Consider the following 57,671-nt stretch of genomic DNA (forward strand, 5'->3'; position numbering starts at 1 on the left):
GGACTTCAGCCAGCCGAAGAAGGCCGCTTCCTCTTCAGCGAGGATTTTACGCGCCTGCTCGGCTTCCTGCTGACGATGTTCCACATTGCCCTGTACGACCTGCTGCAGGTCATCGATGTCATAAAGGTAGACGCCATCGATCTCGGCGATGCGCGGATCAATATCGCGCGGTACGGCAATATCAACCAGGAACATCGGACGGTTGCGGCGCTTTTTCATGGCGCTGCCGACAATATCCGGCAGCAGTACAAATGTGGTGGCACCGGTGCTCGATAGTACGATGTCGGCGGCATCAAGGTATTCAGGCAGCTGCTCCATGGTCAGGGCATGGCCGTTGAATTCCACGGCAAGCTTCTCTGCTCTGGCCAGGGTGCGGTTGGCCACCAGAATATCCGAGCATCCGTTGGCGCGCAGATGGCGGGCGGCAAGCTCTGCCATTTCACCGGCGCCGATCAACAGTACGGTTTTGCCGCCAAGGTCGCCGAAGATGTGGCGGGCAAGCTCGACTGCACAGGAGGAGATATTCACTGCCTGTTTGCCGATTTCCGTTTCGCTGCGGGCGCGTTTTGCGGCAGCAAAGGTGGACTGATACAGGCGGTGCAGTACATGACCTGCTGTACCGGCGGCGAGTGCGTGTTCGTAAGAGGTTTTAACCTGACCGAGAATCTGTGGCTCGCCCAGTACCAGTGAATCGAGGCCGGATGCCACTGCAAACAGATGGCGGACAGCAGCTTCGGCTGTATGGGAGTAGAGGTGCTCGCTGACCAGAGTCATATCCATGCCGGCCTTGTGTGCGAACCACTCATGCACCGTGGCAATGGCGGCATCAGGGTCATGAGTAACCACGGTCATTTCAACCCGGTTGCAGGTAGAGAGCAGGGATGCCTCACGGATTGCCGGTTCCTCTACGCATTGCTGAAGGATGTCAGCAATTTCGCTTTCAGGTACAGCCAGACGTTCCCGCAGTTCAACGGGGGCTGTTTTATGGTTTAATCCGATGTGGCAAATGCGCATGCGCGGTAGCTTAGCGCGTCATGACAGCAGGGTACAGAGGGCCATCCTCGATCATGTCAAGGTTGATGCGCCGGTGATGATCGCTGCCGGCATAAAGGTGCGCATCGATGCGGCCCTTATGATCATCATCCAATATCAGCAGCAGTGCCGGTTCCTCTGCAAATGCTGAACGGTACAACGCTTTCAATGCTTCGATCGGGGCGCGATCCGCTTTCTGATGGTGGTATATTCCCATCGGCCTCACGCCTTTCATGTCCAGTTGGCGGTTCATGTCAGACGTGAATGAGTGTGTGGAAGGCGCGCTGTGACTCAGGTTTTTCGTGACATCAATAGTTGTATCCATGATATTGTCGCTGCCTGCAAGTACTCCCAGGCAGTCCGATGGTTCGCCGCAGATGGCCGAACGAAGTAGTGACTGCATGCAGTGGCGGCGAATGGAGACGCCGTTGGTTTGATCGGAATGGATTGGCATGGTGCAAGGCTAGGGGCCTGAATCAGTCCGTCAATCGGGCAGGTGTTTGATATGTGATATCCGCCACTGACGGTGCCTATCAAGCTTTGTAAGCGTGCCGATCAAGCCGGTGTGGAGGTGGAGATATTGAACGTGAGTAAGCAGATGATGGTGTCCGCATCCACATCCGGTCGTTTGATCGCGTTTGTGGTTGGACGCAGTGTGGTAACCGGTTTTGTGGTGGCTTTGTCCGTACTGGCCGGTTTCGGTATTTGGGGTGCCTATGGCACCTGGCAGAGTGCGCAGCTGGCTCTGGAGCTGGAAAAGCGCAGTAACCTGATGAGTGCCGAGCGTGCTCAGCAGGAGCTGGATGTTGCTTCACTCAGGGCGCAGCTGAAGGCTGAGCAGGAAAAATCGATGGTGTATGCCCGCACGCTGGGACAGCTGCAGGCAAGAATGACCCGTCTTGATGCACTGGGCTCCCGTCTGGTTGATGTGGCCGCTCTCGACAAGTCCGAATTTGATTTTGGCTTTGAGCCTGCAGTTGGCGGCCTCCGGGATGTGAAGCCGGGTATGCCGGTGGATGATGCCATTGCCCAGCAGGGTATGGCCCAGGTGGATGATCACCTGCATCAGGTGGATGTGCAGCTGACGGCACTGGACTATATGCTGGAGAGCAAGCGCAGCCAGCTGCATGCCCGCCCGCATGCGTGGCCTACAACCGGCGGCTGGATCAGCTCCCGTTTCGGTCCTCGTATCGATCCGTTTACCGGTGCTCAGGCGATGCATTATGGTGTTGATATTGCCAACCGCCCCGGAGCTCCGGTGCTGGCCAGCAGTCGTGGTGTGGTCAGCTTTGCCGGTAAAATGGAAGATTTCGGATATGTGGTCGATCTTGAGCATGGCTATGGTTACAAGACCCGTTATGCCCACATGAGCAGTGTCAGTGTTAAAATTGGCGATGTGGTGGAAGAGAAGCAGAAGCTGGGACTGGTGGGTTCAACCGGCCACTCCACAGGTCCGCATATTCATTATGAGGTGCGCCGTGACGGCAAACTGGTTGATCCCCGCACCTTCCTGCGCAGGGGATAATCAGCCGATCTGCTGAGCTTGCCTCGTACAACAATCTGATTTGCAGGCTATGTAATAGATCTTTTGCGGACTGATGTTTGCCATGCGCGGCAATCAATCAGTATCTCATGTTTTATTCCGATATTGAATGAGCTGCGCGTTTGTCGGCAGCTGTGGGCCTTGTTTGCTCACGGCGACGCATGTTGCTGAGCCGGCATTTGATATGCGAATCCTGATGTGTTTTGTGGCGAGGGGAGTATGGCGGCCAGAGGCGTAAAGCCTTCCGGCCGCCATCGCTCTGTTTATTTGTCGGCGGCTCTTGCTGCAGCAATGGCTGCCATATTGACGATGTCATCCACGCTTGCCCCGGTCTGCAGCACATGGGCCTGCTGAGGCAGTCCGAGCAGAATCGGTCCGATAGCCGTGCCGCCCCCCAGTTCACGCAGCAGTTTGTAAGCGATGTTGCCTGCCTGCATGGTCGGGAAAACGAGTACGTTGGCCGGTTCTTTCAGTTTGCTGAACGGGTATTGTTTCAGAATCACATCATTGACGGCGGTATCTGCCTGCATTTCACCATCGACAACCAGATCCGGGCGGCGCTCGTGCAGCAGGCGGGTTGCCTCGGCAACCTTGCGGGTTTCCGGGTGATCGACGCTGCCGAAGTTGGAGAAAGAGAGCATGCCAACGCGGGCCGGACAGCCCAGTGAGGTGGCGGTGTCAGCGGCCAGTTCCGCCAGCTGCGCCAGTTGCCCTGCATTCATTTCCACATTTACCGTGCAGTCAGTGAGGAAGTAGACGCCCTTCTCCATGACCATGATATACATGCCGAAGACCTGGTGATGGCGACCGGTGTTGTCGTGGCCGAGCACTTTCAGCAGCGGACGCAGTACATTCGGGTAGTGCGCAGTGCGGCCGGAAAGCATGGTGTCGGCAAAACCCTGTCTGACCAGCATGGCGCCCAGCAGATTCATGTCATTGCGCAGGGTTGTGGCGGCATCACTGCGCAGAACGCCATGGCGCTTACGGTCAAAATAGTAGGCGTCGGAGAGGCTGGCAAAGCGGGAGTTGTCGACCGTCGGATCGACAATTTCAATATTACCTGTTTCCAGCTTGCCATGTTCGCAGATCTGCTCGATCACGCTCTTGCGACCGATCAGCATCGGCTCGGCAATGCCGGCTTCCTTCATTTCAATCGCGGCACGGATGATGGTCTCGTCTTCGCCTTCGGGCAGCACGAGACGGGTTGGACGACTTTTCGCCTTGTCAGAGATGATGCGCATGAACAGGCGGGAGCTGTCAATGCGGCCGACCAGTTCCTGGGCATAGGCTTTTGCATCTATCAGTGGCTTGCGGGCGACACCTGTTTCCGTTGCTGCTTTGGCAACAGCCAGTGGCACTACCTCGATCAGGCGCGGGTCGAACGGCTTTGGCAGGATGTAGGTCGGGCCGAAACGCAGCTCGGTTGCGCCGTAGGCCTTCAATACCGACTGAGGCACATCCTCGCGGGCCAGTCTGGCGAGGGCATGAACAGCCGCAACCTTCATCTCTTCATTGAACGAGGTGGCCCGTACATCGAGTGCACCACGGAACAGGAAGGGGAAGCCCAGTACATTGTTGACCTGGTTCGGGTGATCAGAACGTCCTGTTGCCATGATCAGATCATTGCGGGTGGACATGGCAAGATCGTAGCCGATTTCGGGGGTCGGGTTGGCCATGGCAAACACGATCGGACGAGGGGCCATCGACTTGAGCATCTCTGCGGTGACGCAATTGCCTTCTGAAAGGCCGACAAATACGTCCGCTCCTTTCATCGCCTCTGCCAGTGTGCGCTCAGGCCTTGATGTGGCGAAATAGGCCTTGTGCGGAGGCATCTCCTCATCGCGGTCCTTGCTGATCACGCCCTTGCGGTCGAGGAAAAGGATGTTGTCATGTTTGACGCCCAGCTGCTCGATCAGCTTCATGCAGGCAAAACCGGCGGCGCCGGCGCCGAGGCAGACAATGGTGACATCCTCAATCTGTTTTTTCTGCAGGATCAGGGCATTAAGGAACGCTGCGGCCATAATGACGGCGGTGCCATGCTGATCATCATGCAGCACGGGGATGTTCATGCGCTTCTTCAGCTCTTCCTCGATGACAAAGCACTCCGGGGCCTTGATGTCTTCAAGGTTGATGCCACCGAATGTCGGCTCCATGCGGGCGACGGTGTCGACAAATGCCATCGGATCATTTTCGTTCAGTTCGATATCAAATACATCGATATCGGCAAAGCGCTTGAACAGTACGCCCTTGCCCTCCATCACCGGCTTGCCGGCCAGGGCACCGATATTGCCGAGGCCGAGTACGGCCGTGCCATTGGTGATCACACCAACGAGGTTGGCGCGAGAGGTGAATTCATCAGCCAGGTCGGGATTTTCGGCAATTGCCAGACATGGCTCGGCAACGCCGGGGGTGTAGGCCAGCGCCAGGTCGCGCTGGGTCAGGCATGGTTTACTGGGGTGGACGGATATTTTCCCCGGTTTTGGTGAGCGATGGTATTCGAACGCATCTCTGCGTAGATCCTCTTTTGACATTGTGCACCCCGTTGAGTTTGATTCATGATCAGCAACAGCCGAAACTGGCGGCAAATCATAGCGTCTGACGTGCGTGCGGTCATGGGGGGGATGAAATGAAAATGGGCTTTGCCGGTGCAGGTGCGGTTGGTTGCCACTATGGCAGCAAGCTGGCGCAGGCGGGAGCGAGTGTGGTGCTGCTGGCCAGAGGCGCGCACTTGCTGGCTATGCAGCGTGACGGACTGCTGCATGAGTCGGAGGGGCACACGCTGCGTGTGCAAATGTGTGCGAGTGATGATGTCGACGTGCTGGCCGCTTGCGATGTGGTGTTTTTTACCTGCAAGATGACAGGGCTGCCGTCGCTGATCGAGCAACTGCGTGGCCGGCTTGCAGCCGGGACGCTGCTGGTGACACTGCAAAACGGAGTGCAGGCGCCGGCGATGCTTGCGGATGCTTTTTACGGGTATCCGGTGGTCGCAGGAACGGCCTTTATCGGTGCCCGGCTGGAGGCGCCGGGGCATGTGATTCATTCGGCTGCCGGCGGCGTGCGACTGGGAGCATGGTCAGCAGAGGTTGATGCGGGCCGCTTGCAGCAGCTGGTGGCGACATTACAGCAGGCGGGGATACCCGCCCGGATAGAGGAAGATCCTGTTGTGATGCTGTGGCGAAAGCTGTTGTGGAACTGCGGTTTCAATGCCATGACGGCCATCACCCGTCGCTATGCCGGTGAGATCGTGGCGGATCCGGCGCTGCGGGAAATGGCCGAGCTGGCGATGCAGGAGACTGTTGCGGTGGCTTGTGCCAGCGGGGTGGCTCTGACAGAGACGGATATTGCCGGGCATGTTGCCATCACTGCTGCGATGGGGCCGGTGAAAACCAGTATGTGGCAGGATATCGAGGCGGGCCGTCCGGTGGAGGTTGATTATATCAACGGATATGTGGCCGGGGAGGCCGAGCGCCTCGGGCTGGCGGCACCGGTGAATCGTCTGCTTGCGGTACTGGTAAGGGCCATGGCTGAGCGGGGATACTAATGCAGGCCGGGTGGCTTTGCCCTGTCGGGCGGGCGGCTTGTTTGCAGGTATGCTCACGTCGCTGTCCGGATGATCATCGGTGCAGCCTTTCCGGATCAGGCGGAGCTGTTTGCGGTGGTTTACTGCTTCAGCGGTGACAGCCGGGCGGTGATCCATTGGCCGATGTGCCGGATCTCCTCCATGCACACCGAGTGCTCCATCGGGTAGCTGTGCCAGTCCAGCCGGTAGCCGGCAGCGCGGATCTTTCTTGCCGTTGTATCGCCAAGTGCGAACGGGACGACCGGATCATCCACGCCATGGCCGATGAACAGCGGGGTGGTGCGGGACTCTGCGGTGAACTGATGACTCTTTTCAGGTAGCAGCAGATAGCCGGAAAGGGCGATGATGCCGGCCAGTGGTGCTGTCTGACGCAATCCTGCATGCAGTGCCATGGCTGCGCCCTGCGAAAAGCCGGCGAGTATGATGCGCGAGTTTGGGATGCCACGCATATTCTCCTGTTCGATCAGCATGGCGATGCTGTCGGCGGAGGCCGTGATGCCGGCTTCGTCATGGGCGATGCCCAGGTCGTTTTTCCGGATATCATACCAGGCAGGCATGATGTAACCGCCATTGATCGAGACCGGCATGGCGGGGGCGTGAGGAAAAATGAAGCGTATGGCTGTTGTCTGCGGGAGTCCCAGCTGCGGGACAATCGGCTCAAAATCATGGCCGTCGGCACCAAGGCCGTGCAGCCATATCACGGTTGCCGTCGGAGATGGGGCTGTTTCAATGCAGATGTGGGGCAATACTTTGCGGCTCATGGCCGTATCATGCATAGCTGCTGTCGATTCGACAATCGGACGGTGTGGCGTGCGCATTGGGGGAGCTGGCGGCGCGCAGCTCTGCGGCCACCGGTTTTGATTTCTGCAGTGACTCTGCTATTTTGTGTCAGGGCTATCCTGTCCATTGCTGATAAAGGCGTTATGATGGCGGGCCTGCTGAACGCCGGGGTTTTCAGTGGCCCCTTAATCCCGGGGATTCCGGTTGGGCGCGTCCGGACGGGATGTTCAGGTGAATATTTATGGGTATGAATCCCGGAGTGGTTATGAACAGGAAGCTGCATATTCTCGGTGTTTGCGGTACGGCCATGGCCGCCATTGCGACGCTGGCCCGTGAAAAGGGGTGGGTGGTTTCCGGTGCTGATGAGGGGGTGTACCCGCCCATGTCCGACTATCTGGCCGCCCAGGGGGTTGCGATTGCTCCGTTTGATGCTGCGAATCTGCAGCCGGCCCCGGACCTCGTTGTGGTCGGCAACGCGCTGTCGCGCGGCAATGTCGAGGTCGAGAAGCTGCTGGATGAAGGGCTGGATTACACATCCGGTGCCCAGTTTGTCGGTGATCATATTCTGCCGGGTCGTCATGCCGTGGTGGTTGCCGGTACACATGGCAAGACCACGACCTCCAGTCTGCTGGCATGGGTGCTGGACCGCGCCGGCCTTGCTCCCGGCTTTATGATTGGCGGTATGCCGGAGGATTTTGGCAGTGGTGCCCGGCTGGGCAGCGGCAGTCATTTTATTCTTGAGGGCGATGAGTATGACACCGCCTTTTTTGACAAGCGCAGCAAGTTTCTCCATTACCATGCCCGTACGCTGATTCTGAATAACCTCGAATATGATCATGCCGATATTTTTCCCGACCTGGCCGCAATCAAGACCCAGTTTCACCATCTGGTTCGTACGGTGCCGGCCTCCGGTTGTATCATGGTCAATGGCGATGATGACAACCTTGCGCAGGTGCTGGAAAGAGGCTGCTGGAGTCATGTCGAGCGTTTTGCCCGATATGGAGGCGGGCGCGATGCTGCCTGGCAGTGGCAGCCGTTGAGTGACGATGGCTCTGCCTTCCGCCTCTATCATCTGGGTGAGGTCGTCATGGAGGTGTCGTGGCGGATGATCGGTGTGCACCAGATCGCCAATGCCTGTGCCGTTGCTGCTGTAGCCAGTCGTTTCGGAGTGCCGGTGGATCAGATTGCCGGGGCCTTTGCCTCCTTTGGTGGCATTCGCCGGCGCATGTCACTGGTGGGGGAGGCGCGGGGTATTCGGGTTTTTGATGATTTTGCCCATCACCCGACGGCCATACGCGGGATTGTCGCGGCAGCGCATGCAGCAATGAAAAGTGGCGGGCGCTTATGGGTCGTGGTTGAGCCGCGCTCCAATACCATGCGCACCCGTATTCACCAGCAAACCCTCTCCTCCTGCTTTGCGGCAGCAGACAGGGTGCTGTTTGTGCCGGCCTCGGCCCGTAACCTCAGGCCTGAAGAGGTGCTGGATGCAGGCCTGGTATGCCGGGAGATTGGGGAGCATGCAGCACTCCTGCCGGATGCGGCCGCCATCATTGCCTGTGTGCAAGAGCAGGCCCGCAGTGGCGATGATGTGTTGATTCTTTCCAATGGCGGCTTTGACGGTATTCACCGGCGCTTGCTGGCGGCTCTGGCCGACTGACCCTCATCACTATGATGGTGGTGTGTGATCAGGGTCATCACGTTGCCGTGGTGGATGCTGTGCCGTGGCGCAATAGGGACAATAGCTGAATTCCTGGGCGATCATGCGGGCGCATGCGGGGCAGCTGCGCTGATAGGCGAGTGAATGGCTGATTTTGACGGAGATGACGCCGGTCAGCATGGCAAAGGTTGAAATGCCGATCATGATCAGGACCGAGGCCAGGATCCGGCCTGCAGCACTGTGCGGTACGATATCGCCGTAGCCGACGGTGGTCATGGTCACCAGCGACCACCAGCAACCTTCAAATGCATTGGTGATATTCTCGGGCTCGAGCAGGTAAATCAGGTTGCCGGCGACCAGAACAATGATTGAGATTGCTGATATGACGACGGCCATGATTTCAAATACATCCCTGAGTGAAGCGATGAACAGCTGCAGGGCACGCAGGTAGCGTATCAGCTTGAGCAGGCGGAATACCCTGAGCAGGCGGATGGCGGTATTGGCATCGCCCAGTATCAGCAGCGGTAGCAGGGTGGCGAGGTCCACCAGCCCGTAAAAGCTCAGCGCATATGCCAGTGGTCGCCGGGCGGTCAGCAGCCGGGCGATGTATTCGATGATAAACAGTGTGATGATGCCGATTTCGACCGTGTAGAACAGGGCTTTCCAGCGTGCTTCAAGGTGGCCGACTGTGGCGAACATGCCGATGATGACGCTGGCAATAATGATGATCATCAGGGTGGCATTGGTGCGCCGCCCTGCCTTTGATGAGAGATCGAACAGCCAGCGATTGAGTCTGGCTCGCAGCGGGTTGGCGATGGGTGTGTGTTTCCAGTGTCGGGCATGACGGGACATGACGCAGCTCCTTCCTGTTGCAGATGATAGGGGCGAAGCACGTCGTCATCCAGCCGGGGTTTTGTATTTGGCTGCTTTATTGTTAGCATCAGCCGGCTTTTGATTTTATCCGCACGCGGATTCAGGGAGAGGGATATGCCAACTACATTGAACAGCATCGCCAAACAGGGAGCAAATGGCGTTGCCATGATGCCGATTATCCAGGGTGTGGGGCGTGCGGCGATTGAAATCGCAGCCGTACTGCGCGGGGCTGTATTCCGCGGTGTGCTTGGCGGTGCGGGCAGTGAGAATGTGCAGGGTGAGCAGCAGCAGAAGCTGGACGTGCTCTCCGATGAGATTTTTCTGGAAGAGATGCGTTCAACCGGTTTTGTTTGCGCGGTCGGTTCCGAGGAGCAGGAAGAGCTGCTGGTGATTGATGAGTATGCTCATGCCGATTATGTAGTGCTGGTGGATCCGCTGGATGGTTCTTCCAATCTGGATGTGGATGGCCCTGTCGGTACCATCTTCTCCGTTGTCAGGCGCAAGACCGCCAACAGCGACTATCCGCATGTTTCCGATACGCTGCAGTCCGGCCGCAACGTGATTGCTGCAGGTTATGTGCTTTACGGTCCGGCTACGATGCTGGTTTGCTCTGTCGGTGATGGTGTGCACGGTTATACATTCAACCCGTCGGCTGCCCGTTTCGAGCTCAGCCACGCCAATATTCGCATTCCGGCCAAGGGTGGTTACTACTCGGTCAATGAGGCGAACAAGAGCAGCTGGCTTGATGGCATGGGCGACAACCTCGATCGCATGAAGGACGAGACCGGTCTCGGCATGCGTTACGTTGGCGCTATGGTTGCCGATATGCACCGTACGTTGCTCAAGGGTGGCGTATTCCTTTATCCTGCTGATAACAAAAACACCACCGGTAAGCTTCGCCTGTTGTATGAGGCGATTCCGATGGGCTTTGTGATGGAGCAGGCTGGTGGCAAGTCGATGAGCAATGGCATCCATGTGCTTGATATCGAGCCGGAAGCGCTGCATCAGCGTGTACCGGTTTATCTGGGTGCTGCGGCCAACGTCGATTCACTGCTCGGTTGAGCATTGCCTGACCACAAGCTGTTTGTTGAAACATATTTGAGGGAAATCGGCGTGCAAACGCCGGTTTCCCTTCTTTCTTTTACACCCTCATTGATACCGGAGCCCGGCAAAGCTGTCTCAGCTCAGCCAGCTCTGCCTTCACCTTCCCCCCGTTCCGAAGTCGTGGCATCACGCCCCTCTGTAGCCGCGCCCGTATGCGCTGCCTCCCCGCCATCGGTCAGCGGCGGTGTTGCCGAGGCCGTCGCCCCCGTCGTCTTCAAGACACTCGATGAAATCGCTGTTTCTGCATCCGGCTGTCGCCTTTGTGCGCTGGCTGAAACGCGGACGCAGGTTGTGTTCGGCGTGGGTAATCCGGCGGCCGATATCCTGTTTATCGGTGAAGCGCCGGGGCGTGATGAGGATTTGCAGGGCGAGCCGTTTGTCGGGCGGGCCGGCCAGTTGCTTGATCGTATGCTGGTGTCGATGGGGCTGGATCGTGATGCGGTCTATATCATGAATGTGGTCAAATGCAGGCCCCCGAATAACCGGGATCCGAGGCCGGATGAGGTGCAGGCCTGTCAGCTCTGGTTTGAACAGCAGCTGGATGCTCTGCAGCCGAAGCTGATTTGCCTGCTCGGGCGGGTGGCCGCACAAACCGTATTGCAGACCGATGCGCCGCTGGGATCACTGCGTGGTCGCTGGCATGCTTTTCAGGGCATACCGACGCTGGTGACCTATCATCCTGCCTACCTTTTGCGTTCACCTCAGCAGAAGCAGAAGAGCTGGAGCGATCTTTGTGTGCTGAGTCATCGCTACAGCGAGCTGGTGCAACGCTGACCAAAAGCGCTGCCATTTTTTATGACAGCTTGTGCATGGAGGGATGTTTCAGCTGAGGATCAGGCCGGCAATGGTGCCGGTCAGACAGGTGGCCAGAGTGCCTGCCACGATCGACTTCATGCCCAGCTCAACAATTTCACCGCGCCGCTCGGGAACCATGGCCGCCATGCCACCGAGCATGATGCCGAGGCTGCCCAGATTGGCAAAGCCGCACATGGCATAGGTCATGATCAGTTTCGAGTGCTGACTCAGGGTGCCCTCAGGCAGAGCCGCCATTTGCAGGTAGGCGATAAACTCATTCAATACTGTTTTGGTGCCCATCAGGGCGCCGGCGGTGCTGGCTTCGCTCCATGGAATGCCCATCAGCCATACCATGGGGGCCATCAGCCAGCCAAGCATGCGCTCAAGGCTCAGCGGCGCGCTGTTAAACGAGGGTAGCAGTGCCAGGATCTGGTTGACCAGATTGACCAGTGCAACCAGGACCACCAGCATGACAATAATATTGGCCAGAAGTTTCAGGCCATCGGTGGCGCCGCGGGTGACAGCGTCCATGCTGCTGGTCGCCGGGTTGGGGTTATGCAGGCTGGCCGGGGCTGTGTGTGTGCTGCCTGGAATCATGATCAGTGCAATCATCAGGGCTGCCGGTGCTGAAATCAGCGAGGCGGTGAAAATATGACCCATCGCATCAGGGATTGTATGGCCGAGAATGGCGGCATAGAGCGCCATCATGGTGCCGGCGATCGTAGCCATGCCCGAGGTCATCAGAGCGAACAGTTCGCTGCGACTCATCTCTTTAAGATAGGGGCGCACCAGCAGAGGTGCCTCGATCATGCCGACAAAAATATTGGCCGTGGCACTCAGGCCGAGCGCACCGCCAATGCCCATGGTCCGGCTGAGCAACCATGCAAATGCTTTGACCAGTAAAGGCAGAATGCGCCAGTAAAAGAGTAGCGCCGAGAGCGCGCTCATCACCAGAATCAGTGGCAGGGCACGAAAGGCCAGAATAAAGCTGTTGCCATTGTTGCTGTCGGTAAATGGTGTGGCTCCGCCGCCGAGATAACCGAAAACAAAGGCTGTGCCTGCCTGGGTGGCATTTTGCAGGGCCATGATGATGCCGTTAAGGCTTAAAAAGAGCTGTTGAAACAAAGGCAGTTTCAGCAATAGCAGGGCCAGAAACAGTTGCAGGCCAAGTCCTGCGACAGCGATGCGCCAGTTGACGGCTCTCCTGTTTTCACTGAGTTGCCAGGCTAGTGCTGTGATAAGGATCAGTCCCAGCAGCCCCTGCGCGGTCGATTCCATGGCGATCTCCTTCACTGCCGGGCATGGCGCTCATCGAATGACGAAAAGCATGCGTTGCACAGGTTTCGATAGCCTGCTTCTGAGGGTCCGTGCGTGCAGAAGCAGCAGCTACAGGCGCCATGTTAGGGGGATGCTGATTTATTGCCATCCCGGTAAAGAGGGTATCTCCCGGGTGACTTCAGCCGGATTTTTCTATCGGCATATCAGTGCGCGGGCCTGGTAAAAGGCCGCGAGCGCGATGACGATAAAGATCATATTGTATTCCATGGTTGCTTCCTCCCGATCACAGGAGCCATGCTGGTCGTCAACGGGGCTGTTGAATGTATGCTGTATCACAGGTTTGGCCTTCGTTTGTACATCAGCCATTCACATGCTCGATATGGCGGAGCCTCCCTGTACCGTATGCAGTTGTCTGAATCACTACCGGGAGGTGGTGATGCAGATGATCACCGGCAGCGCCTGCTCAGGATTTGCCCGGGCGATGGCTGCTCTGGCCGATAAACTGGCCGGGGCGCTGACGGGTGACGACCTTGCAGTCGACCTGATGGTCGCGGAGCCGGTCATGTTTGATGTTTTCATGGCTGTCGTTTTTGTAATAAAAGCAGCGTTCGAAGCCATGGTTGTCATAGAGCATTTTCCAGAATGCCTCGGGGTAGGCGATGCCTGATTTTTTCAGGCGTTTGGGACTGTCGCTGTAGATGACGCCATTGACAACGGTGACATGGCCGAGCTTGCGGGCGACCTGGCGTTCATATGTCTCTGCCTTGACCCATGTTTTCCGGTTAATGGCTGAGTATTGCGGGATAATATTGGCCATCGAGTAGACCGAGTGCAGTGCCTGCGGGGAGTAGTCGAAGGAGGCGTCCGGTGCCAGGTGGCCCCGATCGGCATGAAATTCATTTTTGGTGTAATCCGAAGATGTGGTGCGGTAACGGTCGGGGATGGATGTGTCAGGGTAGAATCGAGGTCTTTTTTTGATGTCACCCTTATCGACCTTGTTGCCATCCAGTGTGTAGCCGACATAGCGGGCGCCTTTGGCATGGTAATCATAGCAGATCTGGTAAAACTTTTTGTCGAGCACCTGATCACAATTCTGCCTGTTGATAAAGTCACTGATTTCGGTTGCTGTGGCTGTCGTGCTGAGAGTCAGGAGCATGAGGGTTGCTGTGATCCAGTGGCTGACAGTGGTGGTGCGGAAAAATGAGTGGCTGTTTTTACGGAGCATGATGAACACCTCTTTTTGACGGGGCATGAGCGGGGATTGTGGCGACCTGGCATCAGATGACTTATCGCACCGGATGGTGCTGGCATAAGCTTGTCGTGAAAAAAGCGTGTCTGTGTGGAGCCGATGTCCGGAATCGAACCGGAGACCTTCTCATTACGAGTGAGATGCTCTACCAACTGAGCTACATCGGCCTCTGCTTCAACAGAAGGCCCGCATCTTAGCAATAAATCGTCTGATGGGAACTGCTAAGTTTTCCGGTTGCCGGGATGGTTGGCGATGGCGCTGATTTTGCTTGGCAGCTCAGGCAGCGGCATAAATCCGCGATAGACAGGGTGAGACGGGCGAGGTGGTGTGTGAGTACATTTGATATCAATTTGCATGAGCTGGTTTACTCGTTATCCGATGCCCTCGATCTTGTCGGTGTTGTGCAGGTGCATCATGGCAAACGGGTTGCCTTTATGGCGGCAGAGTGTGGCAAACAGCTCGGGTTTTCTGCCGATGAGCTGGATGGTCTGTTTCAGGCGGCAATTTTGCATGATTGCGGTGTATCCAATACGGCGGTGCATGCGCGTCTGGCTCAATTTGAATGGGAGCAGTCACAGGGGCACTGTGATATCGGAGCCGCCCTGTTGCGACAGACGCCGCCACTCGCTCATCTTGCCGATGTGATTCAGTATCATCACACGCACTGGCATCAGTTGCGTGAGATTGAACTTCCGGCGCAAACCAGGCGGATGGCCAACCTTATCTTTCTGGTCGATCGGGTGGATGTGTTATCGCTGAAGGCTCAGGTCAATGATGCCAATATCCTGCTTGGTGTGGATGCGATTCTGGAGAAAATCATCAGCAAGCGGGGTGACTGGTTTGATCCCGAACTGGTTGATGCATTGATCTATATTGCTGACTCCGAGGCCTTCTGGCTCTCTCTGGAACGCGAGCATGTGGATGGCTATGTGTCTGAATGGATGCAGCATGAGGTGGCGCGCCCGATCAGTTTCGAGCATGTGAAAAGTCTGGTGAGAATTTTCTCTCATATTGTCGATGCCAAGAGTCCTTTTACCCGTGATCACTCCGAAGGTGTGGCGAGACTGGCCCGGTATCTGGGGGGGAAGCTGGGGCTGCCCGAACACTCCTGCGATATGCTGGAGCTGGCCGGTCTGCTGCATGATATCGGCAAGTTACGGGTGCCTGATGAGATTCTGGAAAAGCCCGGCCGATTGAATACGGTGGAGTTCAAGACGATTCAGCGCCACAGCTTTGATACGTTCAGTATTCTGAAGAAGGTCAAGGGCTTTGATGCCATTGCCCGGTGGGCCGGGCAGCATCATGAGCGGGTGGATGGCGGCGGCTACCCCTATCATACCAAAAAGAGTCTGTTGTCACTGGAGGCGCGCATCATAGCTGTGGCCGATGTGTTTCAGGCGCTGGCCCAGAATCGCCCCTACAGGCAGGCCCTGAGTGCAGCACAGGTGCTGGCTCTTCTGCAGGAGAATGTGGATGCGGGCAAGCTCGACCGGCATGTGGTGGAGCTGGTCGAGGCGGAGCTGGATACATGTTGGCGGGAAGCCACCTGTATGGAGCGCGCGCTGTAGCAGCGGGATGGCCGTTACTGCGCGATGGCTATTCCGGGCGAATGGCCTGAATGGCTGCCAGTAGTGCCGGTGCGGCAGTTTCCGTGCGCAGAATGCGGGGGCCAAAGGCAATGCAGGCAAATCCCAGCTGTTCCAGCGTTGCGATATCCTGATCGCTCCAGCCACCCTCCGGGCCGATCGCCAGGGTGATGTCGGTGGCTGCCTGCAGGATGTCGCGTGTTTGTGGCCAGGTTTGATCTGTGTGGGGATGGAGGGTGAGTCCGCTGCCATGGCAGGGCACATCGGCAAGGTGATGGTGCCAGCTGACTGACGGCACGATCGTGCGTCCGCTTTGCTCTGAAGCTTCGGTGATGATTTTCTGCCAGCGATCGAGACGGGCATCCAGTCTGGAGCCTTCAAGTTTCAGTGAGGAGCGCTCGGAGCGTGTGATGTGGAAGCTGGCTGCGCCAAGTTCAGTGGCCTTTTGCAGTACGGTTTCAATCTTCTCGCTGCGGCAGGCTGACTGGACGATATGGACCCTGCATGCCATCTCCCGGCTGACATCGTGGTGGGCTGATACCAGACATGATGCATGCTGTTTGGAGAGGTTCTCAATGGTGGCATCAAACTCTCCGCCCTGACCGTTGAACAGCGTCAGCGGGTCGCCTGCATTGTGGCGCATGACGTGTCGAAGGTAGTGGGCCTGATCGGCAGGCAGCTCGACAGAGGTACCGATTTTCAGTGGCTGATTGATAAAAACGCGGCATGACATGGTGGCGGATTTGGCCTGATTGGATGCAAGTATGCAAGGCCTTGACCGTGGCAGCTGTTAGATCATGATGCGCGCATGTTTTTTGGCGCTATAGAGTTGCAACCCTGGCAGTCGGTCCGTACATGGAATCCGGCGGCTGCCGGCTTGAGTCGCGATATCGCGGCGGTATTGACGACCTCCGATTCTCTGACCCGCTTTCTTGAGCGTCACTTCGCCATTCGTCTTGATGTGCAGCTGCACGATCAGTTTGTCGATCTGGCCTCGGCTGAGGAGGCCAGGCTTCTGGTTTGCAAGCCGGGGGCATCCGTATTGCGGCGCCAGGTGTCGTTGTTGCACCGTGGCTCGGTGATGTTTGATGCTGAATCGGTGTTGCCACTGGAGAGTCTGCCGGCTGATCTGATGCGTGAGCTGCAGGAGGGCGTGCGTCCTTTGGGTAATCTGTTGCTTGATCGCGGTTTGTCGCTGGCGCGCTCGGATCTCGGCGTTGTGCAGCTGGATATGGAGGGGATTTATCGGGGGCGCTGGGCCAGACGTTCTGTGCTGCGCTCTCCATCCGGAACGCGTGCGCTGGTGGTTGAGGTGTTTCATCCGGTGATCTGGCAGCGTGTTGAGGGTGCCTCCCGCCGTTACCCGCAGTGAAGTTTACTCCGGCAGGAGGGGCGGCTGACTGGTACAGGCTTCTTCGTATTGACCGCCCGGTGGGCTACTGGCTGTTGCTGTGGCCGACCCTGTGGGGATTGCTGGCCGCGTCCGGCGGGCATCCGTCACTGAAAAATACCATCATCTTTGTTGCCGGTGTGCTGTTGATGCGTTCTGCCGGCTGTGTGATCAACGATTTTGCCGACCGGGATCTTGATCCGCATGTGGAGCGGACAAAGTTGCGCCCGATTGCAGCCGGGGCCATTGCTCCGGGGGCTGCACTGAGCGGTTTTGTGGTGATGATGTTGCTGGCATTGTTGCTGGTGGCCCAGACCTCCCTGTTTGTGATGGGACTTGCCGTGATCGGTGCTGTGCTGGCCTCCTGTTACCCGTTTCTCAAGCGCTATACGCACTTTCCGCAGGCCTGGCTGGGGATGGCCTTCGGCTGGGGGGTGGTGATGGCGTGGGCGGCGGAAACCGGCTCTGTGCTGGATTCACCTGTGCCATGGTTGTTGTTCGCGGCCAATATTTTCTGGTCGCTTTCATATGATACGGCCTATGCACTGGGCGATCGCAGTGATGATCTGAAGGTGGGGGTGAAGTCCACCGCGATCTGGTTTGGTGATCGTGCGGTGGCTGCCATCGTTGTGCTTGCGCTGCTTATGGTGGGCTTGCTTGGTGTGGCGACCTTTATGCTGGGTGGTTTCTGGGTCGGGCTTGGCTGGTGGCTGGCACTGATGCTGCAGCTGTTATTGTGCGGGCGATTGCTGCGTTGTGGCGAGCGCTGGGGATTTACCTTTTTTCTGCAGTCTCATTATGTCGGTGTGCTGTTTGTTGCGGGGTTGCTGCTGCAGGGCTTGCTGTCACCACAGTAAGGTATAGCATTCGATCTTTCACGGGGGCGACTTGGTTTCGACGGAGATGCTGAACCCTGTGGGGCATGTCGGGATGGTACTCTCGTTAAAAAGACCATTTGCAATAATTGCAAACGACGACGTAGAACTAGCTTACGCTGCGTAAGTTACCCCGTTCCTGAGGTGTCCATCCATTGGGAGTACGGGGCCATTTAGATGGAATCGCCACTCGGGGCTGGAGACTCGTGGTCCCCTGGGTTAAAAGTTACGAATCGACCTTGTGGGCACTTTGTCCGTTTGGTTTTCACAGGGTGCTATTCGAACGGACTAAACATGTAGAACCATAGGCTGATGGTTTTCGGACGCGGGTTCGAATCCCGCCGCCTCCACCAAATAAAAAAAGGCCGCCCGCCCTAGGTGGCCTTTTTTTATGCTTCATCGCGCATGAGCGGGAAATATGGCTGGTGTAAGTGTTTGATTTGTAAGCAAAGACACAATGACTCGGGCATCATGCCCTCGCCCTGCGGGCGGTCGTTGGCCGTCCAGTTGGCTTTCTGCCTCTTTGTCGCAGTTTGTCTTTGCGAACTGATTGTTGCCAGGGCGGCAATCAATCAGCATCTCCGTAGTGAATCACTCTGTTCGGCAAATCCATAAGGGGGGGGGGCAAGCGGCATCAACCCATCTTTATCGGCACTGGTTGCCGGGCTTCCGCGATGCGCCTTTTTAATTTGTGCGTGCGTTTTTCTGTTGTGGTGCTGATGCTTTCCGGTCTTGTTTTGTGCTGTTTTGATCGATGGGGGCAGAGGGGGTGGAGGCTGACAATCAGCATGATGAAAAAAGCTTTTTCCGCAGTAATTAAAGGGTTAATTGTGCGGGTAATCTTGACCAGATTGTGCGCCGGTGGTAGCAAGCACACTCAGTTTTCAGAGGGCTGTCTCGAGGGACCGGTAGATTCAGGAGGGGGGTTGCAATGGGCGCGGAATATCTCGCCAATGAATATGCACCAATTTTCATCTTTATAATTATTGCTTTTGTAATGGGCGTAGCCCCGCTTGCACTGACCTATATTATCGCTGAGCAGAAGCCTGATTCGGAAAAGCGGTCTGCCTACGAATGTGGTTTTGAGGCCTTCGAAGATGCACGTATGCAGTTCGACGTGCGCTTTTACCTCGTGGCGATTCTGTTTGTTGTATTCGATCTTGAAAGTGCGTTTTTGTTTCCGTGGGCAGTGGTGCTGGATAAAATAGGTCTGTTCGGCTTTGTCGAAATGATGCTGTTTCTGGTGATTCTGCTGGTTGGTTATATCTACGCGTGGAAGAAGGGAGCCTTGCAATGGGAATAGAAGGCATTCTTGAAAAAGGTTTTATTACCACAACTGCTGACAAGTTGATTAACGGCGCGCGCGCCGGTTCTCTCTGGCCGATGACCTTCGGTCTGGCCTGCTGTGCGGTTGAAATGATGCATGCGGGTGCGTCCCGCTATGATCTCGATCGCTTCGGTATCGTGTTTCGTCCGAGTCCGCGTCAGTCCGATGTGATGGTGGTTGCAGGTACGCTGTGTAACAAGATGGCACCGGCACTGCGCAAGGTGTATGACCAGATGTCCGAACCACGCTGGGTGATCTCGATGGGCAGCTGTGCCAATGGTGGCGGCTACTATCACTACTCTTATTCGGTGACGCGCGGCTGTGATCGCATCGTTCCTGTTGATATTTATGTGCCTGGATGTCCTCCGACTGCAGAAGCATTGCTTTACGGATTTATCCAGCTGCAGGAAAAGATCAAGCGCACCAATACGATTGCCCGGTAGGCACAGAGCATGACGAAGAAGAACAGTATGGAAGAAAAGTTACAGGACGATATCGGTGCGGATGCGCCGTATGATCCGGCGCCGGAAGTGGCCGGGCTGCGCAAGCGTTTTGGCGCACAGGTATTGTCGGTTGAGGCCGGTATCGATTGCCAGAGTGTGACGCTGGCGCGTGAGTGCATTGTCGAGGCATGTCACTATCTGAAGTCCGAGCATGGTTTTGAGCAGCTGATGGATCTCTGCGGTGTCGATCGCAGTACCTACCCGGGCTGGCCTGCCGGCGCGCCCCGCTTTCAGGTGGTTTATCACCTGCTTTCCCTTTCCCGCAATCACAGGATCCGGTTGAAGGTGGGGCTGAATGAGCGTGAGCTTGTTGATTCGGTGACCGAGGTGTGGCCGACTGCCAACTGGTTTGAGCGCGAGGCGTTCGATCTTTTCGGTATTATCTTCAATCATCATCCGGACCTGCGCCGTCTGCTGACCGACTACGGTTTTGAGGGACACCCGCTGCGCAAGGACTTCCCTGTGACCGGTCGTGTGGAGATGTTCTTTGATGAGTCACAGTGGCGCTGCGTCTATCGTCCGAATGAGGTCAAGCTCAGGCAGTTGATCCAGAAATCATGGCCGGGGGTTGATCGTGGCTGAGATCAAGAATTACACCCTTAACTTTGGTCCGCAGCATCCGGCAGCGCATGGTGTGCTGCGTCTGGTGCTTGAGCTGGATGGTGAGGTGGTGGAACGCGCCGATCCGCATATCGGCCTGCTGCATCGTGGAACCGAAAAGCTGTTCGAAGAAAAGACCTATCTGCAGAACCTTCCCTATTTTGACCGTTTTGATTACGTCTCCATGATGGCCAATGAGCATGCCTATGCTCTGGCTGTGGAGAAGCTGCTCGGTATTGAGGCGCCTGAGCGTGCCCAGTATATCCGCGTGATGTATGCCGAGCTGACCCGTATCCTCAATCACTGCATGTGGCTGGGAGCGGTGGCGCTGGATATTGGCGCCATGACCGTATTCCTGTTCTGCTTCCGTGAACGTGAGGATATTTTCGACTATTACGAGGCGGTTTCCGGTGCGCGTATGCATGCATCGTATTTCCGTCCGGGTGGTGTGGCCAAGGATCTTCCTGAGGGCCTGCTTGAGCGTATCAAGGGCTTTACCGAGCGTTTTCCCGGCTATGTGGATGAGTATGAAACACTGCTGACGGAAAATCGTATCTGGAAACAGCGTAACGTCGATATTGCCATTGTGGATCAGGAAGCTGCGCTGGCGTGGGGCTTTACCGGTCCGATGATTCGAGGCTCCGGCATCGCCTGGGATCTGCGCAAGACCCAGCCGTATGATGTTTATGACAAGATGGACTTTGATATTCCGGTCGGTGTGACCGGTGACTGCTATGACCGCTACCTGGTGCGTGTTGAGGAGATGCGTCAGTCCAACCGCATTATTGAGCAGTGTGTGGACTGGCTGAGCAAAAATCCGGGGCCGGTCAAGGTGGATGACTACAAGCTGACAAGCCCTCCCCGTGCCGAGATGAAGGCCGATATGGAAGCACTGATCCATCACTTCAAATACTTCTCCGAGGGTTACCATGTACCTGAGGGTGAGGTTTATGCGGCAGTTGAACATCCGAAGGGTGAATTCGGCGTTTATCTGATTGCTGATGGCTCCAACAAGCCATACCGCATGAAGGTGAGAGCGGCCGGCTTTGCTCATATTGAAGCCCTTGATTACATGTGTCGCGGTCACATGATCGCTGACGTGGTGGCGATTCTTGGAACCCAGGATATTGTGTTCGGTGAGGTTGATCGATGAGTGCACAGTTGAATGCGACTCCCCATCGTTTCAGTGAGGCTCGTCTGGCGGAAATCGCCGAGCTGGTGAAACGCTATCCCAGTGCCCAGTCGGCATTGATGCCGGTGCTCTATATGGCACAGGAAGATTTCGGTTATCTCTCCATGGATGTGCAGCAGCATGTTGCCGATGTGCTGAACCTGCGTTTGATGCAGGTGCGTGAAGTGGTGACGTTTTACACCATGTTCCGCGAACAGCCGTGTGGCAGCTATCTGCTTGAGGTATGCACCAGCTCCGGTTGCATGCTCAATGGTGCCTATGAGCTGGTGACGCACATGGCCGATACCCTTGGTATCAAAATTGGTGAAACCACACCCGATGGTCTGTTTACGCTGACCGAGGTGGAGTGTGCCGGTGCCTGTGGCGGTGCGCCTGTTGTGCAGGTGAATAACGTATATCACGAAAAAGCTACACCTGAATCAATGGATGCGCTGATCACGCAGGTGCGGGCAAGCGGGGGTGGCAAGTGATTCCTTCTGATCCCAAACAGGTGAAGCAGATATGCTTTGACCGGATCAATATTCCGGATGTGCACACCCTGGCGGTGGCACGCAAGCATGGCGCCTATGAGTTCCTGCCGACTGTACTGGCTGAATTTACGGCGGCGAAGATTATTGATGAGGTTAAAGTCTCCGGCCTGCGCGGTCGTGGCGGTGCAGGCTTCCCGACCGGTCTGAAGTGGTCTTTTGTGCCGCGCAATACCGGTAAGCCGACCTATCTTCTCTGCAATGCGGACGAGGGTGAGCCGGGTACATTCAAGGATCGCGATATTATGCGCTTTGATCCGCATCTGCTCATTGAAGGCATGATCATGGCCGGCTTTGCGCTTGGTGTGCGTGACGCCTACATCTATATCCGCGGTGAGTTTGTGCATGAAGCCAATGTGCTGAATGCGGCCATTAAAGAGGCTTATGCAGCCAATCTGCTGGGTGAGAATATTCTCGGCAGCGGCTATAGCATGGAGCTGACCGTACATCGTGGTGCCGGTGCCTATGTCTGTGGTGAGGAGACGGCGCTGATCGAGTCTCTGGAAGGCAAGCCGGGGCGCCCGCGTTTCAAGCCGCCATTCCCTGCCGTTGAAGGTTTTTACCGTTGCCCGACCGTGGTCAATAACGTTGAAACGCTGGCCACCGTACCTGCTATTCTCAAGCACGGTGGTGCATGGCATGCGGCGATCGGTGTGCCGAATAATACCGGTTGCAAAATCTTTTCGGTTTCCGGCCATGTGAACAAGCCCGGAAACTATGAGGTGCCGATGGGTACCTCGCTGAAGACCCTGATTGAGGATTATTGTGGCGGCCTGCAGCACGGTAGCGTGCCCAAGGTGGTGATCCCGGGTGGTTCTTCCACACCGTGGCTGACAGCCGAGCACTACAATACCCCGTTGACCTATGACGGTATGATCAAGGCCGGTTCGATGCTGGGCTCCGGTGCTGTCATTGTGCTGGATGAGACGGCTGATGTGGTCTCCTTTACCCGTCGCCTGGCTCACTTTTATGCCCATGAGTCATGCGGTCAGTGCACGCCGTGCCGTGAGGGAACCGGCTGGCTTGAGCGTATCATGGACCGTATTGAAGCAGGGCAGGGCTGTGAAGGTGACTTGCGTGTATTGAAAGATGCCTCGACCCATATGGCAGGCCGGACGATTTGCGCGCTGGCAGATGGTGCAGCGGCTCCGATCCTGTCCATGCTCAAGCACTTTCCCGAGGAAGTTCGAGCCTATCTGGCGGAGAATGCAGCATGAGCGCATCTATATTCCGTAAGATGATCTGCGTAGTGGCAGGGCAGCAGTGTGATACCGATGGGGGTGTGGCGTGACCAGTTTGTTAATCAATGATCAGGAAGTTGAGGTCACGCCTGGCACCAGTATTCTGGAGGCCTGTCGCCAGCATGGTGTCGATGTACCATATTTCTGTTATCACCCGGAATTGTCTGTAGCGGCCAACTGCCGTATGTGTCTGGTTGAAGTTGAGGGCTGGGGTAAACCGGCGGCCTCATGTTGTACGCCTGTCTCCGAAGGGATGAAGGTGAAAACCCAGACCGAATCACTGAAAAAAGATCGTAAGATGGTGATGGAATATCTGCTTATTCACCATCCGCTGGATTGCCCGGTTTGTGATCAGGGTGGTGGCTGCAAGCTGCAGGATTATGCCCTGACCCACGGCGCCTCCAAAGGCCGCTATGCCGAGCACAAGCGTGCTGTGGTGAACTATGAGCTGGGCCCGTTTGTGAATACCTGCATGACCCGTTGCATCCACTGCACCCGCTGCGTGCGTTTTGCCGATGAGGTGGCCGGTACCGGTGATATCGGTGTGCTCAATCGTTCCGATCATATGACCATTGCCGGAATTGTGGAGGAGGCTCTGGAGTCGGAGCTCTCCGGTAATCTGCCGGATATCTGCCCGGTAGGGGCATTGCTCGACAAGCCATCTCTGGATGTTTCCCGTCCATGGGAGATGACCCATCACAAGGGTACCTGTACCCAGTGTCCGAATGGTTGCGATATCAACATTGAGTCGCGTGGCGATGAAGTGATGCGTATTCGCCCGGTGGAGAACAGTCCCGAGCCATGGCTCTGTGACCGCGGTCGTTATGTCTATGATGCATTCCGTTCGGATGCCCGCATTCTTGAGCCGCGTGTGCGTCGCGATGGTGCGCTTGCAGCCACCGGCTGGGACGAAGCATTTGAGCAGGCTGTCGCTCTGCTGAAAGGCAAGCGTGTCGGTATCGTCTTCTCGCCGGACTGGAGTGTTGAGGCACATGCCTCTATTCGCCTGATGCGCGATGCGCTTTTCCCGGATGCAAAGGTGGCCTATGACCTGCACCGCAGGGATTTGCGCCCGTTTGCCTTTGAAGAAGGTTTCTCCATGACGACGGCCCAGATTGAAGCGGCTGATCAGGTGGTTGTGCTCGGTTCGGATCTGCGCCAGCGCCTGCCATTGCTGATGCAGCGTCTGCGCAAGCGTGGTCGTGCCGGTAAACCTGTGGCGCGTATCGGCGCGATGAACTATCGCACCAATATGACGATCAGCAGCGATGCGATCATCCGTCCGCGTGACTGGCCGGCAGTGATTGCCCGTGCCATGGAGCAGGTACGTGTACTGGGCAAAACGGCAGCCGGTTTTGATGCCTGGCTTGCAGCAGTGCCCGAGCGCCATGAGGCAGGAAAGATTCTTGCTGATGCACTGATGGCTGACAGCTGTGCCCTGCTGGTCGGTGAAGAGATTCGTTCGCACGATGATGCGGCAGCCCTTATCTATGGTATCGATCTGCTGATGCGTGCCTGTGGTCATGCCGAGAAGGACAGTGACGGGCGTAACCTGATTCCTGAGGGTATGAATACCCAGTCGCTGGCAGCAAGTTTCGGTGATGTTCGTATCAGTGCCGGTGAGCTGTTTGCCCAGGCGGGTGCCGGTGCGCTCGACGCGCTGGTGGTGATTGGCAGTGATCCTATGGGTGATGGTCTGTTCCCGTCGGCTGCGGCTGCCGTGCTGGGTAAGGTGCCTCTGGTTCAGATCGGTTCCATCAGTGGTCGTACCGGTGAATTCGCCGATGTGCAGTTGCCAGCCTCCGCCTACCCTGAAAATGAGGGTACCTTCGTCAACATGGAAGGGCGTATTCGTGTGGCAACCAATCCGATCCGTTCGCTGGGTCAGGAGCGTCCGCTGTGGAAGGTGATGATGCGTCTGATCCAGGTGATGGGCGGCGAAGTGCCGGTTGTCAGTATGGATGAGCTGCGTGCCGTCGTTGCCGGCCGTATGCCTGAGCTTGCCGGTATCTGGGCGAGCGGTGAGACGGACAGCGTGATGGTCCGACCTGCTCGCAATCGTGATGCAGCCTGTGTGCCTCGCAAACAGGATCAGGCCTTTGCACTGGATGTGGTCAGTCGTTACTCGATGTACCGTGAAGGCATGTGGGCCAGGGCTTCAGGTTTGTTGAGCGAAGCTGCCGATCTGCATGCACTGGATGATGTGCTCGTTCACCCTGATACCCTGGCATCCGCCGGGCTTGCAGCAGGTGAGCTGACCGTACGTTCATTCCTGGGCGAGAAGGTCTTTCATGTGGGTGTTCGCGAGGATGTCAGTCCGGGTGTCTTGTTTATTGCCAGACGCGGAGTGGCAGGGGAGCTGTCAGATGTAAGTGCTGCCAGCCTGTCGGGAGGAAAATGATGAGTGGTTGGGATATGGCCGCCCAGGCGGGAATCTGGGCGCTGGAGATTCTGGCGATTGCTGTGCCTGTTGCACTGAGCGTTGCCTATATCACCTATTTCGAACGTCGAGTGATCGGCTGGGTACAGGTTCGTAAGGGATGTAACCGTGTTGGCTGGGCGGGTCTGCTGCAGCCGCTGGCCGATGGTCTGAAGCTTGTGCTGAAGGAAACCATCATTCCGACCACCTCGAACAAGTATCTGTTTATCGCGGCGCCTATTATCTCTCTGGTGCCGGCTCTGGTGGCCTTTGCTGTGGTGCCATTTGGCGAGACGACGCTGTTCGGCCTGTGGGATGTGATGCATGTGATGAGCATCTCCAATCTGAATGTCGGTCTGCTCTACATTATGGCGATCTCCAGTCTCTCCATCTACGGTATCCTGATGGCCGGCTGGTCATCGAACTCCAAGTATCCGTTTATCGGTGCGATGCGTGCGACCTGTCAGATGATCTCCTATGAGATCTCCATGGGCTTTGGTCTGGTGACCGTGATGATGCTGGCCGGTTCACTGAACCTTTCCGATATCGTGCATGCCCAGCAGGGTGGCCTGTTGCACTGGTATATGATTCCGCTCTTCCCGATGCTGATTGTCTATTTCATCTCGGGCTGTGCTGAAACCGCCCGTACCCCGTTCGATCTGGTTGAAACTGAAGAGCTGGTTTCCGGTTACTATACCGAATACTCCGGTATGTGGTTCGCCACGTTCTCGCTGGCTGAATATGCCGCGATGATTCTGATCAGTCTGATGACCTCGATCCTGTTCCTGGGCGGCTGGTATGCACCGATTCCTGCGCTGGATTTCATTCCGGGTACTGTCTGGCTGCTCGGCAAGACGGCATTCCTGATCTTCGTCTTTATCTGGTTCCGCGCGACATTCCCGCGCTATCGTTATGACCAGATGATGCGTCTGGGCTGGAAGGTGTTCCTGCCCTGGACACTGGCGTGGATCGCTGTGGTCGGTATTTTTATCTATACCCCTGGTCTTGATTCAATTATCAACTTCTGGATGCCGTGGAGGTAATGGCATGACAGTCTTGAATGGCTTTACAGCTGCACTGCGTTGCACTGATGAAATGGGAGGGGCGGCATGATCAAGCGTGCATTAAAGACATGGCTGCTGTGGGAGCTGGTTCTCGGACTGGCACTGACCGGCCGCTATATGTTCCAGAAGAAAATCACTGTAGAGTATCCGGAAGAAAAGACTCCGCTCTCCCCCCGTTTTCGCGGCCTGCATGCCCTGAGACGTTATGAGTCGGGCGAAGAGCGTTGTATTGCCTGCAAGTTGTGCGAGGTTGTATGCCCTGCAGCGGCAATTCTGATCGAATCCGCAGCCCGTGAGGACGGTAGCCGCCGCACCACGCGCTATGATATCGATTTTACCAAGTGCATTTACTGCGGTCTCTGCCAGGAAGCATGTCCGGTTGACGCGATTGTCGAGACACAGGAGTTCGAGTACTCCACAGAGTCTCGTGCAGCACTGTATTACACCAAGGATATGTTGCTGGCCGTTGGTGACCGTAATGAGAAGCAGATCGCGGCCAATCTGGCTGCAGACGCGCGCTACTGCTAGGCTGGGTCCGGGAGGGGAAATGCTCGAAACTGTATTTTTTGATCTGTTTGCTGGCCTGTCGGTGATTGCCGGCATGGGCGTTGTGCTGGCGCGCAATACCATGCATTCAGTCATGTTTCTTATTTTCTGCTTTTTCAATGCGGCAGGACTTTTCTTCATGCTCGATGCCGAGTTCCTGGGTGTGATCATGATCCTGATTTACGTCGGTGCGGTCATGGTGCTGTTTACCTTCGTGGTCATGATGCTGGAAATCAATACGGCCCGTCTGCGTGAAGGGTTCCTGCAGTACCTGCCGGTCGGTGGTCTGATTGCCATTGTGCTGATGATTGAGTTTATCGGTGCAGCCAGCTCGGGTGTATTTACTTCGGGGGCCATGGCGACCGCGGAGCATCTGCCACAGCAGGTGAACAATACCGTCGAGATCGGCCAGATTCTTTATACCAAATATCTGCTGGGCTTTGAAATTGCCGCAATTGTGCTGCTGGTTGCACTCGTGGGTGCTGTCGTGCTGACGCTGCGTACCCGTAAGGATGCCAAGTATCAGAAGATTGCTGCGCAGGTGAATGTTCGCAAGGAAGATCGTATGCGTAAGGTAAGGATGTAACATGATCGGGTTATCGGACTATCTGATAGTGGCCGCGGCACTGTTTTCACTCGGTGTGATCGGTCTTTTTCTTAATCGAAAGAATGTGATTAATATCCTCATGTGCATCGAACTGATGCTCTTGGCTGTCAATATCAATATGGTGGCGTTCTCTCACTACCTGAATGATCTGGCGGGTCAGATCTTTGTCTTCTTCGTTTTGACGGTGGCTGCTTCCGAGGTGGCAGTGGGACTGGCAATTCTGGTGGCGTTCTACAGAACCCGCCGTTCTGTCGGCACTGAAGACATTAACTCGCTGCAAGGTTAAGGGGAGGGGGAGTCGTGCAAGAGACCGCATCGTTGCTGAATACAACCGAATTGCTGGCGATCCCGGCGCTGCCTTTACTGGCAGCACTTATCGTTGGCATGTTTGGCTGGGCGCTTAAGGAAAAGTTGTCCCATACCATCACCACTGGCTGTGTCACACTGTCAGCCATCCTGTCCATTCACGTATTTACCCAGGTGCTTGCCGGTGCAAGCTTCTACGGCAACTTCTGGAGCTGGATGGTTTCCGGGAATTTTGTCGTGCCTGTCGGTATGATGATCGATCAGCTGACAGCGATCATGATGGTCACCGTGACCGTGGTTTCTGCCTGTGTGCATCTCTACACCATTGGTTATATGCACGGTGATCCGGGCTACAGCCGCTTTTTCTCATACATCTCCGGCTTTACCTTTTCGATGCTGGTGCTGGTGATGGGCAACAACTTCTTCACCCTGTTCTTCGGCTGGGAGGCTGTGGGTCTTGTCTCCTACCTGCTGATCGGATTCTGGTTCAAGCGTGAAAGTGCCAATTTCGCCGCTCTCAAGGCTTTTATTGTCAACCGTGTAGGCGATTTCGGTTTTGCCGTCGGTATTCTGGCGATCTGGTATTATTTCGGCAGTGTCGATTACCGGACCGTTTTCGAGATGGTGCCTGCGTTTGTTGAAAAGGGGCTGACACTCGGTTTCATGGACTGGCATGTCGGTGCACTGACCTTTATCTGTCTGGCACTGTTTGTCGGTGCGATGGGCAAGTCCGGCCAGGTGCCGCTGCATGTCTGGCTGCCGGACTCCATGGAGGGTCCAACCCCTATTTCCGCACTGATCCATGCCGCAACGATGGTGACGGCAGGCGTGTTCATGGTTGCTCGCTGCTCGCCGATGTTTGAATACTCGGAGACGGCGCTGGCGGCAGTGACGCTGGTGGGTGCGATCACTGCCTGGATGTGTGCGACCATTGGTCTGGTGCAGACCGACATCAAGCGCGTGATTGCCTACTCCACCTGTTCGCAGCTCGGTTATATGTTCGTGGCCTGTGGTGTCTCGGCCTACTCGGTGGGCATCTTCCATCTGATGACGCACGCCTTCTTCAAGGCGCTGCTGTTCCTTGCTGCAGGCTCCGTGATTCATGCGGTGATGGCTGAGCAGGATATCCGCAAGATGGGCCAGCTGAGAAAGTATATGCCGATCACCTACATCACCATGCTGATTGCCGCGCTGGCACTGGCCGGTGTGCCTCCTTTCGCCGGCTTCTGGTCGAAAGATCTGATTATTGAGGCGACGATGATTCGTGAGATGGGCTGGGTGGGTGGCTTCGCCTCATTTGCAGTGCTGACGGCGGTCTTTATGACGGCGTTCTACACCTTCCGCATGTTCTTCCTTACCTTCCACAACTCCGACCGTGTACCGGCCAAGACCAAATCGCATCTGCATGAGTCACCAAAGGTGATCACCATTCCGCTGATGATTCTGGCCTTCGGTGCCCTGGCTGCGGGTGCATGGGGTGTGCTGGTGCTCGATATTGCCAACCCTGAAGTGGCAAGCGGTTACTTTGGTACGTCACTGTTCGTGCTGGATGCACATAATCCTCTGATGATGATTGCAGAAGAGGGGCATCACGGCTGGTATCAGTTCCTGTTCAGTGCGCCGTTCTGGCTGGCCATTGGCGGCATTGCCCTGGCCTATGTCATGTACTACCGCGAGACATCTCTTCCCGGGCAGTTGTCCGCGGCCTTCAAGCCGGTTTATACCTTCCTGCTTAACAAGTGGTACTGGGATGAGCTGTATGAGCGTCTGTTCATGCGGCCTGCCCAGTGCGCTGGTACGTTGCTGTGGCAGAAGGCTGACCTCGCCATCATTGATCGCGGTGTCATTCATGGCGGTATCGTTGATTCCATTAAATCGGGTGCTGCGCGGATGCGCGAAATGCAGACAGGTTTTGTCTATCACTATGCCTTTGCCATGGTGGCGGGCGTGTTTGGTCTGCTGACCTACCTGTTGTTGAGCGCGTAAGGGGAGATAGGGGAATGGATTTGAACAACGTTCTGGATTTTCCGATTCTGTCGCTGAGCATTTTTCTGCCGACAATCGGTGCGCTGATTATCTGGCTGTTTGTGCGCGGCGACAATGCTGTCCGCTGGGCCACGCTTGCTGTATCGGTGCTGACCTTTATTGTGACCCTGCCGCTGGCTCTGTCATTCGACACGTCGACAGCACATATGCAGTTTGAAGAGTTTCACCCCTGGATCTCCGCATTCAATGTGAACTACCAGCTGGGGGTCGATGGCATCTCGATGCCATTTATTATTCTGACGAGTCTGCTGACTGTGATCTGTATTGTTTCTGCATGGCAGTGCATTCAGACGCGCGTAAAAGAGTACATGCTGTCATTCCTGATTCTGGAGACCACCCTGATCGGTGTTTTCTCGGCTCTGGATGCCATCCTGTTCTACTTCTTCTGGGAAGCGATGCTGATTCCAATGTACCTGATTATTGGTATCTGGGGCGGCAAGAATCGCGTCTATGCGACCATCAAGTTCTTCCTGTATACGCTGGCTGGTTCTGTGTTGATGCTGGTGGCAGTGCTGGCGATGTACTTCAAGGCCGGCCATACCTTCAGTCTGCTGGCATTCATGGATTACCCGTTTGATTTCACCTGGCAGTTCTGGATCTGGATTGCCTTCTTTATCGCTTTTGCGGTGAAGGTTCCGATGTGGCCGGTGCACACCTGGTTGCCAGATGCACATACCGAAGCCCCGACGGCAGGCTCGGTGATTCTTGCCGGTATTCTGTTGAAGATGGGTGCTTACGGTTTCCTGCGTTTCTCGCTGCCCATGCTGCCGGACGCATCCCAGTATTTCGTTCCGTTTGTCGTGATGCTGAGTCTGATTGCCATTGTATACATCTCGCTGGTAGCCATGATGCAGACAGACCTCAAGCGCCTGATTGCCTACTCATCCATTGCGCATATGGGCTTTGTGACGCTGGGTGCGTTCATGTTTACCCAGGTTGCCATGGAGGGTGCGCTTTTTGGTATGATCAGCCATGGCTTCGTGGCCGCGGCGCTGTTCCTCTGCGTGGGTGTGATGTATGACCGTCTTCATACCCGCGAAATTTCTGCCTACGGCGGTGTGGCCAATGTGATGCCTGTATTTGCGGCGGTGGTTGTGCTCTTTGCCATGGCCAATGTGGCACTGCCCGGTGCCTCATCGTTCGTTGCCGAGATTATGGTGCTGATTGGTACCTTCGATACCTCTGCAGTGGCTCAGGCGCATCTGCCAGTCTCAATGAAGTGGGTTGCCATCGTAGCCACCATCAGTGTCGTGCTCTCAGCCTGCTATACGTTGTGGATGGTCAAGCGCGTCATCTTCGGTGATGTGGACAAGGCATCGGTGGCATCGATGAAAGATATGAACAAGCGTGAATTCGGATATTTTATTCCACTGATTCTGCTTGTGATCTGGCTTGGTCTGTATCCGGCACCGGTTCTTGATGTGATGCATGCATCAGTGACCAATCTGGTCACCCAGGCAGTAACGAGTAAACTGGATGCAGCGGCAGCGCTGGCGCAGGCAGCGCCAATGGCTGAAGCTGTACACCATTAATCGGTTGAAGGAGCGGAATAACTAAAATGGCAAATGTAACCTTTCCATTTCCTTTTCCCGAGCATCTGTCATCACTGATGCCCGAGATGTTCGTGGCGGTGATTGCAATGGCACTGCTGCTGCTGGATCTCTTCATCCCGCGTGAGAAGAAGTGCATCACCGCCTATATTGCAATTGCGACTGCCTCAGTTGCGGCGCTGCTTTGTGTATCGGTGAATCCGGCAGAGCCGCTGGTTGGCTTCTATGGATTTTTTGTGCTCGATCAGTTTGCGGTCTTTGCCAAGGTGTTGATTTGCCTTGCTACCGCACTTGCGATGGTGCTTTCGGTTCAGTACATGAAAGATCTTGAAAATGTTGGTGAATATTATGTGCTGATGTTGTTTGCCATGCTTGGCATGATGCTGATGTCGTCGGCCAACAACTTCATTGTGATGTACCTTGGTCTTGAGCTTATGGCACTGTGTATCTATGTGCTGGTCGGCTATCAGCGCGATATCCTTCGCTCCAATGAGGCAGCGCTGAAGTACTTTATTCTTGGTGCGCTGTCGTCGTGCATGCTGCTGTATGGTGTGACGTTCCTGTATGGTGTCACCGGCAGTTTTGATTTTGTGACGATCGGCAAGGGGCTGGCTGATGCGGGATCGTCATCGCATACAGCTGTCATGCTGGGTCTGGTATTTATTATTGCCGGCCTGGCCTTCAAGGTTTCGATGGCACCATTTCATATGTGGACACCTGACGCCTATGAGGGCGCACCAACCCCTGTAACAGCATTCATGTCGGTTGCGCCTAAGGTGGCCGGTTTCGTGATTTTTATTCGAATTCTGGATCAGGCGATGCCTGCACTGCAGCACGAATACACGATGATCCTGTCTGCGATTGCTGTGCTGACGATGGCGGTCGGTAACCTCGCTGCGATCGCGCAACGTAACATCAAGCGTATGCTTGCATACTCGACCGTCGGCCATGTCGGCTTTGTCATGCTTGGCCTGATTGCGGCAAACGACGATGGCTATGCGGGTATTCTGGTTTACATGAGCATCTATCTGTTCATGACGATGGGGGCTTTTGCCATTATCATTATCATGCAACGCGAGGGTATTCAGGGCGAGTTGCTGGATGATTTTTCCGGCCTGTCAAAAGCCCGTCCCGGCTATGCACTTGCCATGGGTTTGATGCTCTTTTCGCTTGCCGGTATTCCGTTTCTTGGTGGTTTCTGGGCAAAGTACGCAGTATTTATTGCTGCAGTTGAGGCTGGCCATGTTTACCTTGTCCTCTACGCATTGCTGTTCTCGGCGGTTGGTGCCTTTTATTACATCCGCCTGGTAAAATATATCTATTTTGATGATGCCCGTGTGCAGTTCAACTTCAGTGAAAGTCGGTTGATGCAGTTGACGGTTGTGCTAATGGCGATTGCCGTTGTTGCACTGGGTGTATATCCGGATCCATTGATGGATCTATGCAAGAGTGCAGTTGCTGCAATGATTTAATCATGTTTGATTGTAGCGCTTGAATGGGGAGTGGGTTGCTGCTATCATGCGGCCGGCTCGTGGGGGAGTGGTTTCTCGCTTGGTCTGGAGTGACAGGTACATGCATGGGGCATCATTGTGATGAATGACTACATGGCATTGTGCCGTTACCAGCTCTCTGCAGGTATGATTCTGATGGTGGTTTTTGCAGTTGCAGGCAATTACCTGGCCGGGTTTTCGTGTCTGTTTGGATCGATGTTAATGGCTTCCGGTTCGTGGGAGCTTGCCAGGAGGCTGGCATCATCCGCTGCCAGTGTTAGTGCAGATGATCTTCAGGGATCATTGTACCGGGGTGCAGTTGTCCGGTTTGTTCTGATACTGGTCGGGCTTGCTGTCGGTTTTCTGCTTGGTCTCGATTTGCCGGCAGTGGCGGGTGGCATGTTTGCTGCACAGGTACTATTTTATTTTGCCTCGTTGAAGATGTATCGGGACGACGCAAGGGATTAAGGAGAACAGCTTGGCTGAACAATCGCACAGCGGCGGAATCGCAGAGCATCTGCAATACTGGTCGTATTCATTCGATGATAGCAACCCGTTTATGCAGATCCACCTGGACACAATGTTGTTAACCCTTTTTATTGCTACCGGCATGATTGTTTTTGCTCTCTGGCTGCGTGGCAAGCTTGTTGCCGGTACTCCGACCGGAGTGCAGAACTTTATGGAGTCGGTTATCGACTTTATTAACCAGACGGTTAAGGATAACTTTCCTGTTTACAACCCGCTGGTCGCGCCTCTGGCAATGACGATTTTTGTTTTTATTCTGCTGTGTAACTCGCTGGATATTCTCCCTGCCTATCTGATGCATCATGTTGCAGGTGCTTTTGGCCTGCATACCTTCCGCCAAGTGCCAACCAACGATCTGAACCTCCCTGCTGCGATGGCTGTGTCGGTGTTCCTGCTGGTGCTCTATTATGAGTTCAAGCTGAAGCCGGGTCATTTTGTCAAGGAGCTTCTGCTGCAGCCGTTTGCTTCGCTGCTGCTGGATTCGAAGAATCCTGTGGTCAAGCTCATTGGTGTGCTTCTTATTCCTCTGAATCTGACGCTGAAGCTGATCGAGGAGCTTGCCAAGCCTCTGTCGCTCTCGTTCCGACTTTTCGGCAATATGTTTGCCGGTGAAGTTATCTTTCTTCTGATTGCCTCCTTGCTGCTGTCTGACAGCTTCAGTGATATCGCCAGTGCAGGTGGTATCGTCAGCGAAGGTATGGGGCTGCTCGTAGGTCTTGGCTGGTCGCTGTTCCATATGTTCATCGGTCTGCTTCAGGCGTTTATTTTCATGATTCTTTCGGTTGTGTATCTGTCTATCGCACATCAGCCGGCAGAGCATTAAAAACTTTATAACATAGCATAGGAGTATAACAAATGGATCCACATACAATCATCACCGCGGCTTCGGCCATCTCTGTAGGTGTCATTCTGGCTGCTGCCGGTCTGGGCTCTGCAATCGGTTGGGGCCTTATCTGCTCCAAGACCCTGGAAGGTATCGCTCGTCAGCCTGAAATGCGTCCGCAGCTTATGTTCAACATGTTCATCTTTGCCGGTCTGATGGAATCTTTCCCGTTCATTATCATGGCATTCGCACTGTGGTTCCTGTTCGCCAATCCGTTCCTTGCTTAAGGAATTAGTTGCGTCGAATAAAATTAGTGGGGAATTCTCATGAGTATTGATCTTACATTTATCGCCCAGATTATCGTCTTCATTCTGATGGTTCGTGTTCTTTGGAAGCTGCTTTATGCTCCATTGAATGATGCCATGGAAGCTCGCACCAAGAAGATCGAGACCGGGCTGGCCGCTGCCGAAGCAGGGGTTGAGGCAAAGGCAAGGGCTGAGGCTGAAATCGCTGCCAAGCTGGCTGAGGCGAAAGCCAAGGCACAGGAAATCATTGCGGCTGCGGAAAAGCGTTCTGCTGAGATCAAAGAGGATGCCCTTAACAAGTCTCGTAATGAAGCAGAGCAGATTCTTGATAATGCTCGTGAAGAGGTTCATGCGGAGCTTGAGCGTGCTCGTCAGTCTCTGCGGGCTGAGGTTGCCAGCATCGCGATGCTTGCTGCTGAGCGTATTGTTGAAGCTGAGCTTGATGCCAAGCGTCATGCCAAGATTATCGATGCAATCGTTCAGGAAGGGCTGGGCGCGGCATGAGCACACAGCCAATTTCCCGTCGCTATGCCTGTGCGCTGTTTGATCTGATCCAGGAAGGAACAGATCTGGCGAGCGGGCTGGCAAATGCCGCTCAGGCAGCGTCTGTGGAAGAAGTGCGCAAGGTGCTTATTTCACCAAGTGTCTCTGCTGAATCGAAGGCTGTGATTATCGATAAGGTCTGTGGTGGCTTGTCACCGGAGATCAAGCGTCTGGTCGGACTGCTTTGCCAGCGTGGAAAGGCGCAGCTTCTGCCTGAAATCAATGCAATGGTTGAGCAGATGGTTCGTGAGAGCGAGTCCGAGATCGTTGCTACCGTTACATCTGCATGCAAGCTTGATGCAGATTCAGAAAAGAAAATTGCGGCAGCTCTCACCAGGAGTTCAGGGCGCAATGTCAAGGTTGAAGTGGATGTTGATGCCTCCCTGCTCGGGGGCGTTATTATCCGGATCGGCGATCGTCAGATCGATCATTCGGTTAAAACCCGCCTGGACAATATGCGCAGGGCTATCGTCGGCTGAGCCGTTGACAGTACATAAGTACACAGAATACAGAGGTTGAATATGAAACTGGACACAACAGAAATCAGTTCGATTATCAAGGAACAGATTAAGGGCTTTGAGAACGCTGCAGCTGACGCAAACGTCGGTACGATCGTAACGGTCGGTGACGGTGTTGCACTGATTCACGGTCTGTCCGGCGCGATGGCCGGCGAGCTCCTCGATTTTCCAGGCGGCACACGTGGTATCGTGCTGAACCTTGAAGAAGACAGCGTGGGTGCGGTCATCTTCGGCGAATACAGGCAGCTGAGCGAAGGCGACCAGGTGAAGTGCACCGGCCGCATCTTCGAAGTTCCTGTTGGTCCTGAGCTTAAGGGTCGTGTGGTCAATCCACTCGGCGAGCCGATCGATGGCAAGGGCCCGATCAACACCACCGAGACCGACATGGTTGAAAAGGTTGCTCCGGGCGTGATCTGGCGTAAGAGCGTCGATCAGCCACTGGCTACCGGCATCAAGGCTATTGACGCAATGATTCCTGTTGGTCGCGGACAGCGTGAGCTGATCATTGGTGACCGTCAGACCGGTAAAACAGCGATTGCCCTGGATACCATCATCAACCAGAAAGATACCGGCGTTACCTGTATCTATGTTGCTGTGGGCCAGAAGGCATCCAGCGTTGCCAACGTTGTTCGTACACTGAAAGAGCATGGCGCACTGGATCATACCATTATCGTGAGCGCCAGCGCTTCCGAGTCTGCTGCTCTTCAGTATCTTGCTCCTTACTCAGGCTGCACCATGGGCGAATATTTCCGCGACCGCGGTGAAGATGCGCTGATCGTGTATGATGACCTGACCAAGCAGGCCTGGGCATACCGTCAGGTATCTCTGATTCTTCGTCGTCCTCCAGGTCGTGAAGCATATCCTGGTGACGTATTCTACCTGCACTCCCGCCTGCTTGAGCGTGCTTCGCGCGTCAATGAGGAGTTCGTCAAGGAGTTCACCGGTGGCAAGGTGGAAGGCAAGACTGGTTCCCTGACTGCACTGCCAATCATTGAGACTCAGGAAGGCGACGTTTCTGCATTCGTTCCGACCAACGTCATCTCCATTACCGATGGCCAGATCTTCCTTGAGACCGGTCTGTTCAACTCCGGCCAGCGTCCGGCTGTTAACGTAGGTCTGTCTGTATCCCGTGTGGGCGGCGCTGCCCAGACCAAGGCTGTAAAGAAAGTGGGTGGCGGTCTTCGTCTGGATCTCGCCCAGTATCGCGAACTGGCAGCATTCGCCCAGTTTGCCTCCGATCTGGATCCGGCCACCCGTAAGCAGATCGAGCGCGGCAAGCGTGGTATGGAAGCGCTGAAGCAGGCTGAGAATGCACCGCTGAGCATTGCCGAGATTACGGCTGTATTGCATGCTCTGAATGATGGCGATCTCGATGATGTTGCTGCCAATCGTGTTGTCGCATTTGAGAAGTCTTACCTTGCTTATCTGAACTCAAGCCACAGCTCGCTGATGGCAGAGCTGAATGAGAAGAAAGCACTGAGTGATCAGATTGTCGAGGGTCTGAAGAAAGCCATGGCTGACTTCAAGGCCACCGGCACCTACTAAGGAGTCTGATGTGGCTTCAGCCAAGGAAATACGCGGGCAGATCAAGGCTATCCAGAATACTGCCAAGATTACCAAGGCAATGGAGATGGTTGCCGCAAGTAAGATGCGCAAGGCACAGGATCGCGTGACTGCTGGTCGCGCCTATGCTGAAGGCATCAAGCGCGTTGTAGCGAACCTGATGCAGGCTCACCCCGAGTATCAGCACCCGTTCGTTGTGAAACGTGATGTGGTCAAGCGGATCGGTGTGATTCTGGTGACAACAGATAAAGGCCTGTGCGGCGGCTTGAACTCCAATGCACAGCGTCTCGCTCTGAACACTGTAAAGAAAGCCGGTGTCGAGGTTGAGGCATACACCATCGGACGTCGTGGCGGTCAGTTCATGCGCAAGGTCGTCAATGACCTGCAGGCCAGTCAGCAGGACGTTCCTGATGCAGCCGAGATCGCTGATATTCTTGGTGTTGTTTCCGTTGCTATGGATCGTTATGCCAACGGTCATGTTGATGAAGTTCGCCTGATCTTCAGCGAATTCGTCAATACCATGAGCCAGGTTCCAACGAACATTCAGCTGTTGCCGTGTGCTGATTCCATTGAAGTCAGTCATCCGGGTTACTGGGACTACCTTTATGAGCCGGACAGCAGGGACGTGCTTGACGGACTGCTGCGCCGCTACGTTGAGTCGCTCGTATTTCATGCGGTTCTTGAAAACAAGGCATGCGAGCATTCGGCACGTATGGTTGCGATGAAGAGCGCTACTGACAATGCCAAGGGTATTGTCAAGGATTTGAAGATTACATACAACAAGGCCCGTCAGGCCGGCATCACGCAGGAAATCGCAGAGATTTGCTCCGGTGCCGCTGCGTCAGCCTGATAGTTTGATTTAGAATAGAGAGGTCGTAACGATGAGTGGAATCATAGTACAGGTGATTGGCCCGGTTGTGGATGTGCGTTTCGAGTCCGGCAAGCTGCCGAAAATCTATAACGCATTGACCATTGCTGAAGCAAATCTGACGATGGAAACCCAGCAGCATATTGGCAATAACACGGTTCGTGCTGTCGCCATGGGTTCAACCGATGGTCTGAAGCGCGGCATGGCAGTTGAAGATACTGGTGATGCAATCAAGGTTCCGGTTGGTCAGGCTACACTTGGCCGTATTATGAACGTACTTGGTGAAGGCATCGATTTCGGTGGTTCAGTTGTTCCTTCCGAAGAGCGCTGGTCCATTCACCGTGATGCACCTCGCTTTGAAGAGCTGGCTCCTGCTTCTGAAATTCTTGAGACCGGCATCAAGGTGATTGATCTGATGGCTCCTATCGCCAAGGGCGGTAAGGTTGGTCTGTTCGGCGGCGCCGGTGTGGGCAAGACCGTGAACATGATGGAGCTGATCAACAACATCGCCAAGGCTCACGGTGGTTTCTCCGTGTTTGCCGGTGTGGGCGAGCGTACCCGTGAAGGTAATGACTTCTACTATGAAATGAAGGAGTCCAACGTTCTCGACAAGGTTGCGCTGGTATATGGCCAGATGAACGAGCCACCAGGAAACCGTCTGCGTGTAGCTCTGACCGGTCTGACCATGGCAGAGTATTTCCGTGACGAGGGTCGTGATGTTCTGATCTTCATCGATAACATCTACCGTTACTCTCTTGCCGGTGTTGAGGTTTCCGCACTGCTTGGCCGTATGCCATCAGCAGTGGGTTATCAGCCAACGCTGGCAGAAGAAATGGGCAAGCTGCAGGAGCGTATTGCTTCTACCAAGACCGGTTCCATCACCTCCGTTCAGGCTGTATACGTACCTGCGGACGATCTTACCGATCCGGCGCCGGCAACCACCTTCGCGCATCTTGACTCAACCATCGTATTGAGCCGCCAGATTGCAGAGCTGGGTATTTACCCTGCTGTGGATCCGCTGGACTCAACCTCTCGTCAGCTGGACCCGAAGGTTGTCGGCATTGAGCACTACGATGTTGCGATTGGCGTACAGAAGACTCTTCAGCGCTATAAGGAACTGCAGGACATCATTGCAATTCTGGGTATGGACGAGTTGTCAGATGATGACAAGCTGCTGGTCTCCCGTGCACGTAAGATCCAGCGTTTCCTCTCCCAGCCTTTCCATGTGGCTGAGGTATTCACCGGTGCACCTGGTGTATATGCCAAGCGTGATGAAACCATCAAGGGCTTCAAGGGCATTCTGGCAGGCGAGTATGATCACCTTCCGGAGCAGGCGTTCTACATGGTTGGCGGCATTGCTGAAGCAGTTGCCAAGGCCGAGAAGATGCAGGCACGTTCGTAATGTCTGCCTCGATGAACGTTCTGGTTGCTACCGCGGAGCGTGAAGTTTATCGCGGCAAGTGCACCTTTCTGGTTGCACCTGGCGTGGCAGGCGAACTTGGCATTATGCCAAAGCACTCTCCGCTGATTGCACAGCTCTGTGCTGGCGAGCTGCGCATTACCAAGGGTGTAGATGAGGTGGATGAGGTGTTTGTTTCAGGCGGCTTCGTTGAGGTTCAGCCTGATATGATCACCGTGTTGGCTGATTCTGCCGAACGTGCCTCTGATGTGGATGAGGCTCAGGCGGTTGAAGCGCAGCGCAAGGCTCGTGAACTGGTTGAAAGCAAGGATGGTGAAACCGATCTTGCCCGGGCTGAAGCCGAGCTTGCTATCACCGTTGCCCGTCTTGACTGGCTCAAAAAGAAAAAGAAACACTGATTCTGTTTCAGGATCAAAAATCAAAAAAAGGGCCGCACTTGTGCGGCCCTTTTTTATTTTAGCCCGAGCGGGATGAGCTGGCGCTTGAAGCGCTTCCGTTGTGTGGTCAGAATCGAATCCGGCGGGCTGCATTCAGCGGAATTTCATCTATAATCCTGCCCATTGTTTTTGGCCGGAGGAACTTTCATGAACAAACTGCATTACCCTGATCTGCAGGTCTGCGTGCTGGCTGCGGGTAAGGGCAAGCGTATGCATTCAAATTTGCCCAAGGTACTTCACCGTGTGCTTGGTCGCGCCATGATCGACTATGTATTGCACAGTGCCGAGGCCCTGTGTCCGAAGGCGATTGCCGTTGTGACCGGTCACGCCTCCGAGAAGGTACGCGAACATGTCGGCCAGCCGATTAACCTTGAGTGGGTGATTCAGGACAAGCAGCTGGGTACCGGCCATGCAGTCAGCCAGTGCGAAGAAGTGATTCGTGATGTGCGTGATGTGCTGATTGTCTGCGGTGATACACCACTGCTCAGCTGGCAGACGCTGGCTAATCTTGTCGATGAGCACAGACGTCTGGATGCGGATGTGACGGTGCTGACCGCGCAGCCAGCCAACCCGTTCGGTTACGGTCGCATTGTGCGTGATGCGGACGGGCGAGTGCGTACGATCGTGGAAGAGAAGGATGCCAGCGATGATGAGCGCGCGATTGGCGAGGTAAGCAGCGGCATCTACTGCGTACGTCATGCGGTGCTGTTTGACCTCTTGCGCTCGATCGGTAACAGCAACGCACAGGGCGAGTACTATCTGCCTGATATCGTGCCACTGGCACTGGCGGCAGGTCAGCGTGTGGATGCGGTTCTGATGTCTGATCCGGATGAAATGATGGGCGTCAATGACCGGGTCAACCTGGCCATGGTCGAGGATTTGATGCAACGCCGGATTATTCGTGACTGGCAGTTGCGCGGGGTTACGATCGAGAAGCCGGATACGGTGCGCATTGAAGCAGGTGTCAGTATCGGTATTGATACAGTGATTCAGGCCGGTTGCTATCTGATTGGCCGCACCCATATTGGCGATGAGTGCCGGGTGGGCCCCAACTCCGTGCTTGTCGACGCATGGCTGGATGACCGGGTGAATGTATTCGCCTTCAGTCATATTCATGGTGCAAGCGTTGGTTCCGATGCCTCGATCGGTCCATATGCCCGTCTGCGTCCTGAGGCGAGGCTGGATGAGCAGGTTCATATCGGTAACTTTGTTGAGGTGAAAAAGGCTGTGGTGGGGCGTGGCAGCAAAATCAATCACCTCAGTTATATCGGTGATGCCTCGGTGGGTGTTGATTGCAATATCGGGGCAGGCACCATCACCTGCAATTATGACGGTGCCAACAAGTTTAAAACCGAGATCGGTGATCGTGTCTTCGTCGGCTCCGATACCCAGTTGATCGCCCCGGTTCGCGTCGCCGATGATGCAACCATCGGTGCAGGCAGTACCATCACCCGTGATGTCGAGCCCGGTGGGCTGACGCTGAGTGAGCGTACGCAGCAGCGATATGTTGCCAACTGGAAGCGCCCGGAAAAGGAATCACGCTAATGTGTGGTATTATCGGGGCCCTCTCATCCCGTGCCAGGGTACAGGGCCATTTGCTCGATGCATTGCAGAAAATGGAGTACCGTGGTTATGACAGTGCCGGCATCTGTGTGGCGGATCAGGGTGTGCTGCACTGTGCAAAAGCGGCCGGAAAGCTGGCAAAATTGCGTGAAAAACTGGCGGGCTCCGCCTGTGATGGTTCGATCGGCATCGGCCATACCCGCTGGGCAACCCACGGGGCGCCCAATGAGGTGAATGCACATCCGCATATCTCCGCACACTGTGCGATTGTGCATAACGGTATTATTGAAAACCATGCCCAGTTGCGGCGTCAGTTGACGTCGGCAGGGCTGAGCTTTGCATCGGATACTGATACCGAAGTCATACCTGCCATGCTCTCGACCCTGCTGGATAAGTGCAGTTATACAGGTCAGGCCTGGCATCAGATGTTGCAGTCGCTGGATGGGGCCTATGCACTGGCCGGATTGATCGACATCACGCCGGATACCCTCTGGTTTGCCCGTAAGGGGAGCCCGCTGCTGCTGGCGCGCCGGGGGAATGATTACTTCGTTGCATCCGATGCGCTTGCCGTTGCTGATCTGGCGGATGAGGTGATGTACCTGCGCGAGGGAGAGTGGGGTTGTGCGAGTCATGATGGCTGCCAGGTCTTTGATGCCGAAGGGCGCATGGTTGCCTGTCAGTGGCAGGAGATGCCGGTTGCTGCCGGCAGCACAGACAAAGGTGTCTACCGCCATTATATGGAAAAAGAGATTCACGAGCAGCCAGCGGTGCTGGAACGGATTCTCAACGCCTATATTGATGACGCCGCGATTCACTTTCCGGATGCGCCGTGGTTATCCACCGATCCGCTGCCTGAACGGATTGTCATGGTCGCTTGTGGTACCTCCTACCATGCGGCGCTTACTGCCCGCTACTGGCTGGAGCGCTATCTGAAGGTATCGGTTGAGGTCGATGTGGCTTCCGAATACCGTTATCGTAATCCGGTCATTGGTGAGCGGACGATGCTGATTACGCTCTCCCAGTCCGGTGAAACTGCCGATACACTTGAAGCAATGCGGTTGTTCAAGTCGACGACGCCGAATAATCGGGCGTTGTCGATTTGTAATGTGGCGAGTGCTTCACTGCCGCGTGAATCGGATGGTCTGATCGAGTTGCTGGCCGGTCCGGAAATCGGTGTGGCCTCCACCAAGGCCTATCTGGCGCAATTGTCGGTGCTCGCTCTGGTGGCGCTGCATATGGCCCGCCGGGCAGGGGCGATGCCGCAAGCGGAGCTTGAAGAGCATATCGCCAATCTGTGGCATACGGTGGATGGTCTGGCCGAGATGCTGACGCGGACTGCCGCGGTCAGCTCGGTGGTACCGCTGTTTGCCCGCGCGCACGGAGCCCTGTTTCTCGGGCGCGGCCCCTGCTATCCACTGGCGCTGGAAGGCGCCCTGAAGCTGAAGGAGATCTCCTATCTGCATGCTGAAGGGTATGCGGCCGGAGAGATGAAGCATGGTCCGATTGCCCTGATCGACAGTAATCTGCCGGTGATCGTGATTGCGCCACAGCAATATCAGCTGGATAAAGTGCTCTCCAACCTCAGAGAGGTGCAGGCTCGCGGTGCCAGGGTGATTCTGTTGACCGATCTGCCGGAGCAGGAGTGGCCTGAGGATGTGGACCGGATTATGGCTGTGCCGGAAGGGGATTATTTTACCACACCGCTGCTGGTCTGTGTGCCACTGCAGTTGCTGGCCTATGAAGTGGCGCTGGCAAAAGGAACCGATGTCGATCAGCCACGCAATCTGGCCAAGTCGGTGACGGTGGAGTAACGCCGCAGCTGTCAGGCTGCATTCTCCCGTTTCATGGTGAATGGCAGCGGATTTTTGCAATGTAAAGCCAGACAGGTCTTGCCCTGTCTGGCTTTTTTCTTGCTTGGCGGATGAGGAACTGGTGGTTCTGTTGTGTTACCATGCGAGCACAATATTTGAGTGTGAACGGGGTTTCGAGGGTTTGGAATATGATTCTGGTGATTAATACGGGCAGTTCATCGATCAAAATGGCGCTGCTTGAGATGCCCTCCGAAAGAGTCATCGCTGAAGGTGCGGCGGTTCGTCTGGGTGAAGAGGAGGCCTCGCTCAACTGGAATGTGGGCGGTGATATTCAGCATGTGGCCCTGCCTGCAGCCGGGCCCGATGTGGCGATGCAGCAGATGCTTGCGATTCTCTTTCGCCGTATGGATAAAGAGCGGATTACCGCGGTTGGGCACCGTGTGGTGCATGGTGGCGAGCGGTTTATTGCGCCGACGTTGCTCGATGACGCCGTCATTGCCGCTATTGAAGAGCTGTCCCATCTGGCCCCGCTGCATAATCCTCCCAACCTGCTCGGTATTCGTGCAGCCATGCGTCACCTTCCTGCGGTTGCGCATATTGCTGTGTTCGACACAGCCTTTCACCATGCCATGCCGTTGCATGCCAGCCTCTATGCCGTGCCTTATCGCTGGTACAGTGAGTATGGTGTGCGGCGCTACGGGTTTCATGGCACCAGCCACCATTATGTGGCGCAACAGGCGGCAGACAGACTGGGGCGCAGTTTTTCTGACTGTCATCTGCTGACGGCGCACCTGGGCAATGGCTGTAGTGCTGCCGCCATTGCCGGCGGTATCAGTGTCGACACAACCATGGGAATGACGCCGCTGGAAGGGCTGGTGATGGGGACAAGAAGTGGTGATGTGGACCCCGGTCTGCATGATTATATGGCCAGGCAGACCGGCGCTTCCCTGTCAGAGATTACAGCTGCATTGAATCGTCAGTCCGGCCTGCTTGGCCTATCCGGTCGCAGCAATGATATGCGTGCCCTGTTGGCGGCAGCGGATGAGGGCGATGTACGTGCCGGGCTGGCTGTGGACATATTCTGTTTTCGCCTGGCCAAGGCACTGGCCGGGCTGGCCGTTTCACTGGGGCAAATTGATGCTCTCATATTTACCGGTGGCATTGGTGAGCATGCGGATGTGGTGCGGGCCAAAACGGTGCAGCACCTTTCTCTGTTGGGGCTGGTGCTGGATGCGCATCGCAATAGTGAGCATGGCCGCCTCTCCGGTGGCCTGATCAGTGCTGTCGGGGCACAGGTGCCTGTGCTGGTGATCGCCACCAGTGAGGAGACCATGATCGCCCGTTATGTGGTCGATATGTTGCAGCGGCTCGACAGGACGGCTGAATAGAGGGTATTGCCGGCCAGTAACGCGGCGCCTGATGTATAGCCAGCCGCTGCAGTCGTTAATGACTGGCGCAGTGGCAGCGGGTTATCAGTAATAGGAGTTAATAGATCAGATGAGTCATGCATTTCTGCTTGTTTCTACAGGTGCCGGGGCGGGGCTGACAACGGTCAGTCTGGGGCTTGTGCGGGCGCTTGATCGTATGGGCATTCATACCGGTTTTTGCAAGCCGATCGCCCAGTTGCACGATGGCGACCACGGGCCTGAGCGTTCCACCCAGTTAATCGAGCATGTGACCAGCATTACGCCGCCGCAGCCGATCAGTTTGCGCCATGCGACCGCTCTGCTCGGCTCTGACCAGGAGGGGTTGCTGATGGAAGAGGTCATTGCCCTCTATCGTCAGAGTGCCGCACATGCCGATGTTGTCGTGGTTGAAGGGCTGGTGGCAGATGGCCATGCCGGTTATGCGACCCGGCTGAATGCCGGAGTTGCCCGAGCACTGGATGCCGAAGTGATTCTGGTTGGCAAGCCGGAGCCCGATCTTGATGAGTATATCGATATTGCTGCTACAGCGTTTGCCGGTGATAACGGCTCGGCCCTGATTGGTATTATCCTTAATAAACTGGGGGCCGCCGGTGGCGGCCACGCGGCACTGCAGGCGGATGAGCTGCAGACCTACGGTGGCAGCTGCGTCTGGCCGGTGCTGCCGGATACGCTGTCGGAGACCATGGCGACCCGTCCTTTTCATTATATCGGCGGCATTCCATGGCAGGCACGTTTGATTGCTCCCCGCATGAGCGATGTGGCCGATTATCTGGGGGCCAAAAGCATCGGTGCCGCCGACCTGCAGGCCAGGCGTGTGCAGCGCATCGAGGTATGCGCCCGTACCGTGGCCAATACCATCGGTGTCTATCAACCCAATACCCTGCTGATTTTTCCGGGGGATCGTGAGGATGTGTTTATCGCAGCCTGTATGGCCGCGCTGAACGGGGTGCCTCTTGCCGGGATTTTATTGACCGGCGGATTGCAGCCGCATGCATGTGTGATGGAACTGTGTGCGCAGGCGCTGCATACCGGACTGCCACTGCTTCTGGTGGAGAGCAGCTCATACCAGACCGCGGCACTGTTGGCGCAGATGCCGGCAGAAGTTGCGGTGGATGATTACGCGCTGATTGATCAGGCGATGGATCATGTGGCCAACCATCTTGACAGTCCGTGGCTGAAGGCTCGCTGTGCACTGGATCGGCGGGCACGCATCTCTCCGGCGGCATTCCGTTATCAGCTGATTCAGCAGGCCAGTCAGGCGAAGCGGCGAATTGTCCTGCCTGAAGGGGACGAACCACGCACGATTATGGCCGCCTATCAGTGTGGTCAGCGTGGCGTTGCCCAATGTATTTTATTGGGGAATCCGGAAAAGATTCAGCAGGTTGCGGCATCGCAGGGGATTGTACTGGGTGATACGGTGACGATTGTGGATCCGGCGCGCGTTCGCCTGCGCTATGTTGAACCGATGGTGGCTCTGCGTCGCCATAAGGGGATGACCAGCCAGATGGCCGAAGACCAGTTGCAGGCACGCATTGTACTCGGGACGATGATGCTGGCGGAAGGCGATGTGGATGGTCTCGTTGCCGGCGCCCTGCACTCAACCGCCAATACGGTGCGCCCTGCCTTCCAGCTTATCGGAACCAGCGCATCGGCCGAGCTTGTCTCATCGGTATTTTTCATGTGTTTGCCGGATCAGGTCGTGGTGTATGGTGACTGTGCCATTAATCCTGATCCGGATGCCGCCCAGCTTGCTGATATTGCCATTCAGAGTGCCGACTCAGCCAGGCGCTTTGGCCTTGAACCGAGGGTGGCCATGATCAGTTACAGTACCGGTGAGTCAGGTGCCGGTACGGATGTCGACAAGGTGAGGGCGGCCACTCGTATGGTCAGGGAGCGGAGGCCTGATCTGCTGGTGGATGGCCCGCTGCAATATGATGCAGCGGCAAGTGCCGAGGTCGGCATGAGCAAGGCGCCGTCCAGTCAGGTAGCCGGTCGGGCCAATGTGTTTGTATTCCCGGATCTGAATACGGGCAATACCACCTACAAGGCGGTGCAGCGCAGCGCTCATGTGGTCAGCATCGGGCCGATGCTGCAGGGATTGCGCAAGCCCGTGAATGACCTCTCGCGCGGTGCTTCGGTTGAGGATATTGTCTATACCATCGCCCTGACAGCCATTCAGGCGGGATGAGATGATTGAGCTGCATTGTTTCGGGAGGGGCGGGGGCGAGATGACAATCTTTGACACCTTGGCTTCCCCTTCCTAAGCTCACGGGAGCATGAAAATCGACGCAATGACCACCCTCTACGGGATTATCGGCTGGCCCGTTTCCCACTCCCTTTCGCCGCTATTTCAGAACGGCTTTATCGAGCATAGCGGTAAAAATGCGGCTTATGTCTCGTTCCCTGTGGCTCCTGATCAGCTGGAGCCGGCACTCGATGGCCTGTGGGCGCTCGGTGTGGCGGGCTTCAATGTGACCGTGCCGCACAAGGAGCAGGCTTTTGTACGCACGCAAGCCGATGCCGATGCGCGCCTGATCGGAGCTGTGAATACTGTGCGTCGCAGTGATGCCGGCTGGCAGGCAACGAATACCGACTGGCAGGGCTTCCGCTCTGTGGTCGAGGGGTTGCAACTGCCGTTGCAGGGCGCTGATGTGCTGCTGTTTGGCGCCGGTGGTACTTCACGCGCAGTGCTGCATGCGCTGGCCTCACTGCAGGTGGGGCGTCTGTTTATCTGTAATCGCAATCCGGATCGTCTGACGGCTCTGATTGATCATGCCCGGCAGGCCTATCCGGCATTGTCATGCCTGCCGCTGGCGTGGGATCAGCAGGCTGTCGATCGCGTTTGTGCGACGGCCCCGCTGCTGGTCAATACCACCAGTGTCGGTTTGAAGGATGGTCAGCAGTTTCCGTTTGTGCTGTCCGGGGCGGGAGCCGCGATGGATGCTGTCTATCGTCCGGATGGTGACACCGCCTTCACGCTTGCTGCGCGGGAGGCCGGGCGTATGGCGGTGGACGGTTTACCGATGCTGATCAGCCAGGGGGCGGCCGCCTTTGCCTGGTGGCATGACTGTGCCATGCCTGACTGCCTGGCTTCACTGCGTCATATCGAGGAGCAGCTGGGGCGGACGCCCTGCCATTTGCCGGGCTGGGGTCGGGAATGAGCCGCTCACGTCTGGGCGATATCCTGCTGATGCAGGGACGGATCAGTCGTGAACAACTGGACAGATTGCTGCATGAGGCTCGAATCCATGGGGATACACTGACGGCTCAGCTGGTCAAGCAGGGGGTGTTCGGGGAAAGTGATCTGGTGACCTTTATTGCCAGGTCGTACGGTTGCCCGATCGTCGATTTTGCGACGACTCCGGTTGATATGGATGCCGCTCGCCTGTCGCTGGATCTGCTGCGCAGTCATATGATTGCGCCGATCGGGCGCAAGGGCAAGACGTTGCGGCTTGCCGTTGCCGACCCGTATGATATCGGAGGGCTGGATGAGGTGGCCTTCATTACCGGCTGTCAGCTTGATGTCGCAGTGACGGCCGAGAGTCAGCTGATTGGCGCCATTGAGCTGCTCAGTCAGGCCGACTCCCATCTTCAGGAGGTGATGGCGGATCTTGGTGCCCAGGATGTCGAGGTGGTCGACACCAGTACCGAAGATGTGGATGAGCTGTCACTCTCTGCTAAGACCGAGGCGGCACCGGTTGTCCGCCTGGTTAACCTGATCCTTCTGGAGGCGATCAAGCGCGGGGCCTCTGATATTCACCTTGAACCCTATGAGAAGGTTATGCGCGTGCGTTATCGCGTCGATGGTGTATTGCATGAGGTGATGCGCCCCAGCATGGGCATGAAGGATGCGATCGTTTCCCGGCTTAAAATTCTTGCCCGGCTTGATATATCCGAGCGCCGCCTGCCGCAGGACGGGCGTATCAAGTTGCGCCTCTCACGCACAAAAACGGTTGATTTCCGCGTGTCCGTATTGCCGACACTGTTTGGCGAGAAAGTGGTGATGCGTCTGCTGGATCCATCGAGCCTGCAGCTGGATATGACGCTGCTCGGCTATGACAGCCAATCGCTGGCATGGTTGAAGCATGCCATCAGCCGCCCTTATGGCATGGTGCTGGTGACCGGGCCTACCGGTTCGGGAAAAACGGTGAGTCTCTATTCGGCGGTCAGTGAGCTGAATCAGCCCGGGGTCAATATTTCGACGGCGGAAGACCCCGTCGAGTTCAACTTTATGGGCATTAATCAGGTCAACGTGCATCCGGAGATCGGCCTCGACTTTCCATCCGTACTGCGCTCGTTTCTGCGTCAGGATCCGGATGTGATTCTGGTGGGTGAGATCCGCGATCATGAAACGGCGGCCATTGCCATCAAGGCGGCATTAACCGGCCATCTGGTACTGGCAACACTGCATACCAATGATGCGCCGTCGACGATGATCCGGCTGGTCAATATGGGGATTGAGCCGTTTCTTGTCGGCTCGGCCATCAATCTGGTGACGGCCCAGCGTCTGGCCCGCTGCATTTGCAGCCAGTGCAAGGCACCGGATGATGTGCCGCATGAGGCTCTGCTCGATGCCGGGGTGCCGGAGAGCGAGCTTTCCCTGTATCAGCCGATGCATGGCATGGGTTGTGCTGTCTGTAATGGGACCGGTTATAAAGGGCGGACGGGCATCTATCAGGTGATGCCTGTTTTTGATGAGATTCGGGATGCGGTGTATGCTGGCGGAAATACAGATGTGATCAGTGCCGTTGCCACCCGGATGGGGGTAAAATCGCTGCGCATGGCGGCACTGGAGAAGGTGAAAATGGGCGAGATATCCTTGGCGGAATGTCTGCGCGTGACGGTGACAGACTGATGCCGCTGTTTACCTGGCAGGCGAAAAACAAACAGGGCATGGCTCAGAGCGGTGAGCTGGATGTGGCCAATAAAGAGGTGGCTGCAGCAATTTTGCGCCGGCGTGGCCTGCAGTCGATTCAGGTGAAAAAAAAGCCGATCGAGATCAACCTTTTCCCCGAGAAAGTGGAGGAGAAGGATATCTCGATCTTTTTTCGCCAGCTCTCCACGATGATCAATGCCGGGCTTCCTCTGGTGCAATGCTTCGAGCTGGCTGAGCGGGGCACGGAAAAAAAGGCGATGGTCAAATTGCTCAATGATGTGCGAACAAACCTTGAAGGGGGTAATCCGCTCGGCGAGACGATGCGCAAATTCCCCGAGCAGTTTGATCGTCTGACCTGTGCGCTGGTGGAGGCCGGAGAGCAGGGTGGTATTCTTGATACCATTTTATTGCGTCTGTGCCAGTACAAGGAAAAGGCACTGGCTCTGAAGGCGAAGATCAAGTCGGCGATGGTCTATCCGATCGCCATTCTGTGCGTCTCTTTTATTGTGACGTCGATCCTGATGATCTTTGTGATTCCTGTTTTTGGCGAGATGTTTGCCGACGTGGGGGCCGAGTTACCGGCTCCGACGCGCATCACCATGGCCATTTCAGACCTTTTTGTGACCTACTGGTATCTGGTGGTTGGCGTCCCTGTTGCGATCGTCATGGGGATTCGCGCGCTTTATAAAACACCGAAAGGGCATTATCAGCTGGATAAGTTGCTGCTGGCGTTGCCGGTGCTGGGGGATGTACTGCGCAAGGCCTCTGTGGCCCGTTTTTGCCGTACCTTTTCGACCCTGACGGCGGCCGGTGTGCCGATTCTTGAGTCACTCGATACGGTGGCTGAAACATCCGGCAATGTGATTATCGAAGAGGTCATTCTTTCCTCCAAGGAGTCCATCTCCCAGGGACAGACGCTGACGGCACCACTGGAGGCGAGTAAAATTTTCCCGGTGATGGTGACCCAGATGATATCCATCGGTGAGCAGACCGGCAGCCTTGAAGAGATGCTGGCCAAAATTGCCGATTTTTATGAAGAAGAGGTGGATACTGCTGTCGAGAATATGCAGCAGCTGATGGAGCCGGTGATCATGGTCTTTCTCGGTGGTGTTATCGGAGGGCTGGTGATTTCCATGTATCTGCCGATCTTCCAGATGGCATCACTGGTGTAATTGCATGGGGGCAGGAGGGGGCGGTCCATCCGCCTGGCGATGAAACCGATTTTTTACCGCGCGCTGGCCGGGGGGGCTATCGCACTGGTGCTGATGGCGTGGATTTACCCGACAGCGCCGTTTCAGTCATTGATCGTCATCATCGCAGTGTTGTTTCTGCTGTCGCTGCTGTTGCAGGCATGGCTCGCTGTCAGTCGTTTTGATGAGCGTCGCCAATGGGCGTTCCGGTTTACGATCGATATTGTTCTTGCTTCGTTGCTGTTGCTGGCCACCGGTGGCATTGACAGCCCGTTTTCATTTCTGCTTGGCCTGATCATTATCTCTTCAGGCGCCTTTGCCTGGTTTATGTTGCCCCTGGTGATGACGGTGCTGGCCTGTATCTGCTATTTGATGGCGGTGTATGGTGAGTTGTGGCTGATTGGCATGCCGATGCCGGACACCGCCGAGGCACTGCATATTTTGCTGCAGGTCTCCGCCCTGATGCTGGTTGGAGGGATTATGGCGGCGATTGCCCGTCGCCATGCCGGTTTGCGTGCCAGCAGTGATCGGGCGCTCAGTCAGCACAGACGCCTGAAAGACCTTCATGACAAGTTGATGGCGGCGATGTGTGAGGGTGTGATTGTGCTGGATGAACACCTTGAGGTCAGCGATATGAATGCCGCCGCCGGGATGTTGCTGGGTGAGCAGCCGATTTCGGTGCTGACCTCGCTGCCGGCGATTGCCAGTTGTCTGCATCACGGGGGGCGGCCGGGGTGCCAGTGCGAATACCGGCAAGGGGAGCAGGTGTTGCTGGTTGCGGTGACCCGCCTGAGCAACGACGCGGATGCCGTCTGGCTGCTGACACTGGTGGATATCAGTGAACTCCGGCATATGGAGTGGCAGATGCATCAGCAGGAGAAAATGGCGGCACTGGGGCAGATGGCTGCGATGCTGGCCCATGAGATACGAAACCCCGTGCAGACCATGGCACAGGGGCTGGAGATTTTGCCGGCCGGTGAGGTCAAGGGGGTGAATATCCGCAATATTTTGCACGATGAAATGTTGCGTTTGAATCGTCTGGTGACCACCATGCTGAATTACTCACAGCCATTGCAGCCGGAGCCGGCCCTGATTTATATGCCGGCCGTGATCAGGGCGGCGCTGATGCAGTTGAAATTTAGCGAACAGTGCGCCGTGGATATCCGTTGCGAGCTGGATCAGCTACAGATTGACGGCGATCACTTTCGTCTGGTGCTGGATAATTTGCTGAGCAATGCGGTGTTGAACAGTCCGCCGGACGGGCGCGTCAGGGTGGGGTTGACGGGGGGAGAGCTGGAGTGGCAGCTGCGTGTATGCAATCGCGGGACAATCGCCGAAAATGTTCGCGAACGTCTGTTTGAACCCTTTGTCAGCGGTCGTTCCTGTGGTGTGGGACTCGGTCTTGCCACGGTTCGCCAGGTTTGCGCGGTGAATCACTGGCGTGTGGGTCTGCAGCAGGAGGGTGAGCTGATCTGTTTTTGTGTAAGTGGTGGCGGCGTTGTGGCAGATCCGCATGATGAGGCGTGGGCGGGGATGGCTCATGGCTGATCTGTTGCTGGTGGAAGATGAAGCCAATGCGCGCCGGATTTTGTCACTGGGGCTGGAGTTGCAGGGGCATCGCGTCACGGCATGTGGTTCTGTCGCAGAGGCCGAGGCCAGCATGCGGGCGACGCCATTTGATGTGGTGCTGACCGATCTGCGCATGGACGGACATGATGCAGGCCTTGAGGTGATTGCCATCTGTCGCCAGTTGCAGCCTGCCGCCCGGGTGCTGTTGCTGACGGCCTATGCCAGTGCTGAAACGGCTGTCGCAGCGATGAAGCAGGGCGCTTATGACTACCTGACCAAACCGGTATCCGGGGAGGAGCTTGCTGCCGCTGTGGAGCGGGCGTTGTTCGATGTGGCCGGAAGTCATGCCAGCACCTCCTCTGCAGGTGGTGAAGAGGAGGATGGCAGCGAAAATACGCTGATCGGTCATTCGGATGCCATGCGGCGCGTGCGCGATCGCTTGCAACGGGCAGCAAAATCGACATTTACCGTACTGATCAGTGGCGAGTCAGGTACCGGCAAGGAGCTGGCTGCGCGTTATGTGCATGCCGCTTCAGCGCGCAGCAAGGGGGTGTTTGTACCTGTCCATTGCGGTGCCATTCCTGAAGGGCTGTTTGAGTCGGAGCTGTTTGGTCATCGACGGGGCGCCTTTACCGGCGCGGAGTTTGATCGTGTCGGCCTGATCGAAGCCGCAGCCGGTGGTACACTGTTTCTTGATGAAATTGGCGAGATGCCGTTGCCGGCGCAGGTGAAGTTGCTGAGGGCATTGCAGGAGCGGCGGATTCGGCGAGTGGGCGATGATTGCGAGCGGGATGTCGATATCCGTGTGATTGCAGCAACCAATCGCGATCTTGAGGCCGAAGTCCGACGTGGCACTTTTCGCGAAGACCTCTTTTTTCGACTGAATGTTGTACCGGTCCATATGCCGGCCCTGCGTCAGCGACGGGAGGATATTCCAGAGCTGGCCCGTGCGATTGTGCGGCGCTGGAGTGAAGGGCGGGTACGATTAAGTGAGCCGTGTCTGACGCGCCTGATGACGTTGCCCTTTATGGGCAATGTGCGCGAGCTTGAGAACCTGCTGCAGCGCATGCTGGCGCTCTCCGATAGTCAGGAGCTGGATATTGCGCTGCTGGACGAGATGTATTCCGGGTTGCACAGCGCCCCCCAGGTGTCGCTGCAGTCGTTGCATGATGATGGTGTAAGTCTTGATGCATGGCTGGAGGCGAGCGAGCGGCAGATGATCGACCAGGCGCTGATGAAAACAGGTGGGAATATTACCCGTGCGGCGGAGGAGTTGGGGGTCAGCTTTCGCTCGCTGCGATACAGGCTGAAAAAGAGTGGCCTCGATGGTGATCAGGAGTGAGTGTGTTTGTGCTTATTTGCGGGCTGTTGGGCCTGCTGCTGGGAAGTTTTGCCAATGTCTGTGTGCATCGGATTCCTCGTCGGGAGTCGGTGGCCTTTCCTGGCAGTCATTGCCCGCAATGCAGTCATCCGATTGCCCCCTATGATAATATCCCGGTGCTTTCATGGTTGATTCTGCGTGGTCGTTGCCGGAACTGTCATGCGGCGATTGCATGGCGTTATCCATTGCTGGAGTTACTGATGGGGATCAGCTGGGCGGGGCTGGCCTGGCATTTTGGTCCCACGCTTCAGCTCGGGATGGCACTGACGCTGTTTTTCCTGTTGTGGGTGCTCAGCTTTATCGACTTTGAAACAGGCTTGCTGCCTGATGTCCTGACCCTGCCGGGTATTATCGTGGGGCTGGCTTTTTCCTGGTGGCTGGGGGACTGGCGTGATGCCGTGATGGGTGCTGCTGCCGGTTATGGTGTCCTCTGGCTGGTGAACCGGCTGTTTTTGCTCTATAGCGGCAGGGAAGGCATGGGATATGGTGATTTTAAGCTGCTGGCCATGCTGGGCGCTTTTCTGGGTTGGCAGGCACTTTCATTTGTGATTCTGTTCTCCTCCGTGATCGGGGCGGCGATCGGCTCGGTTTTCTTATGGCTGGCACGGCGGGGAATGCGCACAGAGATTCCGTTTGGCCCCTATCTGGCTGCTGGCGGTATGGTCTGGCTTTTGTGGGGTGATGCGATCCTGACCTGGTATATGGGCATGATGGGGATCCGGCTATAAATCCCCCCTTGCGGATCGGTCTTACCGGCGGCATTGGCAGTGGTAAATCCACTGCGGCAGCGATGTTTGAGGCGCTTGGGGTGGCGGTGCTTGATCTTGACCGCGTGGGCCATCGGGTGGTGCAGGCCGGATCCGAAGGATTGCAGCAGCTGGTCGCATGTTTTGGCGGGCAGATTCTGCAGCCTGACGGTGAGCTTGATCGACGGGCGCTGGCCACCCTCTGTTTCGCCGATGCCGGCCATACGGCACAGCTGAACAGGATTGTGCATCCGCTGATCTGGCAGCAGGAAGAACAGTGGATGGCCTTGCAACATGGGCCTTATGTGATTGTTGAAGCCTCGGTGCTGCTTGAATCGGGTGGCGCCGATCGTATGGACCGGGTGGCGGTGGTGCTGGCGGATGAGTCATTGCGTCTGCAGCGGGTACTGGCACGCGGCCGGCAGGATGAGACCGCTTTCCGTGCTATCATAGCCCGCCAGTGCGATGATTTGATGCGAAAACAGCAGGCTGATTACATTCTGGATAATAACTGCACTCTTGCCTCTCTGCAGCAGCAGGTGGAGCAACTGCATGCGGAATTATCCTGCCTGGCCGCAGATTGCTCAAAAAATTGAGTCGTCGCTGCTGTGGTCTGTAGGCAGCAGCAGGTCAGCCATGAGGTTGGCCGTGGCAAATGCGTTGAAATCTGTCGGCCTGGCGTAAGCGGTTTTTTATCGTGCGGATCGTTTTCAGATGATTATCATGCAAGTGCTTTTGAACAGGGTTGACATGGTTTGCAGACCTATTTAGCAATGCAGTTGTTGCCGATGCCTCTTCCGGCGTTCCGGCTCTTCACCTGTATCATTCAGTTGCCGATCCTTTTTTTAATACCATGATCAGACAGCGTTTTATCTGACAGGATTTTTGGAGTATTCAATGTCCCAGGAAATCGAATCACCAGTGGTGGTGACAGAAGCGAGCTCTTCCGCAGAAGCTGGTTCGGAAGCGCCTGCCCCCCGCAGACGCGGCCGCCCTCGCAAGAAGGTTGAAGAGAAGTCTGTCGCAGATGAAAGCGCCGCTCCGGTGCAGGTGGCTGATGGTGGTGCCGGTAAGGCTGAGGTCGCGAAAGTGGCAGCAGCGGTTGGCGCGGGACAAAACGAGGGTGAGGCGGCTGTCGCTGTTGTGGTGCGTCCCAAAAAGCGCGATCACGCAGCACGCAAGGCCAGGAAGGAAGAGGGCGGGGATGCACAGCCTAAATCGCAGCCTGAGTCGGGTGAGAAGCCATCCCGTCCGCCAAAACCCGAATATCAGATGGATGAGTCTGGCGAGGCCAGGCCGGATGGCAATGTTGCCGAGTCTGCAGCACGGGATGAACATGGCGGTGCCGGTGACGCCCAGGATGGCGGACGTCGTAACCGCTGGCGTAACAAGGGTGAGCGTGACCAGCAGCGGCCGGATAAGCAACAGCGTCGCAATAAACAGCGCGATGATGGTGAGGAGAAGATCTCCGATGAACTTGAAGGGGTGACGCTGAACCTGAAAGAGGTTTCGGCTAAATCACCCACCGAGCTTCTGGAACTGGCTAACTCCTTTGATATTGAAAATGCTGCGGCTATGCGCAAACAGGAGCAGGTCTCTGCGATTCTGCGTGCCCATGGTCTGCGCGGTGGTACGATCTACAGTGAAGGTGTGCTGGAGATTCTGCCGGATGGTTTCGGCTTCCTGCGCTCGCCGGATGCCAACTATCTGTCGGGCCCGGATGACGTCTATGTCTCCACCCATCAGATTCGTCGTTTCTACCTGCGTAAGGGTGATACGGTTGCCGGCGAAATTCGTCACCCTCGTCGTGGCGAGAAATACTTTGCCCTGAAAACGGTCGATACCGCCAATGGTGAGCCGCCCGAGGTGGCGCGTAACAAGGTGTTGTTTGATAACCTGACGCCGCTTTATCCGAACGAGCGTTTGCGCATGGAGGTGGAACACTCCGGGCGCAAGGATATGACCGGTCGTATCATCGATATCGTTTCCCCGATCGGTAAGGGACAGCGTGCTTTGCTGGTGGCTCCTCCCCGTACCGGTAAAACGGTGATGATGCAGGCGATTGCCCACTCGATCGAGGCGAATCACCCTGAAGTTGTGCTGATGGTGCTGCTGATTGATGAGCGTCCGGAAGAGGTGACCGATATGAAGCGCTCGGTGAAGGGTGAAGTCGTCTCCTCCACCTTTGATGAACCGGCCCAGCGTCATGTTCAGGTTTCCGAAATGGTGATTGAGAAGGCGAAACGTCTGGTTGAGCATGGCCGTGATGTGGTGATTCTGCTCGACTCCATTACCCGACTTGCCCGCGCTTACAACACGGTGGTTCCTTCTTCAGGCAAAATTTTGACCGGTGGTGTGGACGCCAATGCGTTGCATCGTCCGAAGCGCTTTTTCGGCGCGGCCCGTAACATTGAAGGTGGCGGCAGCCTGACCATTATCGCCACGGCGCTGGTTGAAACCGGTTCCAAGATGGATGAGGTGATTTTTGAAGAGTTCAAGGGCACCGGTAATATGGAGATCAAGCTGGATCGCAAGCTGACCGACAAGCGTGTTTTCCCTGCAATCGATATCGCTCCGTCCGGTACCCGCAAGGAAGAGCTGCTGACCCCGCGTGATGACCTTCAGAAGGTATGGATTCTGCGCAAGATTCTCTCTCCGATGGGCACGGTGGATGCAATGGAGTTCCTGATCGACAAGCTGGGCACCACCAAGAATAACGCCGAGTTTTTTGACAGGATGAATCAGTAACTCTTTTTTCCTGACGCACGTTGGTTGAGTCCATCAGCACCTCCCCGTTGATTCAGGGGGGCATCAGGACTGTATCAGCATTTCCGATATTTTTTTGGCCAGCACATCGATGCGAAATGGCTTGGACAGTGCATTGCCGACGTTGACCCTCCCTATGACGGGCAGGGTGTTTCTGATGTCATAGCCAGTGGCAAAAAG

At 55.9% G+C, this 57,671-nt stretch carries 52 protein-coding genes, 1 tRNA gene and 1 other RNA gene (2 of these 54 cut by a window edge); 44 read left to right on the plus strand and 10 right to left on the minus strand.

What is annotated here, in order from left to right; all coding sequences use genetic code 11:
- On the minus strand, positions 1-1,014 hold the 5' portion of the coding sequence (hemA, locus tag FEF65_RS04075) for a glutamyl-tRNA reductase (protein ID WP_138238517.1). 315 nt of this gene lie to the left of the window's left edge; the window shows 1,014 of its 1,329 coding nt (coding positions 1-1,014); its start codon is at positions 1,012-1,014; its stop codon lies off the left edge, out of view.
- A 10-nt stretch (positions 1,015-1,024) separates the two neighbouring features.
- The gene (locus tag FEF65_RS04080; RefSeq protein ID WP_138238518.1) at positions 1,025-1,249 is read right to left on the minus strand and encodes a hypothetical protein; all 225 of its coding nucleotides are present in this window, start codon (positions 1,247-1,249) and stop codon (positions 1,025-1,027) included.
- A 369-nt stretch (positions 1,250-1,618) separates the two neighbouring features.
- Here FEF65_RS04080 and FEF65_RS04085 point away from each other — a divergent pair, with 369 nt between their 5' ends.
- Positions 1,619-2,557 carry a M23 family metallopeptidase gene (locus FEF65_RS04085; RefSeq protein WP_238701168.1) on the plus strand — a complete coding sequence of 313 codons (939 nt, stop codon included), beginning with the start codon at positions 1,619-1,621 and terminating at the stop codon, positions 2,555-2,557.
- A 281-nt stretch (positions 2,558-2,838) separates the two neighbouring features.
- On the opposite strand, the gene FEF65_RS04090 is transcribed toward FEF65_RS04085, so the two are convergent.
- On the minus strand, positions 2,839-5,106 hold the full coding sequence (locus FEF65_RS04090; protein WP_138238519.1) for an NADP-dependent malic enzyme: 2,268 nt from the start codon (positions 5,104-5,106) through the stop codon (positions 2,839-2,841).
- A gap of 95 nt (positions 5,107-5,201) precedes the next feature.
- Here FEF65_RS04090 and FEF65_RS04095 point away from each other — a divergent pair, with 95 nt between their 5' ends.
- Positions 5,202-6,116 carry a ketopantoate reductase family protein gene (locus tag FEF65_RS04095; RefSeq protein WP_138238520.1) on the plus strand — a complete coding sequence of 305 codons (915 nt, stop codon included), beginning with the start codon at positions 5,202-5,204 and terminating at the stop codon, positions 6,114-6,116.
- A 119-nt stretch (positions 6,117-6,235) separates the two neighbouring features.
- Here FEF65_RS04095 and FEF65_RS04100 read toward each other — a convergent pair whose 3' ends face one another.
- Positions 6,236-6,916, minus strand: coding sequence for an alpha/beta hydrolase (locus FEF65_RS04100; RefSeq protein ID WP_138238521.1), 681 nt, complete (start codon positions 6,914-6,916; stop codon positions 6,236-6,238).
- A gap of 284 nt (positions 6,917-7,200) precedes the next feature.
- On the opposite strand from FEF65_RS04100, the gene mpl reads away from it, so the two are divergent.
- Entirely contained in the window at positions 7,201-8,592 is a 1,392-nt protein-coding gene (mpl, locus tag FEF65_RS04105) for a UDP-N-acetylmuramate:L-alanyl-gamma-D-glutamyl-meso-diaminopimelate ligase (protein WP_138238522.1), read from the plus strand.
- A gap of 9 nt (positions 8,593-8,601) precedes the next feature.
- Here the strand turns inward: mpl and FEF65_RS04110 are convergent, their stop codons facing one another.
- Entirely contained in the window at positions 8,602-9,444 is an 843-nt protein-coding gene (locus FEF65_RS04110) for a potassium channel family protein (RefSeq protein ID WP_138238523.1), read from the minus strand.
- 135 nt (positions 9,445-9,579) lie between these two features.
- Between FEF65_RS04110 and FEF65_RS04115 the strand changes: the two genes are divergently transcribed.
- Positions 9,580-10,527 carry a class 1 fructose-bisphosphatase gene (locus FEF65_RS04115; RefSeq protein ID WP_138238524.1) on the plus strand — a complete coding sequence of 316 codons (948 nt, stop codon included), beginning with the start codon at positions 9,580-9,582 and terminating at the stop codon, positions 10,525-10,527.
- A gap of 162 nt (positions 10,528-10,689) precedes the next feature.
- Positions 10,690-11,343 carry a uracil-DNA glycosylase gene (locus FEF65_RS04120; protein WP_238701169.1) on the plus strand — a complete coding sequence of 218 codons (654 nt, stop codon included), beginning with the start codon at positions 10,690-10,692 and terminating at the stop codon, positions 11,341-11,343.
- 48 nt (positions 11,344-11,391) lie between these two features.
- Here FEF65_RS04120 and FEF65_RS04125 read toward each other — a convergent pair whose 3' ends face one another.
- The 3 genes from FEF65_RS04125 to FEF65_RS04135 form a co-directional block, all read right to left on the minus strand.
- Positions 11,392-12,642 carry a NupC/NupG family nucleoside CNT transporter gene (locus FEF65_RS04125; protein ID WP_138238526.1) on the minus strand — a complete coding sequence of 417 codons (1,251 nt, stop codon included), beginning with the start codon at positions 12,640-12,642 and terminating at the stop codon, positions 11,392-11,394.
- A 463-nt stretch (positions 12,643-13,105) separates the two neighbouring features.
- On the minus strand, positions 13,106-13,894 hold the full coding sequence (locus tag FEF65_RS04130; protein WP_238701170.1) for a DNA/RNA non-specific endonuclease: 789 nt from the start codon (positions 13,892-13,894) through the stop codon (positions 13,106-13,108).
- Between the two features lie 88 nt (positions 13,895-13,982).
- A tRNA-Thr gene (locus FEF65_RS04135) sits at positions 13,983-14,058 on the minus strand.
- A 162-nt stretch (positions 14,059-14,220) separates the two neighbouring features.
- Between FEF65_RS04135 and FEF65_RS04140 the strand changes: the two genes are divergently transcribed.
- Positions 14,221-15,459: an HD domain-containing phosphohydrolase gene (locus FEF65_RS04140; protein ID WP_138238527.1), complete on the plus strand. Its 1,239-nt coding sequence runs from the start codon at positions 14,221-14,223 to the stop codon at positions 15,457-15,459.
- 28 nt (positions 15,460-15,487) lie between these two features.
- Here the strand turns inward: FEF65_RS04140 and FEF65_RS04145 are convergent, their stop codons facing one another.
- Positions 15,488-16,210 carry a 16S rRNA (uracil(1498)-N(3))-methyltransferase gene (locus FEF65_RS04145; RefSeq protein ID WP_138238528.1) on the minus strand — a complete coding sequence of 241 codons (723 nt, stop codon included), beginning with the start codon at positions 16,208-16,210 and terminating at the stop codon, positions 15,488-15,490.
- Between the two features lie 75 nt (positions 16,211-16,285).
- Between FEF65_RS04145 and FEF65_RS04150 the strand changes: the two genes are divergently transcribed.
- The 38 genes from FEF65_RS04150 (at position 16,286) to rho (ending at position 57,473) form a co-directional block, all read left to right on the plus strand.
- Entirely contained in the window at positions 16,286-16,849 is a 564-nt protein-coding gene (locus FEF65_RS04150) for a chorismate--pyruvate lyase family protein (protein WP_138238529.1), read from the plus strand.
- Entirely contained in the window at positions 16,846-17,724 is an 879-nt protein-coding gene (locus FEF65_RS04155) for a 4-hydroxybenzoate octaprenyltransferase (protein WP_138238530.1), read from the plus strand. Before FEF65_RS04150 ends, FEF65_RS04155 begins: the two co-directional genes overlap by 4 nt.
- Positions 17,725-17,746: 22 nt before the next feature.
- Positions 17,747-18,095: a transfer-messenger RNA gene (gene ssrA, locus FEF65_RS04160) on the plus strand.
- A gap of 578 nt (positions 18,096-18,673) precedes the next feature.
- Positions 18,674-19,045, plus strand: a complete 372-nt coding sequence (ndhC, locus tag FEF65_RS04165) for an NADH-quinone oxidoreductase subunit A (protein WP_138238531.1) — start codon at positions 18,674-18,676, stop codon at positions 19,043-19,045.
- Positions 19,036-19,512 (plus strand): NuoB/complex I 20 kDa subunit family protein, encoded by a 477-nt coding sequence (locus FEF65_RS04170; protein WP_138238532.1) that lies wholly within the window; start codon positions 19,036-19,038, stop codon positions 19,510-19,512. Before ndhC ends, FEF65_RS04170 begins: the two co-directional genes overlap by 10 nt.
- Before the next feature lie 9 nt (positions 19,513-19,521).
- A complete protein-coding gene (locus FEF65_RS04175; RefSeq protein ID WP_138238533.1) occupies positions 19,522-20,154 on the plus strand; it encodes an NADH-quinone oxidoreductase subunit C in 633 nt (210 codons plus the stop codon).
- Positions 20,147-21,325, plus strand: a complete 1,179-nt coding sequence (locus tag FEF65_RS04180) for an NADH-quinone oxidoreductase subunit D (RefSeq protein WP_138238534.1) — start codon at positions 20,147-20,149, stop codon at positions 21,323-21,325. The genes FEF65_RS04175 and FEF65_RS04180 overlap by 8 nt, the downstream gene beginning before the upstream one ends.
- Positions 21,322-21,834: an NADH-quinone oxidoreductase subunit NuoE family protein gene (locus FEF65_RS04185; RefSeq protein ID WP_138238535.1), complete on the plus strand. Its 513-nt coding sequence runs from the start codon at positions 21,322-21,324 to the stop codon at positions 21,832-21,834. The genes FEF65_RS04180 and FEF65_RS04185 overlap by 4 nt, the downstream gene beginning before the upstream one ends.
- Positions 21,831-23,108: an NADH-quinone oxidoreductase subunit NuoF gene (gene nuoF / locus FEF65_RS04190; RefSeq protein ID WP_138238536.1), complete on the plus strand. Its 1,278-nt coding sequence runs from the start codon at positions 21,831-21,833 to the stop codon at positions 23,106-23,108. The genes FEF65_RS04185 and nuoF overlap by 4 nt, the downstream gene beginning before the upstream one ends.
- Positions 23,109-23,178: 70 nt before the next feature.
- Positions 23,179-25,533 (plus strand): NADH-quinone oxidoreductase subunit NuoG, encoded by a 2,355-nt coding sequence (gene nuoG / locus FEF65_RS04195; RefSeq protein WP_138238537.1) that lies wholly within the window; start codon positions 23,179-23,181, stop codon positions 25,531-25,533.
- Complete coding sequence (gene nuoH / locus FEF65_RS04200; RefSeq protein WP_138238538.1) at positions 25,533-26,594, plus strand: NADH-quinone oxidoreductase subunit NuoH; 1,062 nt, start codon at positions 25,533-25,535, stop codon at positions 26,592-26,594. Before nuoG ends, nuoH begins: the two co-directional genes overlap by 1 nt.
- Positions 26,595-26,660: 66 nt before the next feature.
- Positions 26,661-27,143, plus strand: coding sequence for an NADH-quinone oxidoreductase subunit NuoI (gene nuoI, locus FEF65_RS04205; RefSeq protein WP_138238539.1), 483 nt, complete (start codon positions 26,661-26,663; stop codon positions 27,141-27,143).
- A gap of 19 nt (positions 27,144-27,162) precedes the next feature.
- The gene (locus tag FEF65_RS04210; RefSeq protein ID WP_138238540.1) at positions 27,163-27,747 is read left to right on the plus strand and encodes an NADH-quinone oxidoreductase subunit J; all 585 of its coding nucleotides are present in this window, start codon (positions 27,163-27,165) and stop codon (positions 27,745-27,747) included.
- A gap of 1 nt (position 27,748) precedes the next feature.
- Positions 27,749-28,054 carry an NADH-quinone oxidoreductase subunit NuoK gene (gene nuoK, locus FEF65_RS04215; protein WP_138238541.1) on the plus strand — a complete coding sequence of 102 codons (306 nt, stop codon included), beginning with the start codon at positions 27,749-27,751 and terminating at the stop codon, positions 28,052-28,054.
- Positions 28,055-28,068: 14 nt separating this feature from the next.
- On the plus strand, positions 28,069-30,060 hold the full coding sequence (nuoL, locus tag FEF65_RS04220; protein ID WP_238701173.1) for an NADH-quinone oxidoreductase subunit L: 1,992 nt from the start codon (positions 28,069-28,071) through the stop codon (positions 30,058-30,060).
- A 14-nt stretch (positions 30,061-30,074) separates the two neighbouring features.
- Positions 30,075-31,652, plus strand: coding sequence for an NADH-quinone oxidoreductase subunit M (locus FEF65_RS04225; protein WP_138238542.1), 1,578 nt, complete (start codon positions 30,075-30,077; stop codon positions 31,650-31,652).
- A 26-nt stretch (positions 31,653-31,678) separates the two neighbouring features.
- Positions 31,679-33,142: an NADH-quinone oxidoreductase subunit N gene (locus FEF65_RS04230; RefSeq protein WP_138238543.1), complete on the plus strand. Its 1,464-nt coding sequence runs from the start codon at positions 31,679-31,681 to the stop codon at positions 33,140-33,142.
- A 120-nt stretch (positions 33,143-33,262) separates the two neighbouring features.
- Entirely contained in the window at positions 33,263-33,628 is a 366-nt protein-coding gene (locus FEF65_RS04235) for an ATP synthase subunit I (RefSeq protein WP_138238544.1), read from the plus strand.
- Positions 33,629-33,638: 10 nt separating this feature from the next.
- A complete protein-coding gene (gene atpB, locus FEF65_RS04240; protein WP_138238545.1) occupies positions 33,639-34,508 on the plus strand; it encodes a F0F1 ATP synthase subunit A in 870 nt (289 codons plus the stop codon).
- A gap of 32 nt (positions 34,509-34,540) precedes the next feature.
- Positions 34,541-34,795 (plus strand): F0F1 ATP synthase subunit C, encoded by a 255-nt coding sequence (gene atpE / locus FEF65_RS04245; protein WP_138238546.1) that lies wholly within the window; start codon positions 34,541-34,543, stop codon positions 34,793-34,795.
- A gap of 39 nt (positions 34,796-34,834) precedes the next feature.
- Entirely contained in the window at positions 34,835-35,317 is a 483-nt protein-coding gene (gene atpF, locus FEF65_RS04250; RefSeq protein ID WP_138238547.1) for a F0F1 ATP synthase subunit B, read from the plus strand.
- Positions 35,314-35,835, plus strand: a complete 522-nt coding sequence (locus FEF65_RS04255; protein WP_138238548.1) for a F0F1 ATP synthase subunit delta — start codon at positions 35,314-35,316, stop codon at positions 35,833-35,835. Before atpF ends, FEF65_RS04255 begins: the two co-directional genes overlap by 4 nt.
- Positions 35,836-35,877: 42 nt before the next feature.
- Positions 35,878-37,419: a F0F1 ATP synthase subunit alpha gene (gene atpA / locus FEF65_RS04260; protein WP_138238549.1), complete on the plus strand. Its 1,542-nt coding sequence runs from the start codon at positions 35,878-35,880 to the stop codon at positions 37,417-37,419.
- Between the two features lie 10 nt (positions 37,420-37,429).
- Positions 37,430-38,287: a F0F1 ATP synthase subunit gamma gene (atpG, locus tag FEF65_RS04265; protein ID WP_138238550.1), complete on the plus strand. Its 858-nt coding sequence runs from the start codon at positions 37,430-37,432 to the stop codon at positions 38,285-38,287.
- A 31-nt stretch (positions 38,288-38,318) separates the two neighbouring features.
- Positions 38,319-39,707 (plus strand): F0F1 ATP synthase subunit beta, encoded by a 1,389-nt coding sequence (gene atpD / locus FEF65_RS04270; RefSeq protein WP_138238551.1) that lies wholly within the window; start codon positions 38,319-38,321, stop codon positions 39,705-39,707.
- The gene (locus tag FEF65_RS04275; RefSeq protein WP_138238552.1) at positions 39,707-40,123 is read left to right on the plus strand and encodes a F0F1 ATP synthase subunit epsilon; all 417 of its coding nucleotides are present in this window, start codon (positions 39,707-39,709) and stop codon (positions 40,121-40,123) included. The genes atpD and FEF65_RS04275 overlap by 1 nt, the downstream gene beginning before the upstream one ends.
- Positions 40,124-40,309: 186 nt before the next feature.
- Complete coding sequence (glmU, locus tag FEF65_RS04280; RefSeq protein WP_138238553.1) at positions 40,310-41,707, plus strand: bifunctional UDP-N-acetylglucosamine diphosphorylase/glucosamine-1-phosphate N-acetyltransferase GlmU; 1,398 nt, start codon at positions 40,310-40,312, stop codon at positions 41,705-41,707.
- Positions 41,707-43,536 carry a glutamine--fructose-6-phosphate transaminase (isomerizing) gene (gene glmS / locus FEF65_RS04285; protein ID WP_138238554.1) on the plus strand — a complete coding sequence of 610 codons (1,830 nt, stop codon included), beginning with the start codon at positions 41,707-41,709 and terminating at the stop codon, positions 43,534-43,536. Before glmU ends, glmS begins: the two co-directional genes overlap by 1 nt.
- A 188-nt stretch (positions 43,537-43,724) precedes the next feature.
- The gene (locus FEF65_RS04290) at positions 43,725-44,924 is read left to right on the plus strand and encodes an acetate/propionate family kinase (protein ID WP_238701175.1); all 1,200 of its coding nucleotides are present in this window, start codon (positions 43,725-43,727) and stop codon (positions 44,922-44,924) included.
- 109 nt (positions 44,925-45,033) lie between these two features.
- Positions 45,034-47,151, plus strand: a complete 2,118-nt coding sequence (gene pta / locus FEF65_RS04295) for a phosphate acetyltransferase (protein ID WP_138238556.1) — start codon at positions 45,034-45,036, stop codon at positions 47,149-47,151.
- Positions 47,152-47,239: 88 nt separating this feature from the next.
- Entirely contained in the window at positions 47,240-48,124 is an 885-nt protein-coding gene (locus FEF65_RS04300) for a shikimate dehydrogenase family protein (protein ID WP_138238557.1), read from the plus strand.
- On the plus strand, positions 48,121-49,818 hold the full coding sequence (pilB, locus tag FEF65_RS04305) for a type IV-A pilus assembly ATPase PilB (protein ID WP_138238558.1): 1,698 nt from the start codon (positions 48,121-48,123) through the stop codon (positions 49,816-49,818). The genes FEF65_RS04300 and pilB overlap by 4 nt, the downstream gene beginning before the upstream one ends.
- On the plus strand, positions 49,818-51,011 hold the full coding sequence (locus FEF65_RS04310; RefSeq protein ID WP_138238684.1) for a type II secretion system F family protein: 1,194 nt from the start codon (positions 49,818-49,820) through the stop codon (positions 51,009-51,011). Before pilB ends, FEF65_RS04310 begins: the two co-directional genes overlap by 1 nt.
- A gap of 39 nt (positions 51,012-51,050) precedes the next feature.
- Positions 51,051-52,577: an ATP-binding protein gene (locus FEF65_RS04315; protein WP_138238559.1), complete on the plus strand. Its 1,527-nt coding sequence runs from the start codon at positions 51,051-51,053 to the stop codon at positions 52,575-52,577.
- Positions 52,570-53,940 carry a sigma-54-dependent transcriptional regulator gene (locus FEF65_RS04320; protein WP_138238560.1) on the plus strand — a complete coding sequence of 457 codons (1,371 nt, stop codon included), beginning with the start codon at positions 52,570-52,572 and terminating at the stop codon, positions 53,938-53,940. Before FEF65_RS04315 ends, FEF65_RS04320 begins: the two co-directional genes overlap by 8 nt.
- A gap of 2 nt (positions 53,941-53,942) precedes the next feature.
- On the plus strand, positions 53,943-54,707 hold the full coding sequence (locus tag FEF65_RS04325; RefSeq protein WP_238701177.1) for a prepilin peptidase: 765 nt from the start codon (positions 53,943-53,945) through the stop codon (positions 54,705-54,707).
- Between the two features lie 8 nt (positions 54,708-54,715).
- Entirely contained in the window at positions 54,716-55,321 is a 606-nt protein-coding gene (gene coaE, locus FEF65_RS04330; protein WP_238701178.1) for a dephospho-CoA kinase, read from the plus strand.
- 889 nt (positions 55,322-56,210) lie between these two features.
- On the plus strand, positions 56,211-57,473 hold the full coding sequence (rho, locus tag FEF65_RS04335; protein WP_420813952.1) for a transcription termination factor Rho: 1,263 nt from the start codon (positions 56,211-56,213) through the stop codon (positions 57,471-57,473).
- Between the two features lie 63 nt (positions 57,474-57,536).
- On the opposite strand, the gene FEF65_RS04340 is transcribed toward rho, so the two are convergent.
- Positions 57,537-57,671 carry the 3' end of a hybrid sensor histidine kinase/response regulator gene (locus FEF65_RS04340; protein WP_138238564.1) on the minus strand. It continues 1,815 nt past the right edge of the window, so only the last 135 of its 1,950 coding nucleotides appear in the window; its start codon lies beyond the right edge, outside the window; it ends in the stop codon at positions 57,537-57,539.

Source organism: Mariprofundus erugo (genome assembly GCF_005818865.1).
GTDB lineage: Bacteria > Pseudomonadota > Zetaproteobacteria > Mariprofundales > Mariprofundaceae > Mariprofundus > Mariprofundus erugo.

Excerpts from the sequence above, each read along its gene's own strand:
- FEF65_RS04080 (WP_138238518.1), bottom strand. The coding sequence starts at position 1,249 with ATGGGAATATACCACCATCAGAAAGCGGATCGCGCCCCGATCGAAGCA.
- FEF65_RS04090 (WP_138238519.1), bottom strand. The coding sequence starts at position 5,106 with ATGTCAAAAGAGGATCTACGCAGAGATGCGTTCGAATACCATCGCTCA.
- FEF65_RS04095 (WP_138238520.1), top strand. The coding sequence starts at position 5,202 with ATGAAAATGGGCTTTGCCGGTGCAGGTGCGGTTGGTTGCCACTATGGC.
- FEF65_RS04100 (WP_138238521.1), bottom strand. The coding sequence starts at position 6,916 with ATGAGCCGCAAAGTATTGCCCCACATCTGCATTGAAACAGCCCCATCT.
- mpl (WP_138238522.1), top strand. The coding sequence starts at position 7,201 with ATGAACAGGAAGCTGCATATTCTCGGTGTTTGCGGTACGGCCATGGCC.
- FEF65_RS04110 (WP_138238523.1), bottom strand. The coding sequence starts at position 9,444 with ATGTCCCGTCATGCCCGACACTGGAAACACACACCCATCGCCAACCCG.
- FEF65_RS04115 (WP_138238524.1), top strand. The coding sequence starts at position 9,580 with ATGCCAACTACATTGAACAGCATCGCCAAACAGGGAGCAAATGGCGTT.
- FEF65_RS04125 (WP_138238526.1), bottom strand. The coding sequence starts at position 12,642 with ATGGAATCGACCGCGCAGGGGCTGCTGGGACTGATCCTTATCACAGCA.
- FEF65_RS04130 (WP_238701170.1), bottom strand. The coding sequence starts at position 13,894 with ATGCCCCGTCAAAAAGAGGTGTTCATCATGCTCCGTAAAAACAGCCAC.
- FEF65_RS04145 (WP_138238528.1), bottom strand. The coding sequence starts at position 16,210 with ATGTCATGCCGCGTTTTTATCAATCAGCCACTGAAAATCGGTACCTCT.
- FEF65_RS04150 (WP_138238529.1), top strand. The coding sequence starts at position 16,286 with ATGTTTTTTGGCGCTATAGAGTTGCAACCCTGGCAGTCGGTCCGTACA.
- ndhC (WP_138238531.1), top strand. The coding sequence starts at position 18,674 with ATGGGCGCGGAATATCTCGCCAATGAATATGCACCAATTTTCATCTTT.
- FEF65_RS04170 (WP_138238532.1), top strand. The coding sequence starts at position 19,036 with ATGGGAATAGAAGGCATTCTTGAAAAAGGTTTTATTACCACAACTGCT.
- FEF65_RS04175 (WP_138238533.1), top strand. The coding sequence starts at position 19,522 with ATGACGAAGAAGAACAGTATGGAAGAAAAGTTACAGGACGATATCGGT.
- FEF65_RS04185 (WP_138238535.1), top strand. The coding sequence starts at position 21,322 with ATGAGTGCACAGTTGAATGCGACTCCCCATCGTTTCAGTGAGGCTCGT.
- nuoH (WP_138238538.1), top strand. The coding sequence starts at position 25,533 with ATGAGTGGTTGGGATATGGCCGCCCAGGCGGGAATCTGGGCGCTGGAG.
- nuoI (WP_138238539.1), top strand. The coding sequence starts at position 26,661 with ATGATCAAGCGTGCATTAAAGACATGGCTGCTGTGGGAGCTGGTTCTC.
- FEF65_RS04210 (WP_138238540.1), top strand. The coding sequence starts at position 27,163 with ATGCTCGAAACTGTATTTTTTGATCTGTTTGCTGGCCTGTCGGTGATT.
- nuoK (WP_138238541.1), top strand. The coding sequence starts at position 27,749 with ATGATCGGGTTATCGGACTATCTGATAGTGGCCGCGGCACTGTTTTCA.
- FEF65_RS04225 (WP_138238542.1), top strand. The coding sequence starts at position 30,075 with ATGGATTTGAACAACGTTCTGGATTTTCCGATTCTGTCGCTGAGCATT.
- FEF65_RS04230 (WP_138238543.1), top strand. The coding sequence starts at position 31,679 with ATGGCAAATGTAACCTTTCCATTTCCTTTTCCCGAGCATCTGTCATCA.
- FEF65_RS04235 (WP_138238544.1), top strand. The coding sequence starts at position 33,263 with ATGAATGACTACATGGCATTGTGCCGTTACCAGCTCTCTGCAGGTATG.
- atpE (WP_138238546.1), top strand. The coding sequence starts at position 34,541 with ATGGATCCACATACAATCATCACCGCGGCTTCGGCCATCTCTGTAGGT.
- atpF (WP_138238547.1), top strand. The coding sequence starts at position 34,835 with ATGAGTATTGATCTTACATTTATCGCCCAGATTATCGTCTTCATTCTG.
- FEF65_RS04255 (WP_138238548.1), top strand. The coding sequence starts at position 35,314 with ATGAGCACACAGCCAATTTCCCGTCGCTATGCCTGTGCGCTGTTTGAT.
- atpA (WP_138238549.1), top strand. The coding sequence starts at position 35,878 with ATGAAACTGGACACAACAGAAATCAGTTCGATTATCAAGGAACAGATT.
- atpD (WP_138238551.1), top strand. The coding sequence starts at position 38,319 with ATGAGTGGAATCATAGTACAGGTGATTGGCCCGGTTGTGGATGTGCGT.
- FEF65_RS04275 (WP_138238552.1), top strand. The coding sequence starts at position 39,707 with ATGTCTGCCTCGATGAACGTTCTGGTTGCTACCGCGGAGCGTGAAGTT.
- glmU (WP_138238553.1), top strand. The coding sequence starts at position 40,310 with ATGAACAAACTGCATTACCCTGATCTGCAGGTCTGCGTGCTGGCTGCG.
- glmS (WP_138238554.1), top strand. The coding sequence starts at position 41,707 with ATGTGTGGTATTATCGGGGCCCTCTCATCCCGTGCCAGGGTACAGGGC.
- FEF65_RS04290 (WP_238701175.1), top strand. The coding sequence starts at position 43,725 with ATGATTCTGGTGATTAATACGGGCAGTTCATCGATCAAAATGGCGCTG.
- pta (WP_138238556.1), top strand. The coding sequence starts at position 45,034 with ATGAGTCATGCATTTCTGCTTGTTTCTACAGGTGCCGGGGCGGGGCTG.
- FEF65_RS04300 (WP_138238557.1), top strand. The coding sequence starts at position 47,240 with ATGAAAATCGACGCAATGACCACCCTCTACGGGATTATCGGCTGGCCC.
- pilB (WP_138238558.1), top strand. The coding sequence starts at position 48,121 with ATGAGCCGCTCACGTCTGGGCGATATCCTGCTGATGCAGGGACGGATC.
- FEF65_RS04310 (WP_138238684.1), top strand. The coding sequence starts at position 49,818 with ATGCCGCTGTTTACCTGGCAGGCGAAAAACAAACAGGGCATGGCTCAG.
- FEF65_RS04315 (WP_138238559.1), top strand. The coding sequence starts at position 51,051 with ATGAAACCGATTTTTTACCGCGCGCTGGCCGGGGGGGCTATCGCACTG.
- FEF65_RS04320 (WP_138238560.1), top strand. The coding sequence starts at position 52,570 with ATGGCTGATCTGTTGCTGGTGGAAGATGAAGCCAATGCGCGCCGGATT.